This is a genomic window from Kitasatospora sp. NPDC048365 (assembly GCF_043200835.1).
Lineage (GTDB): Bacteria > Actinomycetota > Actinomycetes > Streptomycetales > Streptomycetaceae > Kitasatospora > Kitasatospora terrestris.
Window position 1 is genome coordinate 1 of the sequence record NZ_JBICYJ010000052.1, and the last position, 54,853, is coordinate 54,853.

Genomic DNA, 54,853 nt, shown 5'->3' on the forward strand with positions numbered 1-54,853 from the left:
ACCTCCAAGACCATCGTCGCCGTCAACAAGGACCCCGAAGCCCCCATCTTCGACCTCGTCGACTACGGCATCGTCGGCGACCTCTTCACCGTCCTCCCCCAGCTGACGGGCGAGGTCAAGGCCCGCAAGGGCTGAGCAGTGCAGTGAGCGGCGGAGGGCGCGGTTCCCGGTGAGGGGGACCGCGCCCTCCGGCGTTCCCCGATACGGGGCGAGCGGGTCGCGGCCGAGCGGGGTGCGAGCCGGTGCGTAGAGTCTGGCGGCATGGGACTGCTGACGGCACTTGAGGGCGGGTACGGCGACCGGGGCGACGCGCTGGTGGTCGACGGGCGGCGGATGTCGTGGGAGGAACTGCTGGGCGCCGCCTCGGTGGTGGCGCGGCGGGCGGCGGGGGCGCCGGCGCTCGCGGTGCTGGCCCGGCCGTCGGTGGAGACGGTGGTCGCGGTGGTCGGCGGCCTGCTGGCGGGCGTCCCCGTGGTGCCGCTGCCGCCGGACTCCGGCCCCAAGGAGCGGGCGCACATCCTGCGCGACTCCGGCGCGACGCTGCTGGCCGCGCCGGTCGGGGAGACGGCCGAGGACATCGAGGTGCTGCCGGTGGACCCGGCGGCGCGGGCGGCGCGGCCCGAGGGGGAGCCGGACGCGGACGCGACCGCGTTCGTGCTGTACACCTCGGGCACGACGGGCGCGCCGAAGGGCGCGGTGATCCCGTACGGCGCGGTCGCGGCCGACCTGGACGCGCTCGCCGAGGCCTGGCGGTGGACCGCCGAGGACACCCTGGTGCACGGCCTGCCGCTGTTCCACGTGCACGGCCTGGTGCTCGGCGTGCTGGGCGCGCTGCGCACCGGCAGCCGCCTGGTGCACACCGGCCGGCCGACCCCCGGCGGGTACGCGGCCGCGCGCGGCAGCCTGTACTTCGGGGTGCCGACGGTGTGGTCCCGGCTGGCGGCGGACGAGGACGCGGCGCGGGAACTGGCCTCCGCGCGGCTGCTGGTGTCGGGCAGCGCGCCGCTGCCGGTGCCGGTGTTCGAGCGGCTGGCGGCGCTCACCGGGCACGCCCCGATCGAGCGGTACGGGATGACCGAGACCCTGATCACGGTGTCGACGCGGGCGGACGGCGAGCGCCGGCCGGGCAGCGTCGGCGTGCCGGTGGCGGGGGTGCGCACCCGGCTGGTGGGGGAGGACGGCGGAGCGCTGCCCGCGGACGGCGAGTCGGTCGGGGAGCTGCAGGTCGGCGGCCCGACGCTGTTCCGCGGGTACCTGAACCGGCCGGAGGCCTCGGCGGAGGCCTGGACGGCCGACGGCTGGTTCCGGACGGGCGACGTGGCGGTGATCGGCGCCGACGGCTTCCACCGGATCGTCGGCCGGGCCTCGGTGGACCTGATCAAGAGCGGCGGCTACCGGATCGGCGCCGGCGAGGTGGAGGCCGCGCTGCGCGACCACCCGGCGGTGGCCGACGCGGCGGTGGTCGGCGCGCCCGACGCGGACCTCGGGCAGACCGTGGTGGCGTACGTGATCCCGGACGGGCCGGTGAGCGGCGAGGAGCTGACCGCGTTCGTGGCCGAGCGGCTCTCGGTGCACAAGCGGCCGCGCCGGGTGGTGCTGGTCCCCGAGCTGCCGCGCAACGCGATGGGCAAGGTGCTGAAGAAGCAGCTGCTCGACCTGGGGTGACCCGGGCGGCGGGGCTTTGGCCGGTGGCATGTGCCGGGCGGCCGACGGGCGACGGTCCGGCGGCCGCCCGGCACGGCCGCAGGTATGGGGACCGGCCCGCCGCGGGTACCACCTCCGGTGGCGTGGGGGCCGGGTACGGCCTCAGCCGCCCGGCGGGAGTGCCGTCGGGGCGAGCCGAGGGCAGGGGAAGCTGTGATCGTCTGGGTCAACGGGGCATTCGGGACGGGCAAGACCAGAGCCTGCCGTGAGCTGGTGGAACTGCTGCCCGGGAGCCTGCTCTTCGATCCCGAACTGGTCGGGGCCGGGCTGCGTCGGCTGCTGCCGGCCGACCGGCTGGAGCCGGCCGCGGACGTGCGGGACGTGGCGGCGTGGCGGCGGCTGGTGCCCGAGGTGGCGGCCGCGCTGCTCGGGGAGGTGCCGGGGCCGCTGGTGGTGCCGATGACGCTGCTGCGCGAGGACCACCGGGACGAGATCTTCGGATCGCTGGCGTCCCGCGGCCTGGCGGTGCACCACTTCGTGCTGGACGCTGCTGAAACGATCCTGCAGGAGCGCGGGGCCGAGCACCTGGCCGACTACCGGGCGGCCCGGCGGTGGCTCGTCCGGGACGCGCAACTGCTGGACGTCGACGGCGCGACACCGCGTCAGACCGCGCAGCGGATCGCGGAGCTGCTGAGCGAGGGCCGGGCCCGGTGCCCGATCGTGCGCAGCCACGACGGGCTGGGCGACACCGTCGCGGCGGCGGTGCTGCTCTTCGACGAGCGGGACCGGGTGCTGCTGGTCGACCCGGTGTACAAGCCGTTCTGGGAGTTCCCGGGCGGGGTGGTGGAACGCGGCGAGGCGCCCACCGACGCGGCGGTGCGGGAGGCCGCGGAGGAGCTGGGCCTCTACCTGGAGCCGGGCTCGCTGCGGCTGCTGACGGTCGACTGGGAGCCGGGCACCGGGCCCGGCCGGGGCGGCCTGCGGCTGGTGTACGACGGCGGGCGGCTCGGCTCCGGGGCGGTCGGGCGGCTGCGGCTGCCCGCGGACGAGCTGCGCGGCTGGCGGTTCGTCACCCTGGACGAGGCGGCCACGCTGCTGCCGCCCGGACGGTTCCGGCGGCTGGCCGCGGCGCTGGGGGCCAGGGAGCTGGGCGAACTGCGCTACCTGGAGGCGGGGGTGCCCGCGGGGCGCGGGTGACGGGCGCCCGGGCGGGGGCGACCCCGCCCGGGGCCGCGGTCAGCCGCGGTAGGAGGCGTAGGTGCGCAGGAAGATCGCCTCGGTGAGGGCCATCAGCTCCAGCTCCACCGGGTCGACGCTCTCGTTGACGGCGTGGATCCGCGCGGTGGGCTCCTCGACGCCGATCAGGATGATCTCCGCCGCGGGGTAGAGGGTCCGCAGGGTGTTGCAGAGCGGGATCGAGCCGCCCTCGCCGGTCGCGGTCATCGGCTTGCCGAAGGCCGCGAGCATCGCCGCGCCCATCGCCTCGTAGGCGGGGCCGGTGAGCTCGGCGCGGAAGGACTCGCCGCCGGAGACCAGCCTGACCTCGGCGTGCGCGCCCCACGGGACGGCCGCCTCCAGGTGGCTGATCAGGGCGTGCTGGGCGGCCTTGAGGTCGGTGCCCGGCGGGACCCGCAGGCTGACCAGGGCCTTGGCGCTCGCCTGGACGGAGTTGGAGGCGCCGATCACGCCGGGGGCGTCGATGCCGAGCACGGTCACGGACGGGCGGGCGCAGAGCCGGTCGGAGACCGTGCCGGTACCGGTGAGGGCGACGCCGTCCAGCACCTCGGCGTCGGAGCGGAACTGCTGCTCGTCGTACTGGTGGCCGTCCCAGACCTGGTCGGCGGCGAGACCGGTGACGGCGACGTCGCCGTTGCGGTCGTGCAGGCCGGCCAGCACCTGGATCATCGCCTGCAGGGCGTCCGGGGCGGCGCCGCCGAAGGCGCCGGAGTGCAGGTTGCCGGCCAGGGTCGCGATCGAGACCTCGACGACGGTCATGCCGCGCAGGGTCGCGGTGACGCTGGGGACGCCGAGGGCGACGTTGCCGGTGTCGCCGATCACGATGGCGTCGGCGGCGAGCAGGTCGGGGTGCGCCTCGGCGTAGCGCTCCAGGCCGCCGGTGCCCTGCTCCTCGGAGCCCTCGACGACGACCTTGAGGCCGACCGGGAGGCCGCCGTCCACCTCGCGCAGCGCCCGCAGGGCGGTGAGGTGCATCAGGATGTTGCCCTTGCAGTCGGCGGCGCCGCGCCCGTACCAGCGGCCGTCACGTTCCGTCAGTTCGAAGGCGGGGCTGTCCCAGGCGGACTCCTCCAGCGGCGGCTGGACGTCGTAGTGGGAGTACAGCAGGACGGTCGGCGCGCCCTCGGGGCCGGGGAGTTCGGCGTAGACGGCCTGGCTGCCGTCGGGGGTGTCCAGGAGCCGCACGCCGGTCAGGCCCTCGGCGGCGAAGGCGTCGGCGACCCACCGGGCGGCCTTGCGGCACTCCTCGACGGGGAACACCCGGGGGTCGGCGACGGACGGGAAGGCGACCAGTTCCGCGAGGTCGCTCTTGGCGCGCGGCATCAGCGATCGGACGGCGTCGGCCAGCTGCTGGTGGGTCATCAGGACTCCGAAAGGGTTTCGAACGGGTACGTCCGGATCCTAGGCGGTCGGCGCGGGCCGGAAGACGGGCACCGGTCGGTCGGCCGGGGGCCGATCGGCCATGTGTGTGGCGGTGGGCGGGGGCGGGTTGACTAGGATGCGAGGGTGACTGACTCCGGTAGCTCCCTCGACCGCGATCCGCTCGGCTCCAGCGAGAACGACGGGTCGGACCTGCTCGACGGCGTCTGGGACGTGGTCGTGGTGGGGGCCGGCCCGGCCGGTTCCTCGGCCGCGTACGCCGCCGCCCGGCAGGGCCGGCGGGTCCTGCTGCTCGACAAGGCCGAGCACCCCCGGTACAAGACCTGCGGCGGCGGCATCATCGGCCCGTCCCGGGACACCCTGCCGGAGGACTTCAAGCTCCCGCTGCAGGACCGGATCCACAACGTGACGTTCGCGCTGAACGGCCGGTTCTCCCGGACCCGGCGCTCGAAGCGGATGCTGTTCGGGCTGGTCAACCGGGACGAGTTCGACCTGCGCCTGGTGCAGTCCGCCGAGCAGGCCGGCGCCGTGCTGGCGACCGGTGTGACGGTGAGCGGCGTGGAGCAGCAGGGCGGCGACACCCGCACGGTCGTGGTGACCACGGCGGACGGCCGGCGGATCGAGGCGCGCGCGGTGGTCGGTGCGGACGGTTCGGCGAGCCGGATCGGCCGGCACGTGGGGGTGACCTTCGACCAGATCGACCTCGGTCTGGAGGCGGAGATCCCGGTGCCGGAGTCGGTGGTGCGGCACTGGGCGGGCACCATCCACCTGGACTGGGGCCCGCTGCCGGGCAGTTACGGCTGGGTGTTCCCGAAGACGGAGTCCGGGACGCTGACGGTCGGGGTGATCTCGGCGCGCGGCGACGGCGAGGCGACCAAGAAGTACCTGCAGGACTACATCCGGCGCCTGGGCCTGTCCGGCTTCACGCCGCTGGTGGAGTCCGGGCACCTGACGCGCTGCCGGGCGGAGGACTCGCCGCTGTCGCGCGGCCGGGTGCTGGTGGCCGGTGACGCGGCGGGCCTGCTGGAGCCGTGGACCCGCGAGGGCATCTCGTACGCGCTGCGCTCGGGCCGGCTGGCCGGCGAGTGGGCGGTGAGGGTCGCGGAGGCGGGCGGCGCGGCGGACGTGCGCCGGCAGGCGCTGAACTACGCGTTCGCGATCAAGGCGGGCCTGGGCGTGGAGATGCGCGCGGGCAAGCTGATGCTGGGCGCGTTCGAGAAGCGGCCGCACCTGTTCCACGCGGCGGTGTGCCTGGTGGACCCGGCGTGGCGGGCGTTCGCCCGGACCACGCAGGGCCACACCACGTTCGCGCAGATCATCCGGGACTACCGGGCGGCCAGGCGCCTGGCGGCGGTGGCCGGCCGGTAGCCCGCGGCGGGGCCTACTTGAGGCCGGTGTCCAGGGCGTTGATCAGGGTGCCGGACGGGGTGTCGCCGGACATCTCCCAGATCATCGCGCCCAGCAGGTTCTTCGACTTCAGCCAGGCGGTCTTCTGGCCGATCGACCAGGTGTCGTCGAAGGTCCACCACTGGCCGCCGGCGCCGGTGTAGGCGTAGGTGGAGACCGACTGGGTGTCGTGGTAGACGGTCAGGTTCGGGACGCTCGTGATCAGGTTGTTGTAGCCGCGCGTCCCGGCCTCCTCGGCGAACTGGCCGGGCGCCGCGCCGGTCGCGGCCTGCCACTCGCCGTGCACGCCACCGTCGGTGACGCCCTGCCAGCCGCGCCCGTAGAACGGGAAGCCGATGGTGAGCTTGCGCGGGTTGACCCCGGCGCCGAGGTAGGCCTGGACCGCGGCGTCCACCGAGAAGTGGAAGTTGTACGGGTCCTGGGTGTCGGCGTAGAGGTTGGCCTGGTGGCCGGCCCGGTTCGGCTCCCAGGAGTTGTCGCTGCCCGCGCCGTGGAAGTCGTAGCCCTGCACGTTGGCGATGTCCAGGTACTGGAAGATCTTCGAGAGGTCCCAGCCCTGGGCGATCTTGGCGGGGTCGGCCGGGGTGAAGGCGGTGAGCAGCTTGTGCGAGCCGCCGAGGGCGTCCAGCTGGGTGCGGAACTCGGCGAGCAGCTTGGTCAGGTTGTCCTTGTCGGCGGCGTTCCAGTGGTTGCCGGCGTGGCCGTCGGGGGAGCCGGGCCACTCCCAGTCGAGGTCGATGCCGTCGAAGATGCCCGCGGCCGTGCCGGGCCCGCCGGCGCCGTTGTAGAGCGGCAGGTTGCCCTTGATCCAGATGTCGATGCAGGAGGAGACCAGCTTCTTGCGGGAGGCGTCGGTGGCGGCGGCGTCCGAGAAGTACTTGGAGTAGGTCCAACCGCCGAGCGAGACCACGACCTTGAGGTTCGGGTACTTCGCCTTGAGCTTCTTCAGCTGGTTGAGGTTGCCGCGCAGCGGCGCCCAGCCGTCGTCGGCGACCCCGTCCACGGACTGGGCGGCGCTGAACGGGCGGGAGTAGTCGGCGTCCGCGTCGCCCGCGCCGGTGCCCTGGTCGGGGTCCTGCGGGTTGGCGGTGGTGCCCTTGGTGACGCCGGCCAGGCAGGTCAGGTTGACCGGGTCGATGTTCTCGAAGGCGTAGTTGATCACGTCGAGCTTGGCGGCGCTGCCCGAGGTGTCGAGGTTCTTCACGAAGTACTGGCGCCCGTAGATGCCCCACTGCACGAAGTAGCCGACCCGGGTGTACTTGCCCGGCCCGGCCAGGTCGCCGGTGGTGACGGTGACCGGCGGGGAGAGCGCGGAGCCGTTGTCGGCGGCGTCCCGGGCCCGCACGGTGAAGGTGTACGTGGTGGCCGGGGAGAGCTGGTCGATGGTGGCCGAGGTGCCGGTGACGGTCTTCAGCAGGGTGGTGGTGCCCTGGTAGACCTCGTAGGTGGCGACCCGCTGGTTGTCGGTGGCGGCGTTCCAGGCGAGCGAGACGCTGGTGCTGGTCACCCCGGTGGAGCGGAAGTTGCCCGGGGTGGTCGGCGGGACGGTGTCGGTCGCCGGGTCGACGGTCCGGGCGGTCACCGCGCCGCCCGCCGGGCCGGTGTTGCCGCGGCTGTCCTTGGCGCGCACGCTCAGCGTGTACGAGGTCGCCGGGGCGAGGCCGGTGAGGACCGTCGAGGTGGTCGTCGAGGTGCCGAGCACGGTCGAGCCGTTCAGCACCTCGTAGGAGGCGACCGGGTTGTCCCCGGCGCCGGCCGCGGTCCAGCTCAGCGCGATCGAGTGGGCGGTGGTGTCGACCACCGTCGGGGTGCCGGGCGCGGTCGGCGGCACGTCCGGCGTGCCGTCGCACTTGTCGCCGTTGATCCGGCAGTTGGTCGGCGTGGAGATCGGGCCGGTGGCGACGAACCAGAAGCTGTACGGCTCGGTGGTCGCGTGGGGCTGCACGGTGCCGTTGTAGTACGCGTTGGTGGCGGTCACGTGCCGGCCGCTGACCGTGGCCTGCCCGTTGTAGCTGCTGCCGACGGTGACGCCGGCGGGCAGGTCGAACTCGATCGTCCACCCCGTGACGGCGGCGGCGTTGTCGTTGCGCACCACGTAGGTGCCCTTCCACCAGGAGCCGTTGTCGGCCGTGGTGAAGGTGGCGGTGAGCCGGCCCGCGGCGTGCGCGGGCGTGGCGGCGAGCAGGGCGATCGGCAGGGCGAGTGCGCCGAGCAGGGCGAGCAGGCGTGCTCGGACGCGGTGACGGAACCGGACGTGCATCGGTACTCCCTGTCTGGTGTGGGGGATCCGTACAGGGGTGCCGGGAGCCAATTGGAGGGTAGGGGCGCCCGCGCCGGCGCGTCAACAGGTCTGGACCACGCGGAAGTTGACGATCAGTCCGCGACCGCTTCCGTGGTCACTGCAGCAGCTGGTCGGCGAGCGGGCTGCGGGCGTACAGCACCACCCGGCCGTGCCGGGCGCGGGTGACCAGCCGGGCCGCGGCGAGCACCGCCAGGTGCTGGCTGACCGCCCCCGGGGTGACGCCCAGCCGGCGGGCCAGCTCCACCGTCGCGGTCGGCTCCGCCAGCAGGGCCAGCAGCCGGGCCTTGGGCGCGCCGATCAGCTGCTCCAGGGCGCGCGGGGTCGGCGGCGGCTCGACCGCCCCGGCCAGGGTCGCCAGACCGCGCGCCGGGTAGCTGATCATCGGCAGCCGGCGCGGGTCGATCGAGCTGCACGCGCCGCGGGCGAAGCAGGTCGGGACGAACACCAGGCCGCGCCCGTCGATCAGGATGTCCGCGTCGTCGTCCCAGGAGTCGTGGCGCAGCGTCAGGATCCCGTCCTCCCAGAACAGCCGGCGATCCAGGTCGGAGAGCAGTGCGGAGGCGCCGCGCTCGGCCAGGATCCGGGAGCGGTGCACCAGGTCGGCGTGCAGCACCGACCGGGCGCGCGGCCACCACTCCGGTGCCAGGCAGCGCTCGAAGTACTCCTCCAGGGCGTCGGCGATCCGGGCCAGCAGGGCCGCCGGATCGGCCAGCCCCCGGGCCAGCGGCGGCGGCAGCTCCCGCCCGTGCGGCAGGTGGGTCAGCTCCAGCTCCGCGCGCAGCAGCGCCGGGTCGAAGGCGCGGACGGCCGCCAGCTCGGTCGCGAAGTCCGGGAACGGGGAGAGCGGACGCGGCGTCAGGAAGTCCGGCACGAAGCGGTTCCCGGCCACCAGGGCCAGCAGCATCGCGGTGTCGCAGCGCTCGAACTCCGGCCGGATCCGCTCGAACGCCCGGGTCTGGTGCACGTACACCCCCGGATGCGTCCACATCCGCAGACCCAGCACCGTCTCGTGCAACGGCGAACACGCGAAGGTCGCCGCCGCCAGATCGCCCAACCCCAGGCGGAAACGGTGCATTCCACCCCCCATTCGTCAGCCCAGGCCTAAATCAGTACCACGCGGTGGAGCGTACGCGGTCTGATCGGCCCATGACCGCCACCACCCTTGCCGACCCCGCCCCGCCCACCGGCCGAAGGCTCCGCGACCGCCTGCTGCACCGCGACCCCGTGCTCCGCCGGCTCGCCGCGCTCACCATGGTCAACACCGTCGGCAGCGGCCTGTCGATGACCCTCGGCGTGCTGTACTTCACCCGCGTGCTCGGCTTCGGCGTCGGCGAGGTCGGCGTCGTGCTGACCGTCGCCGGCGGCTGCGGCGTGCTCGCCGGCATCCCCGCCGGGCGGGCCTCCGACCGCTTCGGACCCAAGCCGATGCTGATCGTCCTCAACGTGCTGCTGGCCGCCGGGACCGCCTGCTACACCCTGGTGCACAGCCTGCCCGCCCTCGCCGTGCTGGCCTGCCTGGTCACCGTGGTCGACCGCTGCGGCGGCACGGCCCGCGGCGCGCTGTACGCCGAGGTCCTGCCGCCCGAGCAGCGCGTCGAGGGCCGCGCCTACCTGCGCTCGGTCACCAACGTCGGCATCTCGGTCGGCACCCTGCTCGCCGCACTCGTCCTGCAGGCCGACACCCGCGCCGCCTACCAGGCCGCACTGCTCGCCGACGCGCTCTCCTTCGCAGCGGTCGCCGTGCTGTACGCGGTGACCGTGCCCGGCACCCCCCGCGCGGCCGGCACCGCCGCCCGCGAGCAGGCCGGCGGCCGCAACCCCGCGCTGCGCAACCTGCCGTTCCTCGCCGTCACCGCCCTCAACGGCCTGCTCTGCCTGCAGTTCGCGATGATCGAGGTCGGGGTGCCGCTGTGGATCGTCCGGGACACCGACGCGCCCCGCGTCATGGTCGCCGGGTCGATGCTGGTCAACACCGCACTGGTGATCATGCTCCAGGTCCGCGCCACCCGCGGCACCGAGGAACCCGCCCGGGCCGCCCGCGCCGTCGGCCGCGGCGGACTGCTGGTGGCCGGCGCCTGCCTGCTGCTCGGCCTGGCGGCCGGCGTCCCCGCCTGGGCGGCCGTCCTGCTGCTCGCCGGCGGCATCGCGCTCCAGGCGCTCGGCGAGGTGCTCAGCCAGGCCGGCGGCTGGGCGCTCAGCTACGACCTCGCCGAGGAGGGCAAGCACGGCGTGTACCAGGGCGTGTTCAACACCGGGCAGTCCGCGGCGTTCATGCTCGGCCCGGTCCTGGTCACCTCGGCGGTGATCACCCACGGGCTGCTCGGCTGGGCCCTGCTGGCCGCGCTGTTCGCGGCGGCCGGCCTCGCGATGGGCCCCGCCGTCCGCCGGGCCCGCCGCGCGGCGGCCGCGGCCTGACCCGGCGGCCCTCGCGCCGCGGCGCTGCGCCGCGGCCCGGGCGGTACGGCCCTCGCGTCGCGGGCCGGCGGCGCCACCACGGGTTTTCGTCGGACGGTCTGGATTGTCGGGGCCCTGACGTGCAAGGGTTCCCCTCAGCCGTCCGACCCACCCTCAGCCGGAAAGCAGGCCCCCCGCGATGACCCGCGAAGCACCCCTCGTCCGCATCACCACCGCCGACGCCGTCGCCACGCTGGAGCTCGACTCCCCGCACAACCGCAACGCCCTCTCCACCCGGCTGATGGCCGAACTGGCGCAGGGCCTCGCGGACGCGGCCGCCGACCCGGCGGTGCGGGCCGTCGTCCTCGGCCACACCGGCAAGGTCTTCTGCGCGGGCGCCGACCTCTCCGAGGCCACCGGCAACGACCCGACGGTCGGGCCGCGCGGACTGGTCGACATCCAGCGCGCCGTCGTCGACTGCCCCAAGCCCGTGATCGCCCTGGTCGACGGCCACGTCCGGGCCGGCGGCCTCGGCCTGCTCGGCGCCTGCGACCTCGCCGTCGCCGGACCGCAGTCCACCTTCGCCTTCACCGAGGTCCGGCTCGGCCTCGCGCCCGCCGTCATCTCGCTGCCGCTGCGCCCCAAGCTCGACCCGCGCGCCGCCAGCCGCTACTACCTGACCGGCGAGACCTTCGACGCCGCCGAGGCCGCCCGGATCGGCCTGATCACCGAGGCCGCCGACGACCCTGCCGCCGCCCTCAAGACCCTGCTGGACGCCGTCCGGCTCGGCTCCCCGCAGGGCCTCGCCGAGTCCAAGCGGCTCGCCAACGCGGCCGTCGTCGCCTCCTTCGAGCAGGGCGCCGAGGAGCTCGTCGCCCTGTCCGCCCGACTGTTCGGCTCGGACGAGGCCCAGCAGGGCATGCGCGCCTTCCTGGAGCGCAAGCCCGCCCCCTGGGCCCAGTAGGACCTGTCCGGAGTTTCCGGGGCAGGGGTCAGCTCCAGCGGATCCGCGCCGAGCCGCGCCACAGCTCGAACAGCGAGCGGTCGCCCTCGGCCGTCACCCGCTCCAGCGGCAGCCGGTTCCACAGCAGCAGGTACAGCTCGTGCGCCCGGCCGCTGACCACGCAGTCGGCGGCCGGAGCGCCGTCCGGCAGCTCCTGCGTCACCACCGGCTCCTGGCTCACCGTCACCAGCCAGGACGCCGGACGGTCCGTCGTCCGCACCAGCAGCGTGCGCGGCCGCTCACTGCGCAGCGGGGTCTTCGGCCGGACCAGGAACCGGGTCAGCAGCTCGGCGATCCCGTCCTCCGCGAACGCCGGGCCCGTCGCGGACGGCTCCAACCCTGCCGCGAACTCGGCGTCCACCCGGTGGACCGCCGTCTCGTGCGCCTGCCGCCGCGCCCAGAACGCCAGCGGCGACGGCGCCGGCAGGAAGCTCCAGCAGTCCAGGTCCGCCGGGGCCTTCTCCAGGGCCGCCACCAGCCCCGAGTGGCCGGTGCGGAACCACTCCACCAGCCCGGCGTCGTCCGGGTCCGGACCCCACGCCCGCTGCTGCCCGGCGTCGTCCAGCGGCACCCGGAGGCCGTCCGTGACGTACGCGGTCGCCCACCGGTGCACCCGCCCGGTGTGCCGGAGCAGGTCCGCCAGCCGCCAGTCCGGGCAGGTCGGGACCGGTGCGTCCAGGTCGGTGGCGGCCGCGGCCTCGGCCAGCAGGGCGCCGTCGCGGCGCAGGGCGTCGATGTGCTCGGAGATCTCCACACGCCGATTCTGCCGTCCGCGCCGCGCGCGCGGTGTGATGTTGCTCCCCATCCGGCCTGCGACCCGGCCCGCGCCGATACGGTGAGCGCATGCCGCTCGTCCGTACGCCGCTCCGCTCCAGGCTCACCGCCGCCGTCCGCGACCGGGCCCGCCGGCTCGCCGGGCGGGCCGTGCACCGCGGCTGGACCCTCGTCCAGGACGTCGGCGCGGTCAGCAACCGCAACCCCGGCCCCTACCGCTTCCGGGAACTCGGCGACGGCACCAAACTCGCCTTCCCGCTCGGCACCGTCTTCAACGAGCAGTGGGTCACCATCGGCCCGTTCTCCATCATCGGCGAGCGCGTCACCATCTCCGCCGGCTTCCTGCCCGGCCTCGACCTCGGCCCCGAACCGCTCGTCCGGATCGGCGGCGGCTGCGTCATCGGCCGCGGCAGCCACATCGTCGGCCACCAGTCGATCGTCCTCGGCGACGACGTGTGGACCGGACCCAACGTGTACATCACCGACCAGGCCCACGAGTACCGCGACACCGGCCTGCCGATCGGCAAGCAGTGGCCGCGCAACGAACCCGTCGAGATCGGCGCCGGCTCCTGGATCGGCACCGGCGCCGTGATCCTCCCCGGCGCCCGGCTCGGCCGCAACGTCGTCGTCGCCGCCAACTCCGTCGTCACCGGCGAGGTCCCCGACCACGCCGTCGTCGCCGGCGCCCCCGCCAAGGTCGTCCGCAGCTGGAACCCCGAGGACGGCTGGCAGCCGCCCATCCGGCACGAGGCACCGCGGCCCATACCGGAAGGCGTCACCGCCGAACAGCTGCGGGCCCTCGTCGGATGGGACCTGCGGCTGCCCGGCGAGACCGCCGGGAACTGACGGCGCTGACGGTTCGGACGGCGGTTCGGACGACGGCCCGGACCCGTCAGCCGGCGGCGGAGGCCCAGGCGTCGCCGATCATGGTGTCCAGGTCCGAGCGGACCGGCCGCCAACCCAGCTCACGGCGGATCAGCGAGGTGTCCGCCACCAGCCGCGGCGCCTCCGCCACCGCCGGACGGTGCACCACCGGGATCCGACGCCCCGTCACCCGCTCCGCCGCCGCCACGATCTCCCGCACGCTCGCCGGCGTCGCCCCCACGTTGTAGACCCGGCCCCGCGGCGCCGCCAGCGCCAGCGCGTACGCCGCCGCCATGTCGTCCACGTGCACGAAATCGCGCACCACGCTGCCGTCGCCGTTCAGCTCCAGCCGCGGATGGCGGCCCGCCGCCACCGCCAGCGCCTTCGGAATGATCCGGGCCTCGTCGACGTCCCCCGTGCCCGCCGCGTTGAAGCAGCGCAGCACGACCCCGTCCACCGCCGCGTCCGCGAGCAGCAGGCGCTCCGCCGCGAGCTTCGACTCCCCGTACGGATTGCCCGGCGCCGGCGGAGTGTCCTCACCGATCGGCTGCCGCTCCGGAGCGCCGTACACCGCCGCCGTCGAACCGAACACCACCCGCGGCCGCCGGTCCGCCGGCAGCGCCGCGAGCAGCGCCTCCATGCCGCCCAGGTTCACCTCCCAGTGCGACTGCGGACGCTCCACCGACTCCCGCCCCCGGGTCAGCGCCGCCAGATGGCACACCGCGTCGACCTCCGCCGCCGCCACCCGCCACACCGCCGCGTCCCGCACGTCCCCCACCACCACCCGCCCCACCGGCAACCCCTCCGGGACCTCCGCCCGCCGCGCCAGCGCCCACACCTCGTGCCCGTCCGCCGCCAGCCGCCGCACCACCGCCCGCCCCACGAACCCGAACGCCCCACTCACCAGCACCCGCACCCGACACCCACCTCTCGCCCACTCACCGACCGCCGCACCCATCGTCCCCGAAATCGCCCACCTCCCCGCCACCACCCCCGGCGACCACGCCCGGGTCGAACGGACTGTCCATGCGGCACAGGCCGGGACAATGGATGGCACGGGCCTCCCGAAAGGTACGGAACCCATGAAGCCCGCCATGCGGCCGTTCGAACGCCACAGCCGTCTGCTGGAGGATGCGCGGCGGGCGCAGGCCGCCTTTCCTCCCGGCTACAAGGTGGAGATCTCCGGCGAGGTGGTCGTTCTGCGGGCCGCGCCGTTGCCGGCGGTGGTCAAGATGCGCAACCCGGACCTGACCTATCTGATCGTCGACCCCCGGGACCGTCAGGTGACCCTGATGACCGGGTTGGACGGGGACCGGTACCACACCCGGACCACCGTCGACTTCGGTGCGGCGATCGCCGTTCCCGCGCCGTTCGACATCCTGCTGGACACCTCGCGGCTGATCCCGTACGCCGACTGAGCCGACGTCGGCCGCCCGCTGGGCCTCCCACCACGCGGGACGGCCGGAGGGGCGGCGTCTAGGCTGACGGCATGTTCGATGATGTGAAGATCGGTCCGGTGACGGCGGACGACCTCGCCGAAGGGGTGCGGTTGGTGGTCGGGTTGCTGCGGCAGCCGGCCGCGTTGGCGGGGGACTGGGGGCGGCCGGCCGGGGCGGTGGAGTGGAGCTGTTGGGAGACGGCGGAGCACCTGGCGGACGATCTGTTCTCGTACGGGGCGCAGTTGGGGCCGCAGTCGCCGCCGGCGGTGAGTCATGTGCCGTTCGTGTGGCAGCGGCACGGGCCGGGCAAGCCGGCGAACGTGATCTTCGCGGAGCGGGAGGCCGGGCCGGAGGGCCTGGTGCAGGTGGTGGAGTCGTGCGGGGCGTTGCACGTGGCGATGGTGCGGACGGCGGCGCCGTCGGCGCGGGCGTTCCACATCTTCGGGACGGCGGACGCCGAGGGTTCGGCGGCGATGGGGCTGGTGGAGCTGTTCGTGCACGCGGAGGACCTGGCGCGCGGCCTGGGTCTGGAGTGGCGGGCGCCGGCGGAGATCTGCGCGCGGGTGCTGCACCGGCTGTTCCCGGACGTGCTGGTGGGCGGCGACCCGTGGGCGTCGCTGCTGTGGGCGACCGGCCGCGGTGAGCTGCCGGGCCTGGCGCGGCGGACCGAGTGGCGGTGGGACAGCTCGCCGCGCGGCTGAGGTCAGCGGGTGTGCAGGGTGACGACGGCGGTGGTGCCGTCGACGGCGAGCGGGTGACGGCTCGTCGGGGGGAGCAGGGCGGCGTCGTAGCGGTCGAGCCGGGTGTCGCCGACGGTCGCGGTGCCGGTGAGGCAGACCAGCAGGACGTCCGCGTCGGCGGGTACGTCGACCGGGCGGGTCGTCCGGGCGAGGTCGACGGTGGCGCGGGCGCGGCCGCGGCGGGTCATCACGTTGAAGGCGACGACCGGCCCGTGGGGGAGGCGGCACCGGGTGTCGGCGTCGCCGGGGAAGGCGAACGGCCGGTGGGGCGCGGCGTGGTGCTCGGTGCCGTCGACGGTGAGGAGCATGCCCTCGCCGTCGACGACGGTGAGCACCCGGTCGACGTCCGGGAAGCGGGAGAACGGTCCGCCCCGGGCGACGTCGGCGAGGCTGGCCCGCCATGCGAAGTCGGCGAGGCCGGCGTCGGCGGGGTGGCCGGCGATCTCGCGGGTGGTGCCGCCGCCGTTGAGCCAGGCGGTGGCGGGCCGGTCGGCCGCGCGGAGCAGGGTGAGGGTCATCGGGGGCTACTTGTACTGGGCGATCTGGATCAGGTTGCCGCAGGTGTCGTCGAGGATCGCGGTGATCACCGGGCCGAGGTCGACGGGGGCCTGGGTGAAGCGGACGCCGAGGGCCTGCATCCGCTCGTACTCGGCCCGGACGTCGTCCACGGCGAAGGAGGTGTGCGGGATGCCGTCGGCGACCAGGCCGTTCTGGTACGGCTTCACCACCGGGTGGGCGTCGGGTTCGAGGACCAGCTCGGTGCCGTCGGGGTCCTCGGGGGAGACCACGGTGAGCCAGCGGTGCTCGGGGCCGAGCGGGACCTCGGTCTTCTTCACGAAGCCGAGCACCTCGGTGTAGAAGCGCAGGGCCTTGTCCTGGTCGTCGACGAAGACGCTGGCCAGGTTGATCTTCACGGGGTGCCCTCCGGTGCGTCGGGCCTGAGCCACCGGGTGAGGATGCGCTCAAGCGGTTCGGTGTTGAGGTCGTGGAACTTGTAGCGGCCGTCGCGCCGGGTCCGGACCAGGTCGGCGGCCTCCAGGACGGCGAGGTGCTGGCTGATCGCCTGCCGCGACAGGCCGAGGCCGTGCTTGGTCGCCAGCCGTGCGCAGATCTCGAACAGCGACTGGCCGTCCCGTTCGGCGAGTTCGTCGAGGATGAGTCGCCGGGTGGGGTCGGCCAGGGCCTTGAAGACATCGTCCGCCACATCCCCACCATAGGCAAGCAATGACTTGCCTATCAACTCCGCGAGTGGCGCGGGAGGCCGCGGACGGCCTCCCGCGCTCAGGCGCGGCGGCGGACGACCAGGGCGAGCAGACCGGACAGGACGGCGCTGCCGGCGACGGTGGTGAGGGCGAACGGGAGGCTGGTGGCGTCGGCGAGGAAGCCGATCACCGGCGGTCCGATCAGCATGCCCGCGTAGCCGAGGGTGGAGGCGGTGGCCACGCCGCGCGGGCCGCCGAGGGCGCCGGCCTGGGCGATGGCGAGCGGGAAGACGTTCGCCAGGCCGAGGCCGACCAGGACGAATCCGCCGAGCGCGACCCACACCGACGGCGCGAACGCCGCCAGCAGCATGCCCGCCCCGGCCGCCAGGCCGCCGAACAGCATCACCCGGGTCTGGCCGAGCCGGACGGTCAGCCAGGTGCCGCCGACCCGTCCGGTGGTCATCGCGAAGGCGAAGGCCGCGTAGCCGGCGGCCGCGAGTCCGGCGGAGGCGTGGACGTCGTCGGTCAGGTGCAGGGTGGCCCAGTCGGCGAGCGCGCCCTCGCCGTACGCGGTGAACAGCGCGGTCAGGCCGAGCAGGACGACCAGCAGCCGGGCGCCGCGCGGCGCGGCTGCGGGTGCGGCGGCCGGTGCGGTCCGCGCGGCGGCGGCCGTGGCAGTGGCGGGCGTGGCGGAGGGGGCGCGGAGCAGGGCCCACCCGGCGACGGCGGTGACGGCCAGGCCGAGCGTGCCCGCCAGGGCGAGCGCCCAGGTGGCGGTGATCCGGCCGGCCAGCAGGCCGCCTACGGCGGCGCCGAGCAGGCCGCCGAGGCTGTACCCGGCGTGGAAGCTGGGCATCACGGGCCGGCGGAGCTGGGCGACCAGGTCGACCGCCGCGGAGTTCATCGCGACGTTCGCGGCGCCGTAGCCCGCACCGAAGAGCAGCAGGACGGCGCCGAGCGCCGCGACCGAGTGGGTGTGCGCGGGCAGCGGCACGGCGAGCGAGAGCAGGGCGAGCGAGGCGACGGTGACCCGGCGCGAGCCGTACCGGACGCACAGCCGGCCGATCGGGGCCATGGTGGCGACGGCGCCGGCCGAGATGCACAGCAGGGCCAGGCCGAGCGCGCTGTGCGAGGCGGCGACCTGGGCGCGGACGTCCGGGATCCGGACCACCCAGGCGGCGAACAGGAAGCCGTCGACGGCGAAGAAGGCGGTGAGGGCGGTGCGTGCCGCCGTCCATCCGGCGGTACGGGCGGTACGGCCGGACGGGTGAGGGCGGGGGTCGGTGGGCGTGGTGGAGTGGGCGCGTGTTTTGTTTAGTAGCGGCACAAAAGCAGAATAGGGGAGTGCCGCACTCACCTTCAAGCCCGATGCGCCGCGAAGCCGCGCCGCTCCGCGCCGAGGCGCCGCGCCGCCCGGCGCTCGACCGGGGCCGCTCGCTGCTCGGACCGGCGCTCCAGCTGGTCCACACCGGCCAGGCGCCCACCCGGTCCGCGCTCACCGGCGCCCTCGACGTCACCCGGGCCACCGCCGGCGCCGTCACCGCCGAACTCGAGGCCCTCGGGCTGATCACCGTCGACTCCCGGCCCGCCGGCAGCGGCCGCGGCCGCCCCTCGCACCGCCTCGCCGTCGCCGAGGACGGCCCCGTGGTGATCGCCGCCCAGATCCACGCCGACGGCATCAGCGCCTCGCTCGCCGGACTCGGCGGGCAGCTCATCGCGCCCGTCCACCTGCCGCTGCCCGCCGCCACCGACCCCGTCCGGCTGCTGCGCGCCGTCGCCGAGACCGGCGCGGCCCTCGCCCGCGACGCCCGCCGGCGCTGCCTCGGCATCGGACTCGCCCTGCCGAACCCGGTCACCGAACCCGACGGCACCGCCCTCGCCGCCCTGCACTTCGGCTGGCCCAGCGGCACCCCGGTCGCCGACCTGTTCGCCGCCGAGGTCCGGCGCGCCGACCACGGGCCGCGCGCCCGCACCGAACTCCCCAGCGCCGTCGCCAACGACGCCAACCTCGCCGCCCTCGCCGAACACCGGCACGGCGCCGGACGCGACTCCCGGCACCTGCTCCTGGTCACCTCCGGCCACCGCGGCGTCGGCGGCGCCCTGGTCATCGACGGCCGCCTGCACACCGGCAGCGCCGGCCTCGCCCTGGAGGTCGGCCACGTCACCGTCGACCCGCAGGGACGGCTCTGCCCGTGCGGCAACCGGGGCTGCCTCAACTCCGAGACCGACCCCGACGCGCTGTTCGCCGCCGCCGGCCGCACACCCGACCCGGCCCTGCCGCTCTTCGGCCAGGCCCGCGAACTCGCCGCCGCCGACACCCCGCAGGCCCGCGCCGCCGTCGAACACGTCGTCGACCGGCTCGGCCTCGGCCTCGCCGGGCTGGTCAACATCCTCAACCCCGACCGGATCGTGCTCAGCGGCCTGCACCTCGACCTGCTCGCCGCCGCGCCCGAACGCCTCGCCGCCGTGGTCGCCGACCGCTGCCTGTGGGGGCGCAGCGGCCGCGTCCCGATCGTCCCCGCCCAGGTCCGCCACGCCGGCCTGGTCGGCGCCGCCGAACTCGCCTGGCAGCCCTACCTCGCCGACCCGCAGGCCGTCACCGCCGCCTGACGCCCGGCCGGCTCCCCGCTCCCCCTCCCGACTCCCCGCTACTCGTCGAGGCAGAGGCAGAACGGGTGGCCCGCCGGGTCGAAGAGCACCCGGACGTTCGGCTGCGGCTGGAACCCGGCCACGGTGGCGCCGAGTCCGACCGCGTCGGCGACCGCCGACTCCAGGTCGCCGACCTGGAAGTCGAAGTGCATCATCGGACGCTGCTCCCCGTCCGCCGGCGGCCACACCGGCGGGCGGTAGCCGTCCGCCTGCTGGAAGACCAGGAACGGGCCCTGCGGCGAGGCGGCGACGACCGCCGTCCCCGGCTCCTCGTGCCCGAGGTGCCAGCCGAGCAACTCGGCGTAGAACCGGGCCGGCAGACCCGGGTCCGGCGCCTCGACGGTCGTGCCCCACCACATGCCACCGGTACGCGATCTCATCCGGCCGGCCTGGCACAGTGGGCGGACAGTCGGGTCAACCGGCGGCGCCGAGTCCGTCGGCGGCCAGGGCGCTCAGCGTCGAGCGCTGCACGGCGGCCAGGGCGGGCGCGAAGTCGGAACGGGACTGCGCGGCGCGGCCGAAGGCGTCCTTGAAGGCGGCGTACGCGACGTCGACGTCCGGGCCCCAGGAGGACGGCGCGGTGTTGCGGGCGATCTCGGCGGCACGGGCGTAGAAGTCGGGCTGGTTGGCGAAGAACTCGGGCGCGGCGGCGAGGGCGTCGCCGGTCTGGGCGGCCGTCGCCGCCGGGTAGACGCCGCCCTCCCGCACCAGGGCGGCGACCGCCGCCGGGTCGGTGTTCAGCCAGGCGGCGAAGCGGGTGGCGGCCGCGACGTGGCCGTCCTTGCGGGCACCCACGGTCACACCCGTGCCCGAGCCGCCCCAGCTGCCGGTGACGGACTCGCCGGCCTTCCACTGCGGCAGCGGCGCGATCGCCCACTTGCCCTTGGTGGCGGGCGCGTTGGCGGTGAGCGCGCCGGGCGCCCAGACGGCGGACACCCAGGCGAGCTGGCTGCCGTCGGTGAGCGCCCTGCTCCACGCCTCGGTGTACATCGGCTGGTTGTCGATCGCGCCCTCGCGGACCAGGCCGCCCCAGAACCCGGCGACCCGGCGGGTGGCGTCGTCGTCGACGGCGACCTTCCACTTGCCCCCGTCCGCGCTGCGCCACCAGGTGGCGCCCGCCTGCTGGGCGAGTCCGGCGAACAGGCCGGGGTCGTTGGCCGAGAAGGTGGTCAGCGCCCGGCCCGGGGCCCGGCGCCGCAGCTCGCGCGCGGTGTCGGCGAACTCGTCCCAGGTGGTGGGCACCTTGAGGCCGTACTGCTTGAACAGGTCGTGCCGGTAGTAGAGCGCGAGCGGCGCGGTGTCCTGCGGAACGGCGTACGCGGAGGCGCCGACCGTGACCTGCTGCCAGATGCCGGGCGCGAAGCGGTCCTTGACACCGCCGACCTGCGGGGCGATGTCCACCAGGACGTCCTTGGCGACCAGGGTGGGCAGCACCTGGTACTCCACCTGCACCAGGTCGGGGGCGATGCCGATGTCGACCGCGTTGACCAGCTTGGGGACCATGATGCCGCCGGAGACCTGCTTCTCCACCGTGACGTGGACGTCCGGATGGGCCTCGTTCCAGAGCTCGGCGACCTTCTCCATGTTGGGGGTCCAGGTCCAGAAGACCAGCTCCACCGGGCCCTTCGCGGCGGACCCGGTGCCGTCCGCGCTCGCGCAGGAGGTCAGGACCAGGGCGCCGGCGAGCGCGGTGGCGGCGGCGAGAACGAGACGGCGGTGCAAGGGTCCTCCCGGAACGGACGCAGGGCCAGGTGGCCGGACAGCGACTGTGCACGTTCACAGTACGGAAACCGGGATGTCACCTGTCAATGCCTCATCAGCCACTGTTATCCGCCTGAATCCGGGGAACTTGTGGTGTGTACGTTCACAGTGAGGTCGTTCGTGTGGACCCGAGCGTGGCCGCATCCGGCCGGGCCTACGCGGCCGGCGTCCGGCGGACGGCCTCGACCAGGTAGCGCTGGGAGTGGGCGACGAACGGGCCGTGGCGCTCCATGAAGGCGTGCAGGGTGGCGAGGCGCTCGCGGTAGGCGTCGACGGTGAAGCCGGGGACGATCCAGATCACCTTGCGCAGGAAGTGCACCACCGCCGCGAGGTCGTGGAACTCCATCCGCAGCGCCTCCTGGCGCACGTCCACCACGGTGAGGCCGGCCAGTTCGGCGGCCGTGACGGCGTCGATCGGCAGGGAACCCGCGTACGTGGTGGTCGGCGGTGGCACGACGGGGTGCAGCGGCGCGGGGGAGGGGCCCATCATGAACTCGGTCAGCTCGCGGACCGAGCCGGAGCCGACCTGCTGGGACAGGTACCGGCCGCCGGGGCGCAGCACCCGGTGGACCTCGCCCCAGCGGGTCGCCACCGGGTGCCGGCTGACCACCAGGTCGAACGCGCCGTCGGGGAACGGGAGGTCGTCGGTGACCTCCGCCTCGGCCACGGTGGCGCCGAACCCGGCGAGATTGGCGCGCGCGATGGCGAGGTTCGGCGGCCACGCCTCGGTCGCGGCGAGGACCGGCGGGGCGACGGGCACCGCGGCCAGCACCTCGCCGCCGCCGGTCTGCAGGTCGAGCGCGGCGGTGGCGTCGGCCATCCGGTCGGCCAGCAGCCCGGCGTAGCCCCAGGACGGCCGCTGCTCGGTGGCGCGGCCGGTGAACCAGGTGAAGTCCCAGCCCTCGGTGGGGACGGCCTCGCCCTCCGCCACCAGCTCCTCGAAGGTACCCATGGCACCGAGGATGTCAGCCGGTGCCGGGCCGGTCGACCAGGTTCCCCCGCGTGGCGCGGCGGCCGGCCGCTACGAGCCGGCGGCGCCCGCCGCGGCCCGGTCGGACTCGCTGCGCAGCACGCAGAACTCGTTGCCCTCGGGGTCGGCGAGGACCGCCCAGCCCGAGCCGTCGGGGTTGCGGCGGTCGGCGACGAGGGTCGCGCCGATGCCGAGCAGCCGTTCGACCTCTTCCTCGCGGCTGGTCTCCGGGCGCAGGCACAGGTGGAGCCGGTTCTTGACGGTCTTCGGCTCGGGCACCTGGTTGAAGTGCAGGATCGGGCCCTCCGCCAGCATCACCTGGGCCTCCGGGTCGCCCGGACGGTCCGTCGGATGGTGCGGACGGCCGGTCACCTCGCTCCAGAAGCGGGCCAGCCCGTAGGCGTCCGCACAGTCGATCGCGACGTTCTGCACCACCGAAACCATGCGTGCGAGCATTCCCGATCTCCGGCCCCGGCGCCACCCGCCGCCCGGCGTGATCCGAGAGCGACGGCCTAGGCGTGGGCGCGGCGCAGGCCGGGGCGGCGGCGGAGCGGGAGCAGCGGTCGGTCGGTGCGGGGGGTGCGGGCGGCGGGTCGGGGCATCGCGGCGAGGCGGTCGGCCTCGTGGCCGCTGACGCGGGCGGGGGCTCCGGATCCGGTGTCCTGCGGGGTCCAGAGTTCGGCGAAGGCGGCCACCAGGCCGGTCATGTCACTCATTTCCTGTGCTCCTTCCGGGAGGTTTCCTCTGACTGAAAGGATGCACGGCCGATATGACGATGGTTTTGCAGGCGGGTCTCGCTCCGATGGCCGCTCGGCGATGTTGCGTTAACAGTCGGAATCACGGTGGGCCGGTGATCGTTGACCGGGCATGACGAACTCTTCTGCACCCGAGGTGCTGCGGTACTCGGCGTTCACGGCGGATCCGGCGGGCGGCAACCCGGCCGGCGTGGTGCTGGACGCGTCCGGGCTGGACGACGCACGGCAGTTGGCGATCGCCGCCGAACTGGGCTACTCGGAGACGGCGTTCCTGACCCGCTCGCCGGTGCAGCCGCGCACCTACGCGGTGCAGTACTTCAGCCCCAAGGCGGAGGTGCCGTTCTGCGGTCACGCGACGGTCGCGGCGGCGGTGGCGCTGGCGGAGCGGATCGGCCCGGGCGAGCTGCTGTTCGAGACCAAGGCGGGCCCGGTGCCGGTCGAGGTCGCCGAGGGTGGGGGCGGGGTGCTGCGCGCGACGCTCACCAGCGTGGCGCCGGCGGTGGAGCCGGTGGCGGAGGAGGACCTGGCGGAGGCGCTGGCGGCGCTCGGCTGGAGCCGCTCCGAGCTGGACGGCTCGCTGCCGCCCCGGATCGCCTACGCGGGGGCGCGCCACCTGGTGCTCGCGGCGGCGACCCGGGAGCGGCTGGCCGACCTGGCGTACGACTTCGAGGGGCTGACGGCGCTGATGCTGCGCCTCGACCTGACCACGCTGCAGCTGGTCTTCCGCCGCTCCGCCACCGAGTTCGACGTGCGGGACCCGTTCCCGGTCGGTGGCGTGGTGGAGGACCCGGCGACGGGTGCGGCGGCCGCCGCGTTCGGCGCGTACCTGCGGGAGCTGGAGGGCCTGGAGGCGGCGCGGCTCACCCTCCACCAGGGGCAGGACATGGGGCGGCCGGGCGTGCTGGGCGTGGAGCTGCTCGCGGAGGACCGGCGGGTGCGGGTGTCGGGCGAGGCGGTGGCCGTCCCGCAGTAGCCGGAGGGGCTCCGGGGGCGCGAGGCGAACAGGTGGGCGATAAGCGGAAGCTGGAACCGCCGTAACGGTCACTTATCGTAATCGACTGTTACACTGGGTGGGGACGAGACCGGCAACCGAGGAGAGCGCGCGATGGCCAGCCCCACTCTGGACGTGGACCGTACCGATGCCGAGTACCGGGCGTGGCTGAAGGAGGCCGTCCGCCGGGTGCAGGCCGACAACAACCGGTCCGCCGACACCCACCTGCTGAGATTCCCGCTGCCCGCCGAGTGGGGCATCGACCTCTACCTCAAGGACGAGTCGACCCACCCGACGGGCAGCCTCAAGCACCGGCTGGCCCGCTCGCTCTTCCTGTACGGGCTGTGCAACGGCTGGATCCGCCCCGACCGGCCGGTGATCGAGGCGTCCAGCGGCTCCACCGCCGTCTCGGAGGCGTACTTCGCCGGCCTGATCGGCGTCCCCTTCATCGCGGTGATGGCCCGCACCACCAGCCGCGCCAAGATCGAACTGATCGAGTTCCACGGCGGCCGATGTCACCTGGTCGACAACCCCTGCGAGGTCTACGAGGTCGCCGCCCGGCTCGCCGCCGAGACCGGCGGGCACTACATGGACCAGTTCACCTACGCCGAGCGGGCCACCGACTGGCGCGGCAACAACAACATCGCCGAGTCGATCTTCGCCCAGCTGCGCCTGGAACCCCACCCCGAGCCGGCCTGGATCGTCGCCACCGCCGGCACCGGCGGCACCTCCGCCACCATCGCCCGGTACGTGCACTACATGCAGCACGACACCCGGATCTGCGTCGCCGACCCGGAGAACTCCTGCTTCTTCGACGGCTGGGTCAAGCACGACCCCGACGCCACCTGCGCCACCGGCTCCCGGATCGAGGGCATCGGCCGGCCCCGGATGGAGCCCAGCTTCGTGCCCGGCGCGATCGACCGGATGATGAAGGTCCCGGACGCCGCCTCGATCGCCGCGATCCGGGTGCTGGAGCAGCTGCTCGGCAAGAAGGCCGGCGCCTCCACCGGCACCGGGCTGTGGAGCGCGCTGCGGATCATCGCCGAGATGCGCGCCGAGGGCCGCACCGGCAGCGTGGTCGGCCTGATCTGCGACCCCGGCGACCGCTACCTCGACAAGTACTACTCCGACGAGTGGCTGGCCGAGCAGGCCATCGACGTCGAGCCGTACCGGGAGCTGATGCTGGCGTTCCTGGCGGGCGCGGCCACCCTCGACTGAGAGTCCCCGTCGGCCGGACGTCAGAGCCAGCTCAGGGCGGCGGGCAGGTCGGCCTCGGACCACAGGGCGTGCACGACCCCCGGTTCGGTGCCCGGCTCGCCGACGTGCCAGCGGCCGTCGGCCGTTCCGAGCACCAGCAGCCCCTGGTCCGCCCCGATCGCCACGGTCGCCTCGGCCCACCCGCCCTCGTGCCGGATCCGGGTGACCGTGTCGACGATCCGCGCCCCGGGCTGCCCGGTGACCCGGCGGATGTCCGCCAGCTGCCAGCGCTCCGGCAGGCGGGGGTCGAGCGGGCCGGTGCGGGGCAGCAGCTCCGCCACGGCCTGGCCGAGCCGGGGGCGAAGCCACTCGCCGTCCCGCTCGATGCCCAGCACGCCGCCGAGGAATGCCATCTCCAGGGTGAGGCCGGGGAAGTGCCACTCGAACGGCACCCGGGAGACGTGCGAGGGGAACTCGCTCTCGCTCACCCGGCCCGCCCCGAACTCCCGCTTGGCGACCGGCCCGTCGCCGGGATAGCGGTGGGCGAGGAAGGCGTTGATCCACCCGGTCACGAAGTCCCCGCCGGACTGCGACTCGTGCTTGTAGATCGAGCGCCAGAAGTCCTGGTCCACGTCCGCGCCCGCCGCCGTCGCCGCGATGGTGTCCAGCACCGGTCGCAGACCCTCGAACCAGGGGCGCAACCCGTCGAACCAGCCCGCCAGTTCGCGGGTCCGGGAGGCGAGCAGCGCCCAGTCGTCGGCTGTGCCCTCCAGGCGGATCCGGGGGATGCCGCACATGGTGATCCACTCGAACCGGACGTACGGGCCGACCACGTCCATCAGCGCGACCAGGGCGGCGGCCGACTCGTTCGGCGTGGTGGTGGAGAAGGCCGGCAGGAACAGCTCCACCGCCTCGGCGCCGACGGCCGCCGACAGCGGCTCCCGGACCAGGTGGATCGAGCGCTGCCAGTCGAACATCGCGAGGTCGTCGTGGACCCGGACCGTCTGCTTCCCGCCGGGCGTCGCGCCGAACAGCCCGGCGTAGGCGTCCGGGTTCAAACGGACGTGGACGGCGACCTCGTGGACGATCGCGTACCAGAGCAGGTCGGGGGAGAGGCTGAGCGGCAGGTGGGCCGCGAAGGCGGTGTGCAGCGCGCGCAGCAGCAGGCTGTCGCCGGACTCGGGTGCCGTCGGTGTGTGTGGGCGGCCGACGAGCCGGTCCGTACTGCGGTGGTGGAGTGCCACCGGGTCGTGCAGCACCGCCCGCAGGAACCGCTCGTTGCCGACCTCGGTCAGCTCGGCGGCCAGCTCGTCCGCGCCGGCGTCCGGTGCGAGCGGCAGGTCGATCTCGACGGCCATGGTGTCCCCCTACTGGTGTGGGGACATCGTCGCAGGTCGTGCCGCCGGTGGAGAAACCCTTTCGGGCCCGGCTCAGCCGGCCAGCAGGACCTCGCGGACGCGGTCGCGGGCGGCGGTGGCGGCGTCGTCGGGGAGGCCGGTGTCGGTGACCCAGGTGTCGACCTCGGTGAGGTCGGCGAAGGTGGAGAGGCCGACGGTGCCCCACTTGGTGTGGTCGGCGACCACGACGGTGCGGCGGGCGGAGCCGATGAACGCGCGGTTGGTCTCGGCCTCGGCGAGGTTGGGGGTGGACAGGCCCGCGTCCAGGGAGAGGCCGTGGGTGCCGAGGAAGAGCAGGTCGAAGCGGAGCGAGCGGATCGACCGGTCGGCGACCGGGCCGACCAGGGCGTCGGACGGGGTGCGCACGCCGCCGGTGAGGACGACGGTCGCCGCCGGTCCGCCCTCCGCGCGGTCGCGCTGCGCCTCGGCGAACACGTCCGCGACCCGGACGGAGTTGGTCACCACGGTGAGGTCCGGGACGGCCGTCAGCCGGTGGGCGAGGGCGAAGGTGGTGGTGCCGCCGGAGAGGGCGATCGCGCTGCCGGGCTGGACCAGGGCGGCGGCGGCCCGGGCGATCTCCTCCTTGGCGGACGGCTCCAGGACCGACTTCGCCTCGAAGCCGGGCTCGTGGGTCCGGGCGGCCTCGACCGAGACCGCGCCGCCGTGCACCTTCTCGACCGAGCCGGCTCGGGCGAGCGCGTCCAGGTCGCGGCGGATCGTCATGTCCGACACGTTCAGCTGCCGGGTCAGCTCGTTGACCCGGACGCCGCCGCGCCGGCGGACCTCGTCCAGGATGAGTGCCCGGCGCTGCTCGGCGAGCAGGTTGCTGGTGTCGGCCACGGACCGTCCCCCTCCGGTGCTGGAAAAGCAGATCGTACGACCAATCCTTGCATGCGGCCCCGACCGGCCGGCCGGGCAGCTCGGCCGGTCAGCTCGATCAGCCGGGCAGATCGGTCGGGACGAGCAGCTGCAGGTCCTCGGTGGAGGGGTCGGGCAGTTGGGCGACCCGCATCGCGTGCCGTTCCACCATGGTCTCGAACACCTGCCGGGCGGTCCGCCCGTTCCCGAAGCCGGCGCTCCGGTCGATCGCGGTGAAGTGGTCGAGCAGCGCGCCCTCGGTGGCCTCGGCGAACCGGTACTCGTGCTCCACGCACTGCGCGCGGGCGATCTGCAGCAGCTCGTCGGCGCTGTAGTCGGGGAAGGTGACGGTCCGGGAGAAACGGGAGGACAGGCCGGGGTTGGCGGCCAGGAAGCGCTCCATCTCGGCGGTGTACCCGGCGACGATCACCACCACCTCGTCGCGGTGGTCCTCCATCAGCTTCACCAGGGTGTCGATCGCCTCCCGGCCGAAGTCGCGGCCGCCGTCCTCCGGCGCCAGCGCGTACGCCTCGTCGACGAAGAGCACCCCGCCGCGCGCCCGGTCGAACGCGGCGGCGGTGCGGATCGCGGTGGAGCCGATGTGCTCGCCGACCAGGTCGACCCGGGCCACCTCGACCAGGTGGCCGCGCTGCAGCACGCCGAGCGAGGCGAGGATCTCGCCGTAGAGCCGGGCCACGGTGGTCTTGCCGGTGCCGGGGGAGCCGGTGAAGACCAGGTGGCGGCGGGGCGAGGGCGCCTTCAGCCCGGCCTGCTGCCGGCGGCGGCCGACCGAGATCAGGTCGATCAGGGTGCGCACCTCCTGCTTGACGGTGGCGAGGCCGACCAGGGCGTCCAGTTCGGCGAGCGCCTCGTCGGCCGGGCGGCAGTCGGGGATCGGGCCGATCTGCGGCGGGGCGGCGAGCGCGGGGGCGGCGAGAACGGGGGCGGTGGTGGCCCGCAGCGGCTCGGGACGGGGAGCGGGCAGGTCGGTCGGCGTGGGGGCGACGTCGTCGGAGGTGCAGCCCTCGGCGATCGGGCCCGGCTCGGCGAACTCGAAGCCGGCCCGGGCGTTGCCCTCGGCGCGGCAGCGCACCAGCCGGGTCCGGCAGCCGTCGATGACGTGGAAGCCGAAGCCGCGGCCCTGGGTGACCCGGACCTCCTCGAAGGTGCCGCGGCCCTGCGCCGACACGTACACCCCGGCGTCCGCGGCGCCGCGCACCGTGCAGTCGCGCAGCACCGGGTCGGCGCCCTTGGTGACGATCACCCCGGTGGCCACCTCGGCGATCTCGCAGCCGGTCAGCAGGCCGCCGCTGCCGTGGTCGCGGAACCACAGGCCGGTGCCGGTCCGCTGGATCCGGCAGTCGGTCAGTTCGGCGGTGGCGCCGCTGCTGACGGAGACCGCGGAGCTGCGGACGCCGGTGAAGGAGCAGTCGCGGGCGGTGGCGGTGGAGCCCTGGTCGAGGACGAAGAGCGCGTCGGGGAGGTCGTCCAGGGCGCAGTCGGTGAGGGCGACGGCGGCGCCGTCGCTCACCCACAGCGCCGGGTAGTCGCCGGTGGAGGAGTGGAAGCGGCTGCCCTCGGCCTCGGCCCGGGTGCCGGTGTCCCAGACGGAGAGCGCGCCGCGGCCGAAGTCGTGCACGGTGGAGCGGTTCAGCACCAGGCGGGAGCGGCCGCGCAGGTCGGCGGCGTTCTCCGGGAGGTCGTGCACCCGGCAGCCGTCGAGGGTGAGTTCGGCCTCGGTGTCGAGGGTGAGGCCGTTGCCGGTCACCCGGTGCACGGTGCAGTCGGTGAGCCGTCCGGTCGCCTGCGACTCGGCCTGGACGCCGCTGCCGCGCACCTCGTAGATCTCGCAGCCGGTGAGCTCGACGGTGGTCCCGGAGTCGGCGAGCAGGACGCCGGCGCCGCCGGCGTGGTGGATGCGGCAGCGCTCGAACCGGGCGGTCGAGCCGCCGAGGACGGCGATGCCGGCCTGGGCCGCGGCCGCGCTCTCGCAGTCCCGCAGCTCGGCCTCGGCGCCGCCGCGCAGGCGGATGCCGAGGCCGGTCGGGTTGTCGACCAGGCAGCCGGTCAGGGTGGCGCGGGCGCCGTCGGCGATCTCCACGCCGACGGCGGCCCGGGCCTCCACCCGGCAGTCGGCGAGCTCGGCGGCCGCCTTCGGGCCGGTGATCAGGACGGCGGGCGCGGCGGTGTCGGAGCCCTCGATGACCAGGCCGTGGACGGTCGCGGCGGCGGTGACGGTCAGCGGGACGCCGAGCGGCGGGTCGATCCGGACGCTGCCCGGGCCCTCGGCGGGGCGCAGCGTCACCGCCTTGTCGACCAGCACCGCCTCCCGGAAGGTGCCGGGCCGCAGGGTGAGGGTGTCACCCGGTTCGGCGGCGATCAGCGCTTCGGCGAGCGACTGGTAGTCGCCGGCGCGGCGGCGCCAGCGCGAGGCGCTGTCCTGGGTGACCCTGACCCTGTGCTCAGCCATGACGGTCTGTCATCCCCACCTTCGTCGACTGCGGTCACAGTACCTGGGAGCGGTGCGTTCGCCCGGTGCAACGAGTACGGCTACAGGACGGTCACCTGGTCGCCGAGCCGGAGGGTGCCCAGGGTGTCGCCCACGGTGCCTTCCGGCCGGATCGGCACCAGGTTCTGGCCGAAGACCAGCTTCTGGCCGAACCGGCGGTAGCGGCCGAGGGCGCGCAGCGGCTCGGGCCCGCGCCGGATGCCGGTCTCCTGGTCGGTGGTGGTGACCAGGCAGCGGCCGCACGGCTTGACCACGCGGAACTCCAGCTCGCCGATCCGGATCCGCCGCCAGTCGTCCTCGGCCCAGGCGTCGGTGCCGGAGACGACGACGTTGGGCCGGAACCGCTCCATCGGGAGGGCCGCGCCCTTGACCGGGTCGTCCGGGTGGTCCTCGGCGATCCGGCGGTTGAGGTCGTCGAGCGAGGCGGTGGTGGTGAGCAGCAGCGGGTAGCCGTCGGCGAAGGAGACGGTCTCGCCCGGGTCGGCGTACGCGGGGTCGATCGGCCGGCCGGTGTCGGGCCGGTCGAGGTGGACCAGGCGGACCTCGCCGAGCCGCTCGGCGAAGAAGCGCTCCGCCTCGGCGGCGGCCAGGGCGGCGGCGATGCGGGTGCCGAAGACGTCGACCTCGACCTCGTCCGCGCCGTCCTTGACCAGCGGGACCGGGACGGTGACGGTGGCGCCGTCGGGGGCGGTGACGGTGAGCGTGCCGTCCTCGGCGGGCCGGACGCGGTACTGGCCGAGCGCGGGCTCCTCGCGCTGGGTGAGCGCCTTGCCGCGTGGGTCGACGAGCATCCAGCGGCGGTCGCCGGCCAGGCCCCAGGGCTCGACCCGGGCGCTGTCCGGGCTCAGCCGGTAGGTGGACTTGACGGGGTAGAGGTGCAGTCCGGTCAGCTGTGGCATGGGCCCATCCTGCCAGCCGCCCGCGCCCGTCCGGCAGGCGGTCGGGGTGCCGTCGTCCGGCCCCGGACGTGCGAAGGCCGCCCGCACCGTGGATGGTGCGGGCGGCCCCGGGGGTGACCCCTGCTCCGCTCGTGCCGCCCGGCTCCCTCGTGCGCCGGGCGGGCGGGTCAGGTCGGCTCAGCCGGCCTGCGGGTACTGCTGGTACTGGCCGTACTGCTGCGGGGCCTGGTACTGCTGCGGCACCACCGGACGGACCGGGGCGACCGGAGCGGCCGGGCGCAGCTGGTTGCCGCCGAAGCTCTGGTCGGCGGAGTAGCCGGCCTGCGGGGCCTGCGCGCCGAAGCCCTGGCTGCCGAAGCTCGGCGCACCGAAGGACTGCGGGGCGGAGGCGAAGCCGTTCTGCGGCTGGCCCTGGCCGGCGAAGCCCTGGGCGGCGCCGCCGTACGGGGCCTGCGGCTGGGCCGGCTGGAAGGCGGCCGGTCCGGCCGGGCGCTGGCCCGGGAGGTACGGCTGCGGGGCGGACGGGTAGCCGGCCTGCGGGGCGGCGGCGTAACCGCCGGTGGGCTGGGCGGGCATGCTCGGCGCCGGGGCGCTGCTCGGGCCGGGGCCCAGGGCGAGACGCGCGGGCGGCAGGGCGGGCAGGTTGCTCGCGGGGCTGTCGTAGCCGCCGTAGCTCGACCCGCTGTAGCTGCCGTAACCGGAGCTGTAGGAGGAGGAGGGGAGTGCCGGGGGCACATTGATCGGGGCGATCTGCGGGATGCCGCGCTCTGCGACCAAGCTGTCGTAGATGGGCGTGCCGGAGGAGAAAGACGGAGAGGGGTAGCCGACTCCGTCGTAGGAGCGGGGCGAGGTCATGGGGCATACCGTAAGCCCACAATGCGCCTGCTGAGGAGAGTGGGAAGCCCGGGAGTTCAACTGTTTACAGAGTCTTCGCGTGCACAAAGGGTCCGAATGTGACGAAGAACGGACAATTGGTCGGGCAGATTCCGGCCATCGCGGACGTCTGACGGGCAGTGGAACACCCGGCGAAGCGACGACGGCGACCCTCCGGCGGTCGGATGACCGGATCCGGAGGGTGCGGGGAGTGTCGACGGCCCGTGGGGCGTCAACAATTTGTCAACGAGTGGGCTGCAGGGGGCTCGCCTGGGCCGGGAAGCCGGGACGTCCGGCCAGCTCGCTGGTGCAGTGCGCGCAGCGGGTCGCCGCGGCCGGCACGGTGGACAGGCACTCCGGGCAGTCGGCCTTCTTGACCGGGGTCTCCTTGACCGGGTTGAACCGGTTCTGGAGCTTGCCGACCGGCACCACCACGGCGAAGTAGATCACCGCGGCGATCAGCACGAAGCTGATCAGCGCGTTGAGGAAGGCGCCGTACGGGAAGTTGGTGCCGCCCACCACGAAGTGCTTCTGGCTGAAGTCGCCGACCGCGCCGGTGGCGACGCCGATCAGCGGGGTCAGGAAGGCGGTGACGAACCCGGTGACGACGGCGGTGAAGGCCGCGCCGATGACGATGCCGACCGCCAGGTCGACCACGTTGCCGCGCAGCAGGAAACTGCGGAATCCCTTGAACATGGCCGCCATCGTGCCCGGCCAACAGCCGTGCGGTCCAACCGAGTTCACCTGAATTGCGCAATCTGCGAACCGCCGTGCGAGGCCCGGAGGAGTGTCCCCCCTCCGGGCCCGGCGGTCAGACGGCGGCGGCCAGCTGCTCCGCGTGCGGCTGGATCCGGACCACCGCGTCGGCGATCCGGCGGACGGTGGCGGTGTCCATGTGCGTCCACAGCGGGACGGTCAGCACCGACTCGGCCAGCCGGTCGGTGACCGGCAGCGACTCGGCCTGGCCCAGGTAGGCGTACGACTTCTGCCGCTGCAGCGGCGGGTGGAAGTAGCGCCGGGTGTCGATGCCCTCGGCCTTCAGCGCGTCGGCCAGCTGCCGGTTGGTGAGCCCGAAGGCGTCCGCGTCCAGGATCAGGGTGAGGTCCTTGAAGGTGGACACGTCGCCCTCCTCCGGCAGCGCCAGGCGCAGGCCCGGCAGGCCCGCGACGGCGGAGGCGAAGGCCGCGACCAGCGAGCCGCGGTGCGCCACCCGCTGCGGCAGGTCGGCCAGCCAGGCCAGGCCGACCGCGGCGTGCAGCTCGCTCATCCGGGCGTTCAGCCCGTGGAAGAGCGTGTCGTAGTCGCCCGGGTTGCCGTAGTCGCGGCCGGTGCGGATGGTGGCGGCCAGGTCGGCGTCGCGGGTGGCGACCAGGCCGCCCTCGCCGGCCACCGCGACCTTGGTCGGGCTCATCGAGAACACCTCGGCCAGGCCGAAGTTCCCGACCGGCACGCCCTTGCGGCTGGAGCCCAGGCCGTGCGCGGCGTCGTACACCAGCGGCACCCCGGCGGCGTCGGCGATCCGCTGCAGCTCCTCGGTCCGGCACGGGGTGCCGTACACGTGGGTGGCCATCAGCGCGACCGGGCGGTCGGCGGCCTTGAGCTTGGCCTCGGCGTCCGCCGGGTCCAGGGTGATGTCCTCGACCCGGGCCTCGGCGAACAGCGGGGTGCCGCCCGCCCAGCGCGCGGCGTGCGCGGTCGCCGAGAAGCTGAAGCCCGGCATCACCACCGAGCCGCCGTCGCCCACCCCGGCGGCCTGCAGCACCAGCATCAGGCCGGCGGTGCAGTTGGAGACCGCCACCACGTGCTCCACGCCGATCAGTTCGGCGGCGCGCTGCTCCAGCTCGCGGACGGTCGGGCCGTTGGTCAGCATGCCGCTGTCGAGGACGCTGCCGAGCCGGGCCAACAGCTCCTCGCGCCCGGGGACCTCCAGCCGGGTGAGCGGCAGGCCCTCGGGGAAGGCGGCGGAGCCGCCGAGGGCGGCGGGCAGGTTCTGGTCAGTGGTCGTCATGGTCGGGTCGATCCCCCCTGGGTCGATGTGGTGGCTCCGGCGCGCCCACGCGGGCCGGAGGGTCGGTGGGGGCGCCGGCCACCGGCGCGCGTTCGCCCCACTGGCCGGGCTGGACCTTCCACACCGGCGGCCGCCGCCGCTGGAAGGTCCGGGCGGCCGTCTCGGGTTTCGGCACGGCCAGCAGCACCAGCACCAGCGGCAGCACCTGGACGCGCTCGCGGGACAGGATGCCGAGGTTGTTGATGGTCGAGAAGGCCCAGCAGAACAGCAGCGTGTACACCATCGTGAAGGCGATGTACGAACGGCTGACGAACAGCCGGGGGATCTTCCGCAGCCGCGGCCAGTCCCGGACGAACATCACCAGCAGCGCGAAGCACTCCACCGACTGGACCAGGTTCTGCACGTTCGAGGCCTCGAACGGGAACGGGCGGAAGAGCACGCTGACCACGGCCACCGGCAGGCCCGCCGGGTTGAGGCTGAATGCGGGTGCCGCCTCGTCGGCCGACGGCTGGTTGATCACCGAGGACCCCTGCGAGGTGCGCCGCGAGGTCTCCGAGAGCACGTGGTTGACCGCGTCACCGTTGGCACCCTCGGTGCCGAAGAAGGTCGACACCTGCTGCAGCATCAGCATCACCATCACGCCCAGCACCGCCACGGTCAGCACCGCGCGCAGCGGGCCGAGCGCGGAGACCTGCTGCGGACGCTTGCGCAGCACGTACGCCACCATCAGGCCGGCGCCCGCCAGCACCGTGACGTGCGGGCGGACCATCGCGGTGCCCAGCGAGCCGATCGCGATGCAGGCGAAGGCGCCGAACCGGCGGTCCAGCAGCCGGGCCACGCCGTAGGTGGTCAGGCCCAGGCAGAACATCATCCAGGCGTCCTTGCCGATGCTGGACGGCCAGAACAGCAGCGAGGGCAGGAAGAACACCAGCTTGGCGTAGCGGCGCGCGTCGGCCTCCGGGAAGGCGATCTGCAGCGCCCGCCAGAAGAACAGCAGGCCCCAGAAGCCCAGCCAGGAGAAGACCAGGAAGCCGCCGACCAGGGTCGGCCCGGTGACCGCGTACACCACGCCGGTGACGATGATGATGAAACCGGTGCCGGCCACCTTCATGCCCAGGTCGTAGTGGATGCCGCTGCTCAACAGGTCGGTGGTGTCCAGGTACCGGGCCAGCTCGCTGCCGCGCTGGTGGTACATCTTGGCGTCGGCCGCGCCGCCGTACAGCACGAAGGCCATCAGGTAGCGGGGGAAGGCGCAGAGCAGCTTGAGGCCCATGGCGAGCATCAGCAGCTTGAAGATCCCGCGCTCGGGGTTGGCCGCCGCGACCCGGGCCAGGATCGGGGTGCCGATCACCATCAGGGCCGGGGCGACCAGCAGCGCGCCCCAGGTGTCGTACGTGGTGTGCACCATCGCCAGCACGAACACCATGAGGTAGCCGAGCACCAGGGCGGCGGCCAGGACGGAGAGCTGCTGGCGGCGGGCCAGGGTGCGCAGGCCGGCCACCCGCTGCTCCACCCGGGCGGGCGGGCGCATCAGAAGACCTCCAGGTCGCCGAGGCCGAACCGCCAGGTGGCCAGGGTGTGCTCGGCCGGGAGCGGGCCGGTCGGCGTGCGCGCGGCGAGCGTCATGCCGGTGCGCGGCGCGGTCAGGTAGCCGCGGCGCAGCGCGGCCTGGGCGGCCTCGGTGCCGGGGGCCAGGTGGGTGGCGGCGTGGTCGCAGCCGGACGCGGCGGCGGCCCGCAGCAGCCGGGCGGCGCTGCCCCGGTCGCCGGGGCGGACGATCACCTCGGCGAGGGTGAACTCGGCGAGCGGCCCGCGCCGGCGGGGCCGGCCGAAGGCCACGCCGGCGAGCTCCCCGCCGCGTTCGCAGGTCAGCACCCGGTAGTCTAGGCCGGGCGCCTCGCCGTAGCGCCAGGCCAGGTACTCGGCGGTGCGCGGGGTGGCGAGCCGGGTGTCGGCCAGGTCGGCCTCGGCCCGTTCGGCGAGCAGCCCGTCCAGCCCGGCCGGCTTGTCGGCGAACCACCGCTCGGCGGTGGGCAGGTGGCAGGCCGGCGGACGCTGCGCGGAGGCGCGGCGGGCCAGCGCCGCGCTGGCGCCGCGGGCGAAGGCGGTGGGCCGGGCCACCCGGATCGCGATCGGCACCTGGCCGAGCTCCCGCCAGCCCATCTTGAGGTAGCCGGGCAGGCTGTTGCCGTTGGGCGTGTTGAACACCAACTCGGCATCCCCCGAGACCTGTTCGAGCAGGTCGACGGTGAGCCGGCGGAAGATGCCGCGGCCCTGGAAGTCCGGATGGGTGGCGGTGTCCACCGGCCGGACGGCGGCCACCGGGCGGCCGTCGGCGCCGCGGAACTGCCAGCGCAGGAACAGCCGCACCCCGGCGAGCCGCCCGTCCGGCGCGACCGCGACCAGGCCGGGGCTGTCGCCGAACGGGTTGCGCCGGTGCTTCCAGGTGAAGAAGTCGGCACTGCGGGTGCCGGTCGGCCCGCCCGCCAGCGAGGCGGTCAGCAGCTCCAGCACCGCCGGCGTGTCCGCCTCGTCGAACTGACGGTACGTCAGGTCGGAACTCACGTTCGTCCTCTGTCCCTTCAGGGGATTCAGCGGGCCAGCACCCGGGCGTACACCTGCTCGATCGAGCGCTGGGCGCCGGCCACGTCGAAGCTCTTGGACCGCTCCCGGGCGGCCGAGCCCAGCCGCTCGCGCAGCCCGCCGTCGCCCGCCAGCCGGCCCAGCGCGGCGGCCAGCGCCGCCGGGTCGCCCGGCGGCACCAGGAAGCCCTGCTCGCCGTCGTCCAGCACCTCGGGCATGCCGCCGACCCGGGTCACCACCGAGGGCAGGCCCGAGGTCATCGCCTCCATCAGCGCCACCGGCAGGCCCTCGGCCCGGGAGCTCAGGGTGAACACGTCCAGGCCCGGCAGCAACGCCGGAACATCCGACCGCGAACCCGCGAACACCACCGACTCGCCCGCCTGGGCGCGCAGTTGCTGCTCCAGCGGGCCCGCGCCGATCAGCACCAGCGCGGCCGAGGGGTGCTCCCGGCGCAGCTGCGCGAACGCGGCCAGCAGGGTCGCCTGGTCCTTCTTCGGGGTCAGGTTGCCGACCGTGCCGATCACCACCGCCTCCTGCGGCAGGCCCAGCGCCTCCCGGGCGGCGGCCCGCGCCGCGGGCCCCTCCGGCGCCCCGGTCAGGTCCGGGCCGTGGTGCACCACCGTCACCCAGTCGCCCGGGCGGCGGCGGCCGATGGTGCCCGCCACCGCGTGCGAGACCGCGATCACCGCGTCGTTGCGCCGGTAGGTCAGCGCGTTCGCCCAGCGGGTCGGCGTCCGGTAGCGCTCCCAGACGTTGTGCTCGGTGTGCACCAGCCGCGCCCCGCGCGGACCCAGCGTCAGCAGCCGCGCCGCGACCGCCGGGACCGGCATGTGCGAGTGCACCAGGTCGTACCGGCGCTCCGCCAGCAGCGACCGCAGCCGCCACGGCCACAGCGCCCCCGGCGCCCCGCCCAGGCAGTGCGTGCGCACCCCGGCCGCCTCCAGCGCCGGCACCAGCGCGTCCTTGTACGGCAGCACGTACGCCACCTCGAACTCGTACCGCGAGGTGTCGGCGTTCCGCGCGCAGTTGACCAGCAGCTGCTCCGCGCCGCCGCGGCCCAGGCCCTTGGCCAGCCACAGCACCCTCCGCCTGGTCACAGGTCCTCCCCGAGGCGCAGCTGCAGGGTGCTCTCGTTCTCCGCTTCCTGCGGCCCCTCGGGCGCCGGGCGCCGGGCCCAGCTCGGCTTGTGCTCCTGCGGCTCCGCCGCGGCCGGCCGCGGGACGGACGGCAGCGGGGCGGAGGCGCCCGCCGAACGGGCCGCGGCCGCCGAGGCCCGGGCCGAACCCGGCTTGCGGCGCAGCCCGGTCGGGCCGTCCGTGCCGAGCAGCGCCACACCGGCCACCGGCACACCGGTGCGGGCCAGCAGCTCCGCCACCCGGTCGGCCTCCTCCGGCTTCACGTTGCCCGCCATCACGGTCACCAGCACCGCGTCCGCGTGCCGCACCAGCTCGTACGCGTCGTTGGCGTGCAGCAGCGGCGAGGAGTCGACCAGCACCACGTCCGCGTGCCGCTGCGCCCGGCGCAGCACCTCGCCCGCCCGCAGCACCAGCGCCGCCGGGTACGCGGTGGCGGTGTTGCCGCCGGGGATCAGCGAGACGCCCTCCACGTTGGTGCGCCGGATCAGGTCGCCCGGGTCGGTCAGCTGCTCGCCGCTCAGCAGCTCGGCCATGCCCGGGCCCTCGCCGACCCCGAAGTGCACGTGCGTCTGCGGGTGGCGGAAGTCGCAGTCCAGCACCAGCACCTGGCGGCCGGTCTCGGCGAGCGCCGCCGCCAGGTTCGCCACCGTGCTGGTCCGGCCGTCACCGCTGCGGCCCGACATCACCAGGATCACCGGCGCCGGGTTGGCCCGCCGCCGGGCGGCCCGGGCCGCCGGGTCCGTCGCGCCGTCGCCGATCTGCTGCGCCAGCACGTCCGGGCCGGTCAGCAGCAGGGTCGAGCGCAGCGACCGGAAGGCCTCCGCCGCCGGGTCCGACGGGCGGGCCACCACCAGCGGCTCGCGCAGCCGGCGGTTGCGCCGGGACAGCAGCGGGATCTCGCCGATCACCGGGAGGTTGAACGCCTCCTCGGCGCCGTTGCGGGTGCGCAGCCGGGAGTCCATCCGGCTCAGCATCAGCGCCGCCACCACGCCCAGGCCCAGGCCCAGCACCACCGCGATGCTCATCCGCAGGCCCCGGCTGGGCGCCGAGAGGAAGTTGCCGCCGGTCTCCTTGCAGTCGATCGAACCCCACTGCTGGATCGCGTCGGTCTGGCTGTAGTTGCGCAGGTCGCCGATGGCGCCCAGGGTCTTGGTCAGCGAGGCGATCGCACTGTCCAGCTGCGGCTTCAGCTTCGGCTGGTCGGCCGGGCGGGCGGAGGAGAAGTCCCGCTGCAGCTGGTCGACCTGCTCCTGCTGCTCCTTGGCCTGGGCCTGCAGCCGCTTGATCGACTCGTCGGCGCTGCGCTTGGACTCCTGGCTGTAGCCGGTGATGGTCGCGTCGGAGAGCGCCTGCGCCAGCTCCGCCGCCGACTGCTGGGTCGGCCCGGTGGTGGTGAACTGCAGCATCTGGGTGGACGCCGCGGCCACCGTGCGGCGTGCCGACAGGCCCGCCACGTCCATGATGTGCAGCTTCTGCGCGGCCGCCGTGGTCACCGAGGAGCCCTGCGCGTAGGACAGCACCTGGTCGGCCCGGACGGTGTCCGCCGCGCCCGCGACCGGCGTTATGGCGACCTTGCACTGCCACTTGCCGTCGTCCACCGCGTCACCGGCCGGGGTGAGCAGGAAGCCGAGCAGCAGAGCAGCCGCGGTGCAGCCGGCCAGCAGTCGCCAGTACCGTCGGAGGACAGTGAAAAGGTTTGCCGGTTCCACCGGTTGGTTCCCCTCGCGTTGCAGGTGCGATGCGCATGCTTGCCGTCCGCGACCTGCGGCGCAAGCACTTTGGTGATACCGATATCAGTGACGGACCGTCAGGCCGCGGTCCGGCGCAGCGCCCGTTCGTAGAAGCCGACCATCCGGGCCGACACGTGGGAGAGCGTGAAGCTCGCGAGGAACCGCGCCCGGGCCGCCTTCGCCCGGATCGCCGCGGCCGCGCGGTCGTCCAGCGCCTCGGTCAACGCGGCTGCCAGCAGGGCGGGTTGTTCCGGTGCCACCAGCAGCGCGTAGTCCTCCGAGCCTACCGTCTCGCGCAGCGCCGGCACGTCCGCGCAGACCAGTGGCACGCCCACGCCCATCGCCTCCATCGCCGCGCTGCCCAGACCCTCCCAGCGGGAGGGCACGGCGAACGCGTCCGAGGCCGCCATCAGGTCGAACACGTCGTCGCGCGGGCCCAGGAAGCGCACGTTGCCGGCCGCCTCGGCCAGCCGCTCCAGCCGCGCCGTCTCCGCGCCGCGGCTGCCGGCCAGCAGCAGCACCGCGTCCGGCGCCTGTCTGCGGACCTCCGGCCAGGCCTCCAGCAGGACGTCCAGCCCCTTCTGGTACTGCTGACGGGCCGCCGCCAGCACCACCGGCACCTCGTCCGGCAGGTCGAGCGCCGCCCGCACCGCCGCCCGCCGCTCGGGCGTCACCGAGCCGAGGACCTGCGGATCCCGGCCGCGCGGCACCACGTCGATCAGCTGGCGGGAGACCCGCAGCCGGCGGGCCATCGCGTCCGCCACGTGGTGGGTCAGCGCGTGGAACCGGCGGGTGCCCTGCGCGGTCGTGGCGTCCAGCGCCTGCGCCGCCCGGACCTTCCACGGGCTCAGCCCGCGGGCGTGCAGGTGCTCCGGACCGTAGGAGGAGTTGACCAGGCTGGAGACGACCGGCACCCCCGCGCTGATCGCCGCCGCCCGGCCGAGGATGTCCGACTCGTACAGCGTCGTGTGCACCAACTCCGGCCGGCGGCGCCGGATCAGCGCCCGCAGGCCGGCCGCCGTCTGCGCCCGGCCCGTGCGGTGGACGCCGAACACCTCGGCGCCGGCCGCCGTCAGCTCCGGCTGGAAGCCCCCCGGCGAATCCTTCAGGTACGCGACATCCAACCGAACCCCGGCCCGTACCAACTGGGGCGCCATCGCCACCAGCCCCTGCTCCGCCCCGCCGACCCGACTCACACTGTCGATCACATAGAGCACACGCACAGCCGCAACCCCCACCCGGCGCCGGGCCCGGCGCGCCCTCCCTGGCGGCACCGCGATCCGACTCGGGATCAGCATCCCAGGCCACCGGCCCCTCCCGCCAGGAAATCGGCAGACCGGCCCCCGCCGACCGCACCCGGGCCGCTACTGTCGGGCCCATGGCCGACGCCCCGCCCGTCCCGCAGCCGCGCGTCCTGCACGTGATCACCGATCCGCGGCGGCGCGGCGCGCAGAACCTCGCCCGAGACCTGCACCGCGAGCTGCTCCGCCGCGGCCAGCCCTCCGCGCTGCGCGCCCTGCACCCGCACCCCGACGCCGGCCCGGACGGCACCGACGCCCCCGTCCTCGGACCGTCCCGCCACCACCCGGCCACCCTGCGCGCGCTGCGCCGCGCCGCCCGGGACGCCGACGTCGTGGTCGCCCACGGCTCCTCCACCCTGCAGGCCTGCGCGGTGGCGCTGCTCGGCAGCCGGGTGCCCTTCGTCTACGTCAACATCGGCGACCCGCGGCACTGGACCGCCTCGCCGGCCCGCCGGCTGCGGGTCGGCGCGATGCTGCACCGGGCCGCGGCCGTGTCGGCGATCTCCGACGGCGCCCGCGAGGTGCTGCTGGAACGGTTCAAGCTGCCCGCCCGGCGGGTCCGGACCATCCCGAACGCCCGGGCCGCCGAGCAGTACCCGCCCGCCGCCGACGACGCCGAGCGGCGCACCGCGCGCGCCGAACTCGGCCTCCCGCCGGACGGGCCGCTGGTCGCCTGGGTCGGCGCGCTCTCCGCGGAGAAGCGGCCCGACCTCGCGCTCGCCGCCCTCGAACGGCTGCCCGGCGTCACGCTGGCACTGGCCGGCGAGGGCCCGCTCCGGGCCGCCCTCGAACCCGCCGAGCGCGCGCACTTCCTGGGCCGGCTGACCGACCCCGCGCCGCTCTACCGGGCGGCCGACGCGCTGCTGCTCACCAGTGACAGCGAGGGCGTGCCCGGCGTCCTGATCGAGGCCGCGCTGGCCGGCCTGCCCGCCGTCGCCACCGACGTCGGCTGGGTCTCCGACGTGGTCCGCGACGGCCGCACCGGCACCCTCGTCCCGCCCGGCGACCCCGACCTGCTGGCCGATGCCCTGACCGCCCTGCTCGGCACCGACCGCGCCCCGCTGGCCGCCGCCGCCCGCAGCCACGCCCTCGCGCACTTCGCCCTCGACCCGGTGACCGATGCCTGGCAGCGGCTCCTGCGGGATGTGGCCGGATAGTTTCCCCACTGGCTCGAAAGGGCAACAGCCCCTGGGAACACCGGACATGGGGGTAGTGGTGGAGATCCTGGCGGTCCTCGCGGTACTGGGCGTGCTCTGGCTGGCCACCGGCGTCCGGGTGGTGCAGCAGTACGAGCGGGGCGTGGTCTTCCGGCTCGGGCGGGTGAGCGGCGCGGTGCGCGGGCCCGGCCCGACGCTGCTGGTCCCGGTGGTCGACCGGATGCGCAAGGTGAACGTCCAGGTGATCACCATGCCGGTGCCCGCCCAGGAGGGCATCACCCGGGACAACGTCTCCGTCCGGGTCGACGCGGTCGTCTACTTCCGCGTGGTGGAGCCGATCCGGGCCACCGTCGACGTGCAGAACTACCCCTTCGCGATGTCCCAGGTCGCGCAGACCTCGCTGCGCTCGATCATCGGCAAGAGCGAGCTGGACGACCTGCTCTCCGGCCGGGAGAACCTGCACCGCGGCCTGGAGCTGATGCTGGAGTCCCCGGCCACCGGCTGGGGCATCCACATCGACCGGGTCGAGATCAAGGACGTCGCGCTGCCCGACTCGATGAAGCGCTCGATGGCCCGGCAGGCCGAGGCCGACCGCGAGCGCCGGGCCCGCATCATCACCGCCGACGGCGAGTACCAGGCCGCGTCCAAGCTGGCCGAGGCCGCCGCGATGATGGACAGCACGCCCGCCGCGATGCAACTGCGCCTGCTGCAGACCGTGGTGGAGGTCGCCGCCGAGAAGAACTCCACCCTGGTGCTGCCGTTCCCGGTCGAACTGCTGCGCTTCTTCGAGAACGCCGCGGGTGTCCGGAAGGACACCGCGGCGCCGATCCCGCCGCAGCCCACCGGGCCGCCCGCCGTCCCCGCCGCCGTCCCCGCGCCCGCCGGGCCCGAGCAGCTGCCGGGGAGCTGACCGGGCGCCGCTCGCGACCCGCGCTGCTCCGAAAGGGCGAACCTGGCGCGCGAGGTCCGGCTCCGGCTGGCCCCCGCGCCCGCGCCCCTGCCAGGCTGCCCCGGTGAAGCTGCTGCTGCGATCCACCGCCCTGCTCGCCGTCGCGGCCGGGGTGCTCGGCAACCCGGCCGGCGCGGCCGCCGCTCCCGCCGAACCGCACGAGGGCGCCCACGCGTCGGGCCACGGCCACCCGCAGCCGGTGCGCCAGGCGGCCGTCCGCCGGGAGGCGGTGGAGTTCTTCTGGTACGACTGCTACCACTCCGCCGAGCTGGAGCAGCCGTTGACCGGCTGGGCGGCGAAGCACCACGACGACGTGGCGCTGCGCCGGGTGCCGGCGGTGTGGCCGGGCAGCGGCGACGAGCAGGTGCAGACCGCGCACGCCCGGCTGTACTACACGCTGGAGCGGCTCGGCGAGGCGGACCGGCTGCAGCAGTCGGTGTACCGCGCGGTGCGCGAGCAGCACGCCGACCTGACCACCGAGGACCGGGCGGCCGACTGGGCGGTCAGGCACGGCCTGAGCGCGGCCGCGTTCCGCGCCGCGTACCGCTCCGCGGAGGTGGAGCGGGCGACCGCCGAGGCGCCCGAGCTGTTCACCCGGTACCGGATCACCGAGCTCCCGACGGTGATCGTCGACGGCCGCTACCGCACCTCTCCGACCGAGGCCGGCGGGGTGGAGCAGATGCCGTCCGCACTCGACCGAGTCCTCGACACCCGCTGACCAGGACTATCTTCACCGAACCAGCCCCCGGCCCACACACTCTGTGCCATTGTGGTCGCCGGGGCCGCCTGGTTCGTTCCGCGGCCCCTTCCCAATTCGCACCGGAGGGGCGGGGAGTCCGTGGGGGGACAGCACGCGCAGGTCGTCGACGAGCGCGGTACCCAGACCGAGGAAAGGCGTCGAATCCCGGACGGTCCGCCGCCCGAGCTGGTCTTCAAACGCCGGCTGCGGCCGGTCCAGGTGGCGCACGAACTGTGGGGCGCAAGGGAGTTGGTCCGCGCCCTGGCCGAGCGTGATCTCCGCGCGCGGTACAAGCAGGCGGTGCTCGGCTTCGCCTGGGCGGTGCTCACGCCGCTGGCGCTGTGCGCCATCTTCACCCTGGTGTTCCACCGCGCGGTGAAGATCGACACCGGCTCGGTGTCGTACCCGCTGTTCGCCTATGTGGGCCTGATCGTCTGGCAGTTCTTCAGCAACACGATGAACCAGGGCGCGCTGAGCCTGGCCAACAACCTCAGCCTGCTGAACAAGGTGTACTGCCCGCGCGAGGTGTTCCCGCTCGCCACCATGCTGGTTGCCACGGTCGACATGGTGATCGGCATCGGCGTGCTGGGCCTGATGTTCCTGGTGTTCTGGACGGCGCCCGCCGCCACCTTCCTGTGGGTACTGCCGCTGCTGGTGATCCAGTTCGCCTTCACCTACGGCGTGGCGCTGGTCCTGTCGGTCGCGGTGGTCTACCTGCGCGACGTCCGCCACCTGCTGCCGATCATCACGCAGATGGGCGTCTTCGCCACCCCGGTCGCGTACCCGCTGGCCCGGATCCCGCAGCGGGCCCAGGAGATCTACGTCGCCGTCAACCCGCTGGGCGCGGTGATCGAGGGCTACCGCAAGGCGCTGCTGTACGGCCAGGCGCCCGACCTCGCGCTGACCTCGATCGCCGCGGTCAGCTCGGTGGTCTTCCTGGTCGGCGGCTACCTGCTGTTCAAGAAGCTCGAGACGGGGATCGCCGATGTCGCCTGACCACCCCCTTGGCACCATCCGTACCGAGCAGGTCTGGAAGCGCTTCAAGGCCGACCAGCAGCGGATGCTGCTGCGCGACAAGGTCGAGCAGGCGGCCCGCCGGCTGCGCGGCGACCGCGGCGAGGACTGGCGCTGGGCGCTGCGCGACATCAACCTGCACATCGAGCCGGGCGAGTCGGTCGGCCTGATCGGTTCCAACGGCTCCGGCAAGTCGACCCTGCTGAAGATGCTGACCCGGGTGATGTACCCGTACGCCGGCATCATCGACGTGCGCGGCCGGATCGGCGCGCTGATCGAGATCCGGGCGGGCATCCACCCCGACCTGACCGGGCGGGAGAACATCTACCTGTTCGGCGCGCTGCTCGGCCTCAAGCGCCGCGAGGTGGCCTCGCGCTTCGACGACATCGTGGAGTTCGCCCGGCTCGGCGGCGCGATCGACCGGCAGGTGAAGTTCTACTCCTCCGGCATGCAGATGCGTCTGGGCTTCGCCGTCGCCGCCTACCTGGAACCCCATGTCCTGCTGGTGGACGAGGTGTTGGCGGTCGGCGACGCGGTCTTCCAGCAGCGCTGCCTGGACCGGATGCGCGAGGTCGCCGAGCAGGGCACCACGATCGTCTTCGTCTCGCACGACCTGCCCGCCGTCCAGTCGATCTGCCGTCGCGGCATCTGGCTGGAGCAGGGCACCGTCCGGGTGGACGCGGGGATCAAGGACGCGCTGGCGGGCTACCGCGACTCGATCGAGGCGCAGTCCGAGGCCTCCACCCGTACCGGTGAGCCGCTGCAGCTGCTCAAGTACGAGGTGCGCGGCGAGGACGGCGACAACCTGCGCACCGACGAGCCGGTCACGGTCGAGTTCACCCTCGGCGGCGACTACCGCGGCGACGCCACCCTGCACCTGGGCGTCAGCGAGGGCACGTCCAGCCCGATCTTCCAGATCAGCCACGAGGTCCGGCTGACCGGCGGCGACCACCAGGTGGCCTGCGTGATCCCGCGGCTGCCGCTGCCGCGCGGCCGGTACACCCTGTGGGCCGGCGTCTACTCGATCGGCAAGACCGACGGCGGCACGCTGATGAGCTGGCACTCCGCGGGCCAGTTCGACGTGTTCGGCCCGATGCTCGACACCCCGCCGCGCGCCGTGGTGCTGGCCGCGCCGGTGTTCGTCCCGCACCAGTGGGAGGACTGACCGTTGAGACCCGTGCGCGTGCTGGTGCACCTGAACAACCTCGCGCTCGGCGGCGCGCAGCTCAACGCGGTCGACATCGCCCGGACGCTTCGCAACCGGGGCCACGACCCGGTGCTGTTCGCCCAGGGGGTGGATGGTCCGGCCCCGCTCGTCGACGTCGCCGCCGACCACGGTCTGCACATCACCGTGGCCGGCGGCCCCGACACCCCGCACCGCGAAGTACGGCGCCAGCTGCAGAAGTTGGCGGACGAGCACGGCAGCGAGCTGGTCCACGCCTGGGAGGTCCGGGCGGCCCGGAACGCCTACTTCGGCCCCGGCCGGATGGGCCGGATGCCCGTGGTCACCACCTTCTACGGCATCCGGATGCTGCGCGGCCTGCCCCGGCACCAGCCGCTGGTGCTGGGGCTGGGCGCGCTGATGGACGAGGGCCGCACCTTCGGCCACCAGGACGTCCGACTGATCGAACCGCCGGTCAACACCGGGACGGACACGCCCGGGGTGGTGGACGGCTCCGCCTTCCGCAAGGAACTCGGCGTTCGGCACGACGAGTTGCTGCTCTGCATCGTCACCCGCCTGGTCCCCGACCTGGAGAAGGACGCCGGCGCCGCGCTCACCGCGGAGGCCGTCCGGCACCTGGACGACCCGCGGATCCGGCTCGCCATCGTCGGCGAGGGCCGCAGCCGCGAGCGGCTGCAGACCATCGCCGCCTCGGTCAACCGCGACCTCGGTCGCGAAGCCGTGCTGGTCCCCGGCCAGTTGGCGGATCCGCGGCCGGCCTACCAGGCGGCCGACCTGGTCCTCGGCATGGGCGGTTCGGCGCTGCGCGGCCTGGCCTTCGGCAAGCCGGTGATCGTCCACGGTGCGGACGGCTACACCGCGATCCACCAGCCCGGCCCCCTGGTCGAACCGCACGCCTCGCGCTGCATGTACGGCTTCGGGGACGGCTCGCGCGACCCGCGGCCGCTCGCCGAGCAGATCCGGGCGCTGCTCGACGACCCCGACCGCCGTGCGGAGCTGGGCAGTTGGGGTCGGGACTGGGTGGTCGACCGGTTCTCGCTGGAGAGCGTCGCCACCGCCTTCGAGCAGATCTACCACGAGGTCCTGGGTGCCCCGCCCGGCCCCGCCCGCTGGCTCCTCGACCTGGAGCAGATGTCCCGCTTCGAGTTCACCAAGCCGGTGGCGCTGCGGCTGATCGGCCGGTAGCGCCGTCGGGGTCAGTGCCGCGGTGCGCGCCGCTGCCGAAGCCGCAGCGTGCCCGCGCCGAGCAGGACGGCCGCGGCGGCCGCCCCGAGCAGCGGCGCGGGGTCCGTTCCGGTCCCGGCGAGCTCCGGCCGGGGGGCCACGCTGAGCCGGATCTCCCCGGTGACGGGCCGGCCCGCCGCGGTCCGGCCGCTGTAGACGAACCCGTCGGTGCCGCCCTCGCCGTCCGGGGTGTACTGGACGCGGCAGTTGTCGAGCACTTCCACGGTGCCGTGCGCCGGCTGCGGGGAGATCGCCAGGCCGTCCCCGCCGCACAGCTCCTCCACCAGCGCGACGGTGGTCGGCCCCTCACCGCCGACCGGGACGGGGGGCAGCGGCGGCAGCGCCCTCGCCGGCCCGGCGCCCAGGACGGCGAGCGCCGCGCAGCAGGCGAGGAGGAGTGACCGGGCGGCGGTTCGACGCATACGAGGGGAGTCCGATCAGGAGACGGCGGAGCCCCCCTCAGGATGACGCCGGCCGCCCGACCGCCGGTGCACCGCCGCCCCGGCCTCACCCGGACGGCCGCGCCCGGTCACCCGTCAGGCCTCAGGAGGCGCGCAGCACCAGCGTCACGAAGCCGAAGCTGCGGCGGTAGCCGCCCAGCCACTCGTCCCGGTGCTCCTTGGCGACCCGCAGCGCCTCCGGCGCGTCGGGGTCCTCCGGGTGGTCGAGCGCCCAGTCGGCGAGCGAGCCGCTCCAGCTCCACTCGTAGTGGTCCAGCTCGGCCGGCGAGGAGGTGTGCGCGAAGACCGGCGTCCAGCCGTCCGCCTCCACCCGCTCGACGGTGGTCCGCAGGTCGGCCAGCGCGTCGCCGAAGATCTCCAGCGACAGCGCGTCCGGCTCGCGCTCCCAGTAGCCCTCGCCGACCACCGCGACGCCGCCCTCGGCGAGCAGCGGCCGGATCGCCTCCAGCGTCCCGGACAGCCCGCCGAACGCGTGCGTCGACCCGACGCACAGCACCGCGTCGAAGGGCTCCTTGGTCTCCCACGCCGAGGCGTCCCCGTGGTGCAGGCCGATCCGCCGGGCGACCCCGAGCCGCTCGGCGCCCTCCCGGGCCAGGGTCAGCGCCCGCGCGTCCAGGTCGACCCCGACCGCCGTCAGCTCCGGGTACGCGGCCAGCGCCCGCAGCAGCCAGGCGGCCTCGCCGCAGCCGAGGTCCAGCACCCGGCGGGCCGCCCCGCCGCGCAGCGCCCGGTCGAGCAACTGCCGCACCGAGTCGTCGGACAGCGGCGCGGCGATCGGGTGGTCACGGTGGGCGAGGCGGGATCTCAATTGACGGTCCATCCGATCAGTCTCCCTCCCGCACCCTGCCCCGCACCAGATCAAAGCCCTGGCAAAGATCGTCCGCCCGCCGGTCACTCCGGTCGCCCGGGGTCGTTGGTCCCGCTGTGATCGACACCGAACCGTTCGCCGCGGCCACCCGTGCCGCGCTCCTGTGCACCTGCGGCGCCGCCCGCACCCACTGCCCCGACTGCGCCGGCACCGGCCGCCGGCCCGACACCGGCGCCCCGGCCGCCTGCCCGAGCTGCCGCGGCCTCGGCGCCAGCCAGTCGCACGACTGGTGCTGCGCCTGCTGCCACCCCGAGCTGCTCCCGGCCGACCCGGCGGACCCGGCGGACCCGGTCGGCCCTCAGGACGCGCCCTTCTCCTGAGGCCGCGGGTACGTCCGGCCCTTCCACGCCGCTCCCCGCCCGCGCCAGTGCTGCACCGCCGAATCCACGGTCATCAGCAGGTACAGCAGCGCCGTGAACGGCAGCAGCACCGCTGCTGCCGCCGGCTGCCGGTAGTAGCGCAGCATCGGCAGGTACGTCCCCGCCATCACCGCCCATGCCGCGCCGCCCGCCGCCGCCACCGCCCACGAGCCGGCCACCGCACCCGCCACCGCACCCGCCACCAGCGCGACGGGCGGCACCAGGTACACCAGCGCCAGCCCCAGCACCGTGCCCGCCAGCAGCAGCACCGAGTGCCGCAGCTGCGCGTACGCGCTGCGCGACACCATCCGCCACAGCTGCCCGAACCGGGGGTACGGGCGGACGCTGTCCACCAGGTCCGCCAGGCCCAGCCAGGTCCGGCCGCCGTCCCGCTTCACCGCCCGGGCCAGTGACACGTCGTCGATCACCGCACCGCGGATCGCCGCCACCCCGCCCGCCCGCTCCAGCGCCGCCCGGCGGACCAGCGAGCAGCCGCCCGCCGCCGCGGCCGTCCGGGCACCCGGCCGGTTGCTCCACCGGAACGGGTACAACTGCGCGAAGAAGTACACGAACGCCGGGACGATCAGCCGCTCCCACCGGGTCTCCACCCGCAGCCGGGCCATCTGCGAGACCAGGTCCAGCCCGCCCGCCTCACCCGCCTCCACCAGCGCCACCAGCGACCCGGGCCGGTGCGCGATGTCCGCGTCGGTGAGCAGCAGCCACTCCACCTCGCCCGCCAGCTCCACGCCGTGCCGCAGCGCCCACAGCTTTCCGGTCCACCCCGCCGGCAGCGGGGGAGGGGTGGCCACCGTCAGCGGCAGCCCGCCCGCCGCGCCCAGGCGCCGGGCCAGCTCCCCCGTCCCGTCCGAGCTGTGGTCGTCCACCACGATCACCCGCGCCTCGCCCGGGTACTCCTGCGCCAGCACGCTCGGCAGGGAGACCGGCAGCACCTCGGCTTCGTCCCGGGCCGGCACCACCACCGCCACCGTCGGCCACCGCTCCGGCACGCGCCGCTCCGGCAGCCGCTGGTCGGTCCGCCAGAAGAACCCCTGGCCGAACGCCAGCCACAACCACACCACCAGGGACAGCACCGACACCCACAGCAGGACCGTCATCCCCGCAGTCTGCCCGACGACGACACTCCCGGAGCCGCACGGCACGGTCGAGTAGAGTCGGTTCCCGTGAAGATCGCACTGGTGGACTCCGGAATCGGGCTGCTCGCCGCAGCCGCCGCGCTGCGCACCCTGCGACCCGACGCGGACCTGGTGATCTCCTCCGACCCCGACGGCATGCCGTGGGGCCCGCGCACCCCCGAGGGCATCACCGAACGCGCCCTCGCCTGCGCGCTGGCCGCCGCCGAGCACCGGCCCGACGCCCTGATCGTCGCCTGCAACACCGCCTCCGTGCACGCACTGGAGCGGCTGCGCGCCGAACTCGAACCCGGCATCCCGGTGATCGGCACCGTCCCCGCGATCAAGCCCGCCGCCGCCGACGGCGGCAAGGTGGCCATCTGGGCCACCCCCGCCACCACCGGCAGCCCGTACCAGCGCGGTCTGATCGCCGAGTTCGGCGGCGCCGCCGAGGTCACCGAGGTCGCCTGCCCGGGCCTCGCCGACGCCGTCGAACGGGCCGACCAGGCCGCGATCGACGCCGCCGTCGCCGACGCCGCGGCCCGCACCCCCGAAGGCACCACCGCCCTCGTCCTCGGCTGCACCCACTACGAGCTCGTCGACGAACGCATCCGCACCGCCCTGGCCGGCCGGGCCGCCGACGACCTCCCCTTCTACGGCTCCGCCGACGCCGTCGCCGCCCAGGCCCTGCGCCGGGCCGGCACCGCCGCCGCCACCCCGGGCACCGGCAGCCTCACCGTCCTGCACACCGGCCGGACCTCCACCCTCGCCCCCGAGGCCGCCGCCTACGCCGAGGGCCGCCTGATCGCCGCCGTCCTCTCGCACTGACGAGGCCCTACGCTGACCGGATGACGAGGCATCACGAGTTCACCCGGCTGCACAACTTCCGCGACCTCGGCGGCTACCGCGCCGCCGACGGCCGGACCGTCCGGTGGGGCCGGCTGTACCGCTCCGACTCGCTCGCCAAGCTGCACGAATCCGCCGACGACCTGGCCCGTTTCGAGAAGCTCGGCATCCGCACCGTCATCGACCTCCGCTACCCCTGGGAGATCGAACGCACCGGCCGCACCCCCGACCTCCCCGGCCTGCGGTGGCACAACCTCAGCATCGAGCACCGCCCGTACGACCAGGCCGCGCTCGGCCCCGAGGACGACCCGGCGGTCCACCTCGCCGAGAAGTTCCTGGAGGTCGCCGAGGACGGCCGGGCGGAGATCGCCGACACCCTGCGGCTGATCGCCGACGGCGACGGCGCCCCGTTGGTCTTCCACTGCGCCTCCGGCAAGGACCGCACCGGCATCGTCGCCGCCCTCGTCCTCACCCTGCTCGGCGTCGACGAGGAACAGATCGTCGCCGACTTCGCCCTCACCGAACGCGCCACCGCCCGCCTGGTCGCCGACTGGCACACCCGCCACCCGGACGCCCACCTCCGCTGGCCCGGCTACGGCCGCGCCCCGGCCGCGCTCATGGAACGCTTCCTCGCCGATCTCACCGCGACCTACGGCTCCGCCCATGAGTACGCAACCGAGACCATCGGCCTCGACCGGACGACCGTGGAAGCGCTGCGCCGAAACCTTCTGCACTGACGAGAGGCAAAAACAGGGGCTCACGCCGTCGCGCCGCGCCAGCGCTGGAGGGCCGGCTCCAGTCCGGACAGGATCGTGTCGAAGCGCCGGATGCCGGTGGTGGCGTCCACCTGGAGGCGGCTGATCCGGAGCGGGTGGGCGGGCAGGCGGGGCCCGAGGCGGTGGTCGGAGAGGAAGCCGAGCCGGTAGCCCAGCTGTCTGAGGACCGAGTCCGCCCGCGGGTCGTAGCCGCCGTCGGGGTAGGCGAACGCGCTGGGCGCCTCGCCCAGCCAGCGGGTGAGTGCCTGGTGCGCGCCGACGATCTCGGCCTGCACCGTCGCGTCGTCGCACCGGCTGAGCGACGGGTGGCCGAGCGTGTGGTTGCCGATCGCGACGTCGGCCTCGCGCAGCGCCCGCAGGTCGTCCGGCCCGAGCTGCTCCTGCTGCGGGGGCCGCCGCTTCGCGGAGACCCGCAGCTCGTGCAGGCTGCGCCGGCGGTCGGGGTCGGGGAGGGCCTTGAGCAGGGCGAGCATCCGGGTGGGTTCGCCGGTGGGGACGAGGCGGGCGCGGCCGCCGTGCCGGGCGAGGAAGGCGGCCTCGTGCCACCAGAACGGGCGGGCGGTGCCGATCAGCTCGGAGATGACGAAGGCGGCGGCGGGGATGCGGCGGGCGGCGAGCTGGGGCAGGGCGTGGGTGAGGACGGTGCGGTCGGTGTCGTCGAAGGTGATCAGGACGGAGCGGGGCGGCAGCGGGCGGCCCTCGGAGACGGCCTGCTCGACGGCGGCGAGCGAGACGGGGTTGGCGAGCCGCTGGAGCCGGTCCAGCTGGGCGCCGAAGGAGCAGGGGTCGGTGACCCCGTGGAAGGCGAGGACGGCCAGCCGCTGGGCGGCGCGCGCCCGGAACAGCGGCTGGGCGGGCGAGAACCGCAGCCAGCTGCCCCGGTCCCGCTCGGGCCGCTGCGCGGTCGCGGCGGCCCCGGACACCCCGGAGGCCCCGGCGGGTGCGACGCCGGGTCCGGGGGTGGTGACGGGGGTGGGTCGGCTGGTCGGCTGGTCGGCGTGCGGGGCAGCGCTCGGAGCAACAGGGGTGTGCGGTAGGTGGGTGATGGTCGTCGATACGGAGTTCGGCACGGTTCCCCCCTCGGTCGCCGTGGTGCGGCGTGGCGGTACCGTCGGTAGGCGGAGCCCGGCCTCCGACTCCGGGCGCGGCGGCTCCGCCCCCGGATGTGATCCGGCCCGCGGTGGGGACTCCCAACCCGACTGCGGACGGCTCCTGGATCGCTCAATGTAGTGGAGACCACCGACACCCCGAGATGGTTGTACGCGGGACGGCGAGTTTTCGCGCTCTTCGCAAAACCCTCATACGGGCGTGCCGAGGAGGGGCCTCCGGAGCCCGGGCGCGTTACCGTGGAGAGCATGGCAGGCACCGGACGTCACCGGAACAACCGCAGGTCGTGGCTGTGGGACGACTGCGCCCTGCGCCGTCACCAGCTGCTGCTGTCGCTGGTCGGCGCCGCCTGCGTGGCGCTGGGCATCGTGGTGGCCGTGATGGTGCCGGACGGCGAGGGCCCGGCGTGGGCGATGGCGGTGGCCGGCTGCCTGGCGGCCGGGGTGCTGCTGCTGGCCCGGGTGGCGGTCGCGCGGTTCCGTTCGCACGACGGTGCGACCTCCTGAGGCGGGTCCGTACGTCCGGCCGAGCCGTTCCGGCCGGGACGGCCGTAAACGACCGGGAAGTGGACAGCTCCGGTCGGACCGGCTGATTTTCGGCCTTCCTACCCACTTCTTTCACAATTCCGGGCCATCGGCCCCACGCATCCCCCTACTGTGATTCCCGGCGCCGGGGAGGGCGCCGCACAGAGGGGGAGGCAATGCGCACCACCGCTCCGGCAGGGATCCGGACCCGGCTCAAGCAGCAGCTCGCCCGCGCCGCCGGATCGGTGCCCGGCGACGGCGCGACGCTCCTCATCTACCACCGCGTCGGCGGCGGAACCGGCGACGAACTCGACCTCGCCACCGCCGACTTCACCGCGCAGGTGGACCTGCTCGCCGAGCTGCCGGCGGGCCGTGTGGTCTCCATCGACGAGGCCACCGACCGGCTCGCGGCCGGCCGACGCACGCCGAGCACCGTGCTCACCTTCGACGACGGCTTCGCCGACGTGTACGAGAACGCGTGGCCGCTGCTGCGCGAACGGGAGCTGCCGTTCACGGTCTACCTGGCCAGCGGCCAGGTCGGCGGGGAGATGCAGTGGGAGGGCTCCACCGCCAAGGGCGCCGCCGGCACCGGCATGAGCTGGGAGCAGCTCAAGGAGATGACCGCCTCGGGCCTGTGCACGGTCGCCAACCACACCCGCACCCACGCCCGCCCGGAGCTGCTCACCACCGCGGAGCTGGACGCCTGCAACGACGACGTCGAGCAGCACCTCGGCGCCCGCCCGCGGCACTTCGCCTACACCTGGGGCGTGCCCGTCCCGCACATGGAGGTGGCGCTGCGGGCCCGCTTCCGCACCTCCGCCACCGGCCAGGTCGGCCGCAACCTGCCCGGCTCGGACCCGGCCCGGTTCGCCCGCGTCCCGGTCCGCCGCACCGACCCGATCGACTTCTTCCGCGCCAAGCTGTACGGCCGGCTGATCCCGGAGCGCGCGTACGCCCGGATCGTCGCCACCGCCAAGGCGGTGGGCGCCCGTGCATAGCCGGCTCCGCGGCCCCGGCGGCCGCCCCCTGCGCGTCGCGCACCTGACCACCGTCGACATGAGCCTGCAACTGCTGCTCGCCACCGAGCTCAAGGTCGACCTGGAGGCCGGCTTCGAGACGTACGGCATCAGCGCGCCCGGCCCGTACGTCGAGCGGCTGACCGCGATCGGCGTGCGGCACGAGCCGCTGCACGCGCTGACCCGGGCCTGGCAGCCGCGCGCCGACGCGGCGGCGGGCCGCGAGCTGCTCGCGGTGCTGCGCCGGATCCGGCCCGACGTGCTGCACACCCACAACCCGAAGACCGGGGTGCTCGGCCGGATCCTCGGCCGCGCGGCCGGTGTGCCGGTCGTGGTCAACACCTGCCACGGTCTCTGGGCACAGGCCCACGACCCGCTGGCCAAGCGGGCGTTCGTGCTCGGCGCGGAGGCCTTCGCGGCCCGCTTCTCGCACGCCGAGCTGTACCAGAACGGCGAGGACCGGCAGACCCTGTCGCGCGCCGTCCCGACCGGCCGCTCCCGGGTGGTCGGCAACGGTGTCGACCTCACCCGGTTCGAGACCGCACCCTCCGTCCGTGCCAAGCTGCGGGCCGAACTCGGCGTCTCCGACGACGAGTTGCTGGTCGGCGGGGTCGGCCGGCGGGTGGCCGAGAAGGGCATCCGGGAGTACGCCGAGACCGCCCGGGCGCTGGCCGGCAAGGCCCGCTTCGTGTGGATCGGCCCGGATGACCCGGACAAGGCGGACGCCCTGCGCGAGGCCGAGCACGGCGTCGAGTTCCTCGGCAGCCGCGACGACATGCCCGCGGTGTACGCCGCCCTCGACGTCTTCGTCCTGCCCTCCTACCGGGAGGGGTTCTCCCGTTCGGCGATGGAGGCCGCCGCCAGCGGCCTGCCGATGGTGCTGAGCGACATCCGCGGCTGCCGGGAGATCGGCGGCCACGGCGAGCACCTGCTGCTCACCCCGCCCGGCGACGCCCGGGCGCTCACCACCGCGCTGGATCGGCTCCTCACCGAGCCCGCCCTGCGCGAGCAGTTGGGTGCGGCGGCCCGTCGCCGCGCCCTGGAGCAGTTCGACCAACGGGCCGTCGCCCGGGTCTCCCTGGAGACCTACGCGGCGGTGGCCAGGGCGCGCGGCCTGCCCTGGACCTTCGGCTGATCCACAACAACCCACCGCACCACACCAGTTGGGGGAGAAATGAAGCGAGGGGGGGACCTCGCGGTCGCCGTGCTGGCCGGGATCATCGCCGTCCCGCTCGGCCTGGTGATCGCCCTCCTGATCCGCTGCACCATGGGCGGACCAGTGATCTTCCGGCAGGCCCGATCAGGGCGCCACGGCCGGGAGTTCGAGATCCTCAAGTTCCGCACCATGCGGGACATGCGCTATGCCGACGAACCCGACGCGCCCCGGATCACCCGGATCGGCGCCCTGCTCCGCAAGACCAGTCTCGACGAACTGCCGCAGCTGTGGAACGTCGCCCGCGGCGACATGGCCGTCATCGGCCCGCGTCCCACGCTGCCC

At 74.5% G+C, this 54,853-nt stretch carries 54 protein-coding genes and 1 pseudogene (1 of these 55 cut by a window edge); 25 read left to right on the top strand and 30 right to left on the bottom strand.

Translation table 11 applies throughout. From position 1 onward, the window contains the following. The 3 genes and pseudogenes from ACGFX4_RS35215 to ACGFX4_RS35225 all read left to right on the top strand — a co-directional run. Positions 1–135 (top strand): annotated as a pseudogene (locus ACGFX4_RS35215) (electron transfer flavoprotein subunit alpha/FixB family protein); the annotation flags it as partial. Positions 136–261: 126 nt separating this feature from the next. Then, positions 262–1,665 carry an acyl-CoA synthetase gene (locus tag ACGFX4_RS35220; RefSeq protein WP_393083551.1) on the top strand — a complete coding sequence of 468 codons (1,404 nt, stop codon included), beginning with the start codon at positions 262–264 and terminating at the stop codon, positions 1,663–1,665. A 192-nt stretch (positions 1,666–1,857) separates the two neighbouring features. Further along, positions 1,858–2,841 carry an NUDIX domain-containing protein gene (locus ACGFX4_RS35225; protein ID WP_393083554.1) on the top strand — a complete coding sequence of 328 codons (984 nt, stop codon included), beginning with the start codon at positions 1,858–1,860 and terminating at the stop codon, positions 2,839–2,841. A gap of 39 nt (positions 2,842–2,880) precedes the next feature. On the opposite strand, the gene ACGFX4_RS35230 is transcribed toward ACGFX4_RS35225, so the two are convergent. Further along, the gene (locus ACGFX4_RS35230; RefSeq protein ID WP_393083557.1) at positions 2,881–4,242 is read right to left on the bottom strand and encodes a dipeptidase; all 1,362 of its coding nucleotides are present in this window, start codon (positions 4,240–4,242) and stop codon (positions 2,881–2,883) included. 144 nt (positions 4,243–4,386) lie between these two features. Here ACGFX4_RS35230 and ACGFX4_RS35235 point away from each other — a divergent pair, with 144 nt between their 5' ends. Beyond that, positions 4,387–5,628: a geranylgeranyl reductase family protein gene (locus ACGFX4_RS35235; RefSeq protein ID WP_393083560.1), complete on the top strand. Its 1,242-nt coding sequence runs from the start codon at positions 4,387–4,389 to the stop codon at positions 5,626–5,628. Between the two features lie 13 nt (positions 5,629–5,641). Here ACGFX4_RS35235 and ACGFX4_RS35240 read toward each other — a convergent pair whose 3' ends face one another. Then, positions 5,642–7,927, bottom strand: a complete 2,286-nt coding sequence (locus tag ACGFX4_RS35240) for a glycosyl hydrolase family 18 protein (protein ID WP_393083562.1) — start codon at positions 7,925–7,927, stop codon at positions 5,642–5,644. Positions 7,928–8,063: 136 nt separating this feature from the next. Further along, positions 8,064–9,044 (bottom strand): ArsR/SmtB family transcription factor, encoded by a 981-nt coding sequence (locus ACGFX4_RS35245; protein ID WP_393083565.1) that lies wholly within the window; start codon positions 9,042–9,044, stop codon positions 8,064–8,066. Positions 9,045–9,115: 71 nt separating this feature from the next. On the opposite strand from ACGFX4_RS35245, the gene ACGFX4_RS35250 reads away from it, so the two are divergent. Beyond that, complete coding sequence (locus ACGFX4_RS35250; protein WP_393083568.1) at positions 9,116–10,384, top strand: MFS transporter; 1,269 nt, start codon at positions 9,116–9,118, stop codon at positions 10,382–10,384. A gap of 178 nt (positions 10,385–10,562) precedes the next feature. Further along, positions 10,563–11,327 carry an enoyl-CoA hydratase family protein gene (locus tag ACGFX4_RS35255; RefSeq protein WP_393083571.1) on the top strand — a complete coding sequence of 255 codons (765 nt, stop codon included), beginning with the start codon at positions 10,563–10,565 and terminating at the stop codon, positions 11,325–11,327. Positions 11,328–11,355: 28 nt separating this feature from the next. On the opposite strand, the gene ACGFX4_RS35260 is transcribed toward ACGFX4_RS35255, so the two are convergent. Further along, positions 11,356–12,120 carry a maleylpyruvate isomerase family mycothiol-dependent enzyme gene (locus ACGFX4_RS35260; RefSeq protein ID WP_393083574.1) on the bottom strand — a complete coding sequence of 255 codons (765 nt, stop codon included), beginning with the start codon at positions 12,118–12,120 and terminating at the stop codon, positions 11,356–11,358. 89 nt (positions 12,121–12,209) lie between these two features. Here ACGFX4_RS35260 and ACGFX4_RS35265 point away from each other — a divergent pair, with 89 nt between their 5' ends. After that, positions 12,210–12,986, top strand: a complete 777-nt coding sequence (locus ACGFX4_RS35265; RefSeq protein WP_393083577.1) for an acyltransferase — start codon at positions 12,210–12,212, stop codon at positions 12,984–12,986. Positions 12,987–13,032: 46 nt separating this feature from the next. Here the strand turns inward: ACGFX4_RS35265 and ACGFX4_RS35270 are convergent, their stop codons facing one another. Next, positions 13,033–13,920 (bottom strand): NAD-dependent epimerase/dehydratase family protein, encoded by an 888-nt coding sequence (locus ACGFX4_RS35270; RefSeq protein WP_393083580.1) that lies wholly within the window; start codon positions 13,918–13,920, stop codon positions 13,033–13,035. A 166-nt stretch (positions 13,921–14,086) separates the two neighbouring features. Between ACGFX4_RS35270 and ACGFX4_RS35275 the strand changes: the two genes are divergently transcribed. Both ACGFX4_RS35275 and ACGFX4_RS35280 read left to right on the top strand, forming a co-directional pair. Further along, the gene (locus ACGFX4_RS35275) at positions 14,087–14,422 is read left to right on the top strand and encodes a hypothetical protein (protein WP_393083583.1); all 336 of its coding nucleotides are present in this window, start codon (positions 14,087–14,089) and stop codon (positions 14,420–14,422) included. Between the two features lie 71 nt (positions 14,423–14,493). Next, positions 14,494–15,144 carry a hypothetical protein gene (locus tag ACGFX4_RS35280; protein ID WP_393083586.1) on the top strand — a complete coding sequence of 217 codons (651 nt, stop codon included), beginning with the start codon at positions 14,494–14,496 and terminating at the stop codon, positions 15,142–15,144. A 2-nt stretch (positions 15,145–15,146) separates the two neighbouring features. Here ACGFX4_RS35280 and ACGFX4_RS35285 read toward each other — a convergent pair whose 3' ends face one another. The 4 genes from ACGFX4_RS35285 to ACGFX4_RS35300 form a co-directional block, all read right to left on the bottom strand. Further along, complete coding sequence (locus tag ACGFX4_RS35285; RefSeq protein ID WP_393083589.1) at positions 15,147–15,701, bottom strand: HutD family protein; 555 nt, start codon at positions 15,699–15,701, stop codon at positions 15,147–15,149. A gap of 6 nt (positions 15,702–15,707) precedes the next feature. Then, positions 15,708–16,097: a VOC family protein gene (locus tag ACGFX4_RS35290; protein ID WP_393083592.1), complete on the bottom strand. Its 390-nt coding sequence runs from the start codon at positions 16,095–16,097 to the stop codon at positions 15,708–15,710. Further along, on the bottom strand, positions 16,094–16,387 hold the full coding sequence (locus ACGFX4_RS35295) for an ArsR/SmtB family transcription factor (protein WP_393083595.1): 294 nt from the start codon (positions 16,385–16,387) through the stop codon (positions 16,094–16,096). The genes ACGFX4_RS35290 and ACGFX4_RS35295 overlap by 4 nt, the downstream gene beginning before the upstream one ends. Before the next feature lie 77 nt (positions 16,388–16,464). Further along, complete coding sequence (locus ACGFX4_RS35300) at positions 16,465–17,712, bottom strand: MFS transporter (RefSeq protein WP_393083598.1); 1,248 nt, start codon at positions 17,710–17,712, stop codon at positions 16,465–16,467. Between the two features lie 41 nt (positions 17,713–17,753). Between ACGFX4_RS35300 and ACGFX4_RS35305 the strand changes: the two genes are divergently transcribed. After that, a complete protein-coding gene (locus ACGFX4_RS35305) occupies positions 17,754–18,995 on the top strand; it encodes an ROK family protein (RefSeq protein WP_393083601.1) in 1,242 nt (413 codons plus the stop codon). A gap of 38 nt (positions 18,996–19,033) precedes the next feature. On the opposite strand, the gene ACGFX4_RS35310 is transcribed toward ACGFX4_RS35305, so the two are convergent. The 5 genes from ACGFX4_RS35310 to ACGFX4_RS35330 form a co-directional block, all read right to left on the bottom strand. Further along, complete coding sequence (locus ACGFX4_RS35310; RefSeq protein ID WP_393083604.1) at positions 19,034–19,414, bottom strand: VOC family protein; 381 nt, start codon at positions 19,412–19,414, stop codon at positions 19,034–19,036. A gap of 34 nt (positions 19,415–19,448) precedes the next feature. Then, positions 19,449–20,756, bottom strand: coding sequence for an ABC transporter substrate-binding protein (locus tag ACGFX4_RS35315; protein ID WP_393083607.1), 1,308 nt, complete (start codon positions 20,754–20,756; stop codon positions 19,449–19,451). Between the two features lie 193 nt (positions 20,757–20,949). Then, on the bottom strand, positions 20,950–21,747 hold the full coding sequence (locus tag ACGFX4_RS35320; RefSeq protein ID WP_393083610.1) for a class I SAM-dependent methyltransferase: 798 nt from the start codon (positions 21,745–21,747) through the stop codon (positions 20,950–20,952). Between the two features lie 69 nt (positions 21,748–21,816). Beyond that, positions 21,817–22,209 (bottom strand): VOC family protein, encoded by a 393-nt coding sequence (locus ACGFX4_RS35325; RefSeq protein WP_393083613.1) that lies wholly within the window; start codon positions 22,207–22,209, stop codon positions 21,817–21,819. Between the two features lie 68 nt (positions 22,210–22,277). Further along, positions 22,278–22,481 carry a hypothetical protein gene (locus ACGFX4_RS35330; protein WP_393083616.1) on the bottom strand — a complete coding sequence of 68 codons (204 nt, stop codon included), beginning with the start codon at positions 22,479–22,481 and terminating at the stop codon, positions 22,278–22,280. Between the two features lie 151 nt (positions 22,482–22,632). Between ACGFX4_RS35330 and ACGFX4_RS35335 the strand changes: the two genes are divergently transcribed. After that, complete coding sequence (locus ACGFX4_RS35335) at positions 22,633–23,493, top strand: PhzF family phenazine biosynthesis protein (protein ID WP_393083619.1); 861 nt, start codon at positions 22,633–22,635, stop codon at positions 23,491–23,493. Between the two features lie 132 nt (positions 23,494–23,625). Further along, a complete protein-coding gene (locus ACGFX4_RS35340; protein WP_393083622.1) occupies positions 23,626–24,729 on the top strand; it encodes a PLP-dependent cysteine synthase family protein in 1,104 nt (367 codons plus the stop codon). A gap of 20 nt (positions 24,730–24,749) precedes the next feature. Here ACGFX4_RS35340 and ACGFX4_RS35345 read toward each other — a convergent pair whose 3' ends face one another. The 12 genes from ACGFX4_RS35345 to ACGFX4_RS35400 all read right to left on the bottom strand — a co-directional run bounded on the left by ACGFX4_RS35345 (position 24,750) and on the right by ACGFX4_RS35400 (position 39,924). Continuing rightward, complete coding sequence (locus ACGFX4_RS35345; protein ID WP_393083625.1) at positions 24,750–26,066, bottom strand: DUF4419 domain-containing protein; 1,317 nt, start codon at positions 26,064–26,066, stop codon at positions 24,750–24,752. A gap of 72 nt (positions 26,067–26,138) precedes the next feature. Further along, positions 26,139–26,945 carry a DeoR/GlpR family DNA-binding transcription regulator gene (locus ACGFX4_RS35350; RefSeq protein WP_393083628.1) on the bottom strand — a complete coding sequence of 269 codons (807 nt, stop codon included), beginning with the start codon at positions 26,943–26,945 and terminating at the stop codon, positions 26,139–26,141. Between the two features lie 97 nt (positions 26,946–27,042). Beyond that, positions 27,043–29,433, bottom strand: coding sequence for a right-handed parallel beta-helix repeat-containing protein (locus ACGFX4_RS35355; RefSeq protein ID WP_393083631.1), 2,391 nt, complete (start codon positions 29,431–29,433; stop codon positions 27,043–27,045). Between the two features lie 80 nt (positions 29,434–29,513). After that, positions 29,514–30,371 (bottom strand): MOSC domain-containing protein, encoded by an 858-nt coding sequence (locus ACGFX4_RS35360; RefSeq protein ID WP_393083634.1) that lies wholly within the window; start codon positions 30,369–30,371, stop codon positions 29,514–29,516. A gap of 177 nt (positions 30,372–30,548) precedes the next feature. After that, the gene (locus ACGFX4_RS35365; protein WP_393083637.1) at positions 30,549–31,226 is read right to left on the bottom strand and encodes a DUF6643 family protein; all 678 of its coding nucleotides are present in this window, start codon (positions 31,224–31,226) and stop codon (positions 30,549–30,551) included. 261 nt (positions 31,227–31,487) lie between these two features. Beyond that, complete coding sequence (gene mscL / locus ACGFX4_RS35370) at positions 31,488–31,940, bottom strand: large conductance mechanosensitive channel protein MscL (RefSeq protein ID WP_393083640.1); 453 nt, start codon at positions 31,938–31,940, stop codon at positions 31,488–31,490. 115 nt (positions 31,941–32,055) lie between these two features. Then, positions 32,056–33,252 (bottom strand): DegT/DnrJ/EryC1/StrS family aminotransferase, encoded by a 1,197-nt coding sequence (locus ACGFX4_RS35375; protein ID WP_393083643.1) that lies wholly within the window; start codon positions 33,250–33,252, stop codon positions 32,056–32,058. After that, positions 33,239–34,783: a hypothetical protein gene (locus ACGFX4_RS35380; RefSeq protein ID WP_393083646.1), complete on the bottom strand. Its 1,545-nt coding sequence runs from the start codon at positions 34,781–34,783 to the stop codon at positions 33,239–33,241. The genes ACGFX4_RS35375 and ACGFX4_RS35380 overlap by 14 nt, the downstream gene beginning before the upstream one ends. Then, complete coding sequence (locus ACGFX4_RS35385; RefSeq protein ID WP_393083648.1) at positions 34,783–35,817, bottom strand: GNAT family N-acetyltransferase; 1,035 nt, start codon at positions 35,815–35,817, stop codon at positions 34,783–34,785. The genes ACGFX4_RS35380 and ACGFX4_RS35385 overlap by 1 nt, the downstream gene beginning before the upstream one ends. Positions 35,818–35,843: 26 nt before the next feature. Further along, positions 35,844–36,932 carry a glycosyltransferase gene (locus ACGFX4_RS35390; RefSeq protein WP_393083651.1) on the bottom strand — a complete coding sequence of 363 codons (1,089 nt, stop codon included), beginning with the start codon at positions 36,930–36,932 and terminating at the stop codon, positions 35,844–35,846. Then, a complete protein-coding gene (locus ACGFX4_RS35395; RefSeq protein ID WP_393083654.1) occupies positions 36,929–38,680 on the bottom strand; it encodes a tyrosine-protein kinase family protein in 1,752 nt (583 codons plus the stop codon). The genes ACGFX4_RS35390 and ACGFX4_RS35395 overlap by 4 nt, the downstream gene beginning before the upstream one ends. Positions 38,681–38,778: 98 nt before the next feature. Then, complete coding sequence (locus tag ACGFX4_RS35400; protein WP_393083656.1) at positions 38,779–39,924, bottom strand: glycosyltransferase family 4 protein; 1,146 nt, start codon at positions 39,922–39,924, stop codon at positions 38,779–38,781. 155 nt (positions 39,925–40,079) lie between these two features. On the opposite strand from ACGFX4_RS35400, the gene ACGFX4_RS35405 reads away from it, so the two are divergent. From ACGFX4_RS35405 to ACGFX4_RS35430, 6 genes are all read left to right on the top strand, one after another. Further along, positions 40,080–41,159 (top strand): glycosyltransferase, encoded by a 1,080-nt coding sequence (locus ACGFX4_RS35405; protein ID WP_393083659.1) that lies wholly within the window; start codon positions 40,080–40,082, stop codon positions 41,157–41,159. A 46-nt stretch (positions 41,160–41,205) separates the two neighbouring features. Next, positions 41,206–42,069, top strand: a complete 864-nt coding sequence (locus ACGFX4_RS35410) for an SPFH domain-containing protein (RefSeq protein WP_393083661.1) — start codon at positions 41,206–41,208, stop codon at positions 42,067–42,069. Between the two features lie 103 nt (positions 42,070–42,172). Then, positions 42,173–42,826: a thiol:disulfide interchange protein DsbA/DsbL gene (locus tag ACGFX4_RS35415; RefSeq protein ID WP_393083664.1), complete on the top strand. Its 654-nt coding sequence runs from the start codon at positions 42,173–42,175 to the stop codon at positions 42,824–42,826. 120 nt (positions 42,827–42,946) lie between these two features. Beyond that, positions 42,947–43,843, top strand: a complete 897-nt coding sequence (locus ACGFX4_RS35420; protein WP_393083667.1) for an ABC transporter permease — start codon at positions 42,947–42,949, stop codon at positions 43,841–43,843. Then, positions 43,833–45,026, top strand: a complete 1,194-nt coding sequence (locus ACGFX4_RS35425) for a polysaccharide ABC transporter ATP-binding protein (protein WP_393083670.1) — start codon at positions 43,833–43,835, stop codon at positions 45,024–45,026. The genes ACGFX4_RS35420 and ACGFX4_RS35425 overlap by 11 nt, the downstream gene beginning before the upstream one ends. Positions 45,027–45,038: 12 nt before the next feature. After that, complete coding sequence (locus tag ACGFX4_RS35430) at positions 45,039–46,229, top strand: glycosyltransferase family 4 protein (protein ID WP_393083710.1); 1,191 nt, start codon at positions 45,039–45,041, stop codon at positions 46,227–46,229. 11 nt (positions 46,230–46,240) lie between these two features. On the opposite strand, the gene ACGFX4_RS35435 is transcribed toward ACGFX4_RS35430, so the two are convergent. Then, positions 46,241–46,690 carry an Ig-like domain-containing protein gene (locus tag ACGFX4_RS35435; RefSeq protein WP_393083673.1) on the bottom strand — a complete coding sequence of 150 codons (450 nt, stop codon included), beginning with the start codon at positions 46,688–46,690 and terminating at the stop codon, positions 46,241–46,243. A gap of 121 nt (positions 46,691–46,811) precedes the next feature. Beyond that, positions 46,812–47,549 carry an SAM-dependent methyltransferase gene (locus tag ACGFX4_RS35440; RefSeq protein WP_393083676.1) on the bottom strand — a complete coding sequence of 246 codons (738 nt, stop codon included), beginning with the start codon at positions 47,547–47,549 and terminating at the stop codon, positions 46,812–46,814. A 104-nt stretch (positions 47,550–47,653) separates the two neighbouring features. Between ACGFX4_RS35440 and ACGFX4_RS35445 the strand changes: the two genes are divergently transcribed. Further along, entirely contained in the window at positions 47,654–47,917 is a 264-nt protein-coding gene (locus ACGFX4_RS35445) for a hypothetical protein (protein WP_393083679.1), read from the top strand. Here ACGFX4_RS35445 and ACGFX4_RS35450 read toward each other — a convergent pair. Beyond that, the gene (locus tag ACGFX4_RS35450; protein WP_393083681.1) at positions 47,896–49,071 is read right to left on the bottom strand and encodes a glycosyltransferase; all 1,176 of its coding nucleotides are present in this window, start codon (positions 49,069–49,071) and stop codon (positions 47,896–47,898) included. The genes ACGFX4_RS35445 and ACGFX4_RS35450 overlap by 22 nt on opposite strands. Positions 49,072–49,137: 66 nt before the next feature. Between ACGFX4_RS35450 and ACGFX4_RS35455 the strand changes: the two genes are divergently transcribed. Together ACGFX4_RS35455 and ACGFX4_RS35460 are read left to right on the top strand one after the other, a co-directional pair. Further along, entirely contained in the window at positions 49,138–49,914 is a 777-nt protein-coding gene (locus ACGFX4_RS35455; protein WP_393083684.1) for a glutamate racemase, read from the top strand. Between the two features lie 20 nt (positions 49,915–49,934). After that, positions 49,935–50,669, top strand: a complete 735-nt coding sequence (locus ACGFX4_RS35460) for a tyrosine-protein phosphatase (RefSeq protein ID WP_393083687.1) — start codon at positions 49,935–49,937, stop codon at positions 50,667–50,669. A 20-nt stretch (positions 50,670–50,689) separates the two neighbouring features. Here the strand turns inward: ACGFX4_RS35460 and ACGFX4_RS35465 are convergent, their stop codons facing one another. Then, positions 50,690–51,778, bottom strand: a complete 1,089-nt coding sequence (locus ACGFX4_RS35465; protein ID WP_393083690.1) for a polysaccharide deacetylase family protein — start codon at positions 51,776–51,778, stop codon at positions 50,690–50,692. A 285-nt stretch (positions 51,779–52,063) separates the two neighbouring features. Here ACGFX4_RS35465 and ACGFX4_RS35470 point away from each other — a divergent pair, with 285 nt between their 5' ends. From ACGFX4_RS35470 to ACGFX4_RS35485, 4 genes are all read left to right on the top strand, one after another. Beyond that, entirely contained in the window at positions 52,064–52,321 is a 258-nt protein-coding gene (locus tag ACGFX4_RS35470) for a hypothetical protein (RefSeq protein WP_393083692.1), read from the top strand. A gap of 194 nt (positions 52,322–52,515) precedes the next feature. Further along, positions 52,516–53,337 (top strand): polysaccharide deacetylase family protein, encoded by an 822-nt coding sequence (locus ACGFX4_RS35475; RefSeq protein ID WP_393083695.1) that lies wholly within the window; start codon positions 52,516–52,518, stop codon positions 53,335–53,337. Next, positions 53,330–54,490 carry a glycosyltransferase family 4 protein gene (locus ACGFX4_RS35480; RefSeq protein WP_393083697.1) on the top strand — a complete coding sequence of 387 codons (1,161 nt, stop codon included), beginning with the start codon at positions 53,330–53,332 and terminating at the stop codon, positions 54,488–54,490. Before ACGFX4_RS35475 ends, ACGFX4_RS35480 begins: the two co-directional genes overlap by 8 nt. Before the next feature lie 39 nt (positions 54,491–54,529). Then, positions 54,530–54,853, top strand: the beginning of a protein-coding gene (locus ACGFX4_RS35485) for a sugar transferase (protein WP_393083700.1). It continues 339 nt past the right edge of the window; 324 of the gene's 663 nt are visible here — the first part of the coding sequence; it begins with the start codon at positions 54,530–54,532; its stop codon lies beyond the right edge, outside the window.

What these genes read in the sequence shown, in the direction of transcription:
- ACGFX4_RS35220 (WP_393083551.1), top strand. Translation starts at nt 262, where the DNA reads ATGGGACTGCTGACGGCACTTGAGGGCGGGTACGGCGACCGGGGCGAC.
- ACGFX4_RS35230 (WP_393083557.1), bottom strand. Translation starts at nt 4,242, where the DNA reads ATGACCCACCAGCAGCTGGCCGACGCCGTCCGATCGCTGATGCCGCGC.
- ACGFX4_RS35240 (WP_393083562.1), bottom strand. Translation starts at nt 7,927, where the DNA reads ATGCACGTCCGGTTCCGTCACCGCGTCCGAGCACGCCTGCTCGCCCTG.
- ACGFX4_RS35245 (WP_393083565.1), bottom strand. Translation starts at nt 9,044, where the DNA reads ATGCACCGTTTCCGCCTGGGGTTGGGCGATCTGGCGGCGGCGACCTTC.
- ACGFX4_RS35250 (WP_393083568.1), top strand. Translation starts at nt 9,116, where the DNA reads ATGACCGCCACCACCCTTGCCGACCCCGCCCCGCCCACCGGCCGAAGG.
- ACGFX4_RS35255 (WP_393083571.1), top strand. Translation starts at nt 10,563, where the DNA reads ATGACCCGCGAAGCACCCCTCGTCCGCATCACCACCGCCGACGCCGTC.
- ACGFX4_RS35265 (WP_393083577.1), top strand. Translation starts at nt 12,210, where the DNA reads ATGCCGCTCGTCCGTACGCCGCTCCGCTCCAGGCTCACCGCCGCCGTC.
- ACGFX4_RS35275 (WP_393083583.1), top strand. Translation starts at nt 14,087, where the DNA reads ATGAAGCCCGCCATGCGGCCGTTCGAACGCCACAGCCGTCTGCTGGAG.
- ACGFX4_RS35280 (WP_393083586.1), top strand. Translation starts at nt 14,494, where the DNA reads ATGTTCGATGATGTGAAGATCGGTCCGGTGACGGCGGACGACCTCGCC.
- ACGFX4_RS35285 (WP_393083589.1), bottom strand. Translation starts at nt 15,701, where the DNA reads ATGACCCTCACCCTGCTCCGCGCGGCCGACCGGCCCGCCACCGCCTGG.
- ACGFX4_RS35305 (WP_393083601.1), top strand. Translation starts at nt 17,754, where the DNA reads ATGCGCCGCGAAGCCGCGCCGCTCCGCGCCGAGGCGCCGCGCCGCCCG.
- ACGFX4_RS35310 (WP_393083604.1), bottom strand. Translation starts at nt 19,414, where the DNA reads ATGAGATCGCGTACCGGTGGCATGTGGTGGGGCACGACCGTCGAGGCG.
- ACGFX4_RS35320 (WP_393083610.1), bottom strand. Translation starts at nt 21,747, where the DNA reads ATGGGTACCTTCGAGGAGCTGGTGGCGGAGGGCGAGGCCGTCCCCACC.
- ACGFX4_RS35325 (WP_393083613.1), bottom strand. Translation starts at nt 22,209, where the DNA reads ATGGTTTCGGTGGTGCAGAACGTCGCGATCGACTGTGCGGACGCCTAC.
- ACGFX4_RS35330 (WP_393083616.1), bottom strand. Translation starts at nt 22,481, where the DNA reads ATGAGTGACATGACCGGCCTGGTGGCCGCCTTCGCCGAACTCTGGACC.
- ACGFX4_RS35335 (WP_393083619.1), top strand. Translation starts at nt 22,633, where the DNA reads ATGACGAACTCTTCTGCACCCGAGGTGCTGCGGTACTCGGCGTTCACG.
- ACGFX4_RS35340 (WP_393083622.1), top strand. Translation starts at nt 23,626, where the DNA reads ATGGCCAGCCCCACTCTGGACGTGGACCGTACCGATGCCGAGTACCGG.
- ACGFX4_RS35345 (WP_393083625.1), bottom strand. Translation starts at nt 26,066, where the DNA reads ATGGCCGTCGAGATCGACCTGCCGCTCGCACCGGACGCCGGCGCGGAC.
- ACGFX4_RS35355 (WP_393083631.1), bottom strand. Translation starts at nt 29,433, where the DNA reads ATGGCTGAGCACAGGGTCAGGGTCACCCAGGACAGCGCCTCGCGCTGG.
- ACGFX4_RS35360 (WP_393083634.1), bottom strand. Translation starts at nt 30,371, where the DNA reads ATGCCACAGCTGACCGGACTGCACCTCTACCCCGTCAAGTCCACCTAC.
- ACGFX4_RS35365 (WP_393083637.1), bottom strand. Translation starts at nt 31,226, where the DNA reads ATGACCTCGCCCCGCTCCTACGACGGAGTCGGCTACCCCTCTCCGTCT.
- mscL (WP_393083640.1), bottom strand. Translation starts at nt 31,940, where the DNA reads ATGTTCAAGGGATTCCGCAGTTTCCTGCTGCGCGGCAACGTGGTCGAC.
- ACGFX4_RS35375 (WP_393083643.1), bottom strand. Translation starts at nt 33,252, where the DNA reads ATGACGACCACTGACCAGAACCTGCCCGCCGCCCTCGGCGGCTCCGCC.
- ACGFX4_RS35380 (WP_393083646.1), bottom strand. Translation starts at nt 34,783, where the DNA reads ATGCGCCCGCCCGCCCGGGTGGAGCAGCGGGTGGCCGGCCTGCGCACC.
- ACGFX4_RS35405 (WP_393083659.1), top strand. Translation starts at nt 40,080, where the DNA reads ATGGCCGACGCCCCGCCCGTCCCGCAGCCGCGCGTCCTGCACGTGATC.
- ACGFX4_RS35410 (WP_393083661.1), top strand. Translation starts at nt 41,206, where the DNA reads ATGGGGGTAGTGGTGGAGATCCTGGCGGTCCTCGCGGTACTGGGCGTG.
- ACGFX4_RS35425 (WP_393083670.1), top strand. Translation starts at nt 43,833, where the DNA reads ATGTCGCCTGACCACCCCCTTGGCACCATCCGTACCGAGCAGGTCTGG.
- ACGFX4_RS35435 (WP_393083673.1), bottom strand. Translation starts at nt 46,690, where the DNA reads ATGCGTCGAACCGCCGCCCGGTCACTCCTCCTCGCCTGCTGCGCGGCG.
- ACGFX4_RS35440 (WP_393083676.1), bottom strand. Translation starts at nt 47,549, where the DNA reads ATGGACCGTCAATTGAGATCCCGCCTCGCCCACCGTGACCACCCGATC.
- ACGFX4_RS35450 (WP_393083681.1), bottom strand. Translation starts at nt 49,071, where the DNA reads ATGACGGTCCTGCTGTGGGTGTCGGTGCTGTCCCTGGTGGTGTGGTTG.
- ACGFX4_RS35460 (WP_393083687.1), top strand. Translation starts at nt 49,935, where the DNA reads ATGACGAGGCATCACGAGTTCACCCGGCTGCACAACTTCCGCGACCTC.
- ACGFX4_RS35470 (WP_393083692.1), top strand. Translation starts at nt 52,064, where the DNA reads ATGGCAGGCACCGGACGTCACCGGAACAACCGCAGGTCGTGGCTGTGG.
- ACGFX4_RS35475 (WP_393083695.1), top strand. Translation starts at nt 52,516, where the DNA reads ATGCGCACCACCGCTCCGGCAGGGATCCGGACCCGGCTCAAGCAGCAG.